General features: G+C 69.5%; 53 protein-coding genes (1 of these 53 cut by a window edge). 34 read left to right on the forward strand and 19 right to left on the reverse strand.

Annotated features, from left to right (window positions below; translation table 11 throughout):
* Positions 1-346 precede the first annotated feature (346 nt).
* From AC0699_RS20945 to AC0699_RS20955, 3 genes are read left to right on the forward strand one after another with little or no spacing between them, the layout of a single operon-like run.
* Positions 347-940 carry a DUF5998 family protein gene (locus AC0699_RS20945; protein ID WP_478662290.1) on the forward strand — a complete coding sequence of 198 codons (594 nt, stop codon included), beginning with the start codon at positions 347-349 and terminating at the stop codon, positions 938-940.
* The gene (locus AC0699_RS20950; RefSeq protein WP_478662293.1) at positions 940-2,130 is read left to right on the forward strand and encodes an alkaline phosphatase family protein; all 1,191 of its coding nucleotides are present in this window, start codon (positions 940-942) and stop codon (positions 2,128-2,130) included. The genes AC0699_RS20945 and AC0699_RS20950 overlap by 1 nt, the downstream gene beginning before the upstream one ends.
* Positions 2,131-2,173: 43 nt before the next feature.
* Positions 2,174-2,824 (forward strand): thymidine kinase, encoded by a 651-nt coding sequence (locus AC0699_RS20955; RefSeq protein ID WP_478662295.1) that lies wholly within the window; start codon positions 2,174-2,176, stop codon positions 2,822-2,824.
* Positions 2,825-2,872: 48 nt separating this feature from the next.
* Here the strand turns inward: AC0699_RS20955 and AC0699_RS20960 are convergent, their stop codons facing one another.
* A complete protein-coding gene (locus AC0699_RS20960) occupies positions 2,873-3,652 on the reverse strand; it encodes a VOC family protein (protein WP_469772098.1) in 780 nt (259 codons plus the stop codon).
* A gap of 228 nt (positions 3,653-3,880) precedes the next feature.
* Between AC0699_RS20960 and AC0699_RS20965 the strand changes: the two genes are divergently transcribed.
* The gene (locus AC0699_RS20965) at positions 3,881-4,735 is read left to right on the forward strand and encodes a sulfurtransferase (protein WP_478662299.1); all 855 of its coding nucleotides are present in this window, start codon (positions 3,881-3,883) and stop codon (positions 4,733-4,735) included.
* A gap of 286 nt (positions 4,736-5,021) precedes the next feature.
* On the opposite strand, the gene sepH is transcribed toward AC0699_RS20965, so the two are convergent.
* On the reverse strand, positions 5,022-6,065 hold the full coding sequence (gene sepH, locus AC0699_RS20970) for a septation protein SepH (protein ID WP_478662302.1): 1,044 nt from the start codon (positions 6,063-6,065) through the stop codon (positions 5,022-5,024).
* 467 nt (positions 6,066-6,532) lie between these two features.
* Here sepH and AC0699_RS20975 point away from each other — a divergent pair, with 467 nt between their 5' ends.
* Entirely contained in the window at positions 6,533-7,399 is an 867-nt protein-coding gene (locus AC0699_RS20975; protein WP_478662305.1) for a hypothetical protein, read from the forward strand.
* Between the two features lie 56 nt (positions 7,400-7,455).
* Here the strand turns inward: AC0699_RS20975 and AC0699_RS20980 are convergent, their stop codons facing one another.
* Both AC0699_RS20980 and AC0699_RS20985 read right to left on the reverse strand, forming a co-directional pair.
* Positions 7,456-8,778 carry a D-arabinono-1,4-lactone oxidase gene (locus tag AC0699_RS20980; protein WP_478662307.1) on the reverse strand — a complete coding sequence of 441 codons (1,323 nt, stop codon included), beginning with the start codon at positions 8,776-8,778 and terminating at the stop codon, positions 7,456-7,458.
* Positions 8,735-9,979 carry an MFS transporter gene (locus AC0699_RS20985; RefSeq protein ID WP_478662310.1) on the reverse strand — a complete coding sequence of 415 codons (1,245 nt, stop codon included), beginning with the start codon at positions 9,977-9,979 and terminating at the stop codon, positions 8,735-8,737. Before AC0699_RS20985 ends, AC0699_RS20980 begins: the two co-directional genes overlap by 44 nt.
* A 108-nt stretch (positions 9,980-10,087) precedes the next feature.
* Here AC0699_RS20985 and AC0699_RS20990 point away from each other — a divergent pair, with 108 nt between their 5' ends.
* Both AC0699_RS20990 and AC0699_RS20995 read left to right on the forward strand, forming a co-directional pair.
* Positions 10,088-11,215 carry a ferrochelatase gene (locus AC0699_RS20990; RefSeq protein WP_478662311.1) on the forward strand — a complete coding sequence of 376 codons (1,128 nt, stop codon included), beginning with the start codon at positions 10,088-10,090 and terminating at the stop codon, positions 11,213-11,215.
* Between the two features lie 66 nt (positions 11,216-11,281).
* Complete coding sequence (locus tag AC0699_RS20995; RefSeq protein ID WP_478662313.1) at positions 11,282-12,082, forward strand: inositol monophosphatase family protein; 801 nt, start codon at positions 11,282-11,284, stop codon at positions 12,080-12,082.
* A gap of 617 nt (positions 12,083-12,699) precedes the next feature.
* Here AC0699_RS20995 and AC0699_RS21000 read toward each other — a convergent pair.
* Positions 12,700-12,873: a hypothetical protein gene (locus tag AC0699_RS21000; protein WP_453668723.1), complete on the reverse strand. Its 174-nt coding sequence runs from the start codon at positions 12,871-12,873 to the stop codon at positions 12,700-12,702.
* 339 nt (positions 12,874-13,212) lie between these two features.
* Here AC0699_RS21000 and AC0699_RS21005 point away from each other — a divergent pair, with 339 nt between their 5' ends.
* From AC0699_RS21005 to AC0699_RS21020, 4 genes are all read left to right on the forward strand, one after another.
* The gene (locus AC0699_RS21005; protein WP_266388256.1) at positions 13,213-13,866 is read left to right on the forward strand and encodes a response regulator transcription factor; all 654 of its coding nucleotides are present in this window, start codon (positions 13,213-13,215) and stop codon (positions 13,864-13,866) included.
* Positions 13,867-13,870: 4 nt separating this feature from the next.
* A complete protein-coding gene (locus tag AC0699_RS21010) occupies positions 13,871-15,109 on the forward strand; it encodes a sensor histidine kinase (RefSeq protein WP_478662315.1) in 1,239 nt (412 codons plus the stop codon).
* A gap of 405 nt (positions 15,110-15,514) precedes the next feature.
* Complete coding sequence (locus AC0699_RS21015) at positions 15,515-15,811, forward strand: DUF4193 domain-containing protein (protein ID WP_017946571.1); 297 nt, start codon at positions 15,515-15,517, stop codon at positions 15,809-15,811.
* 13 nt (positions 15,812-15,824) lie between these two features.
* Complete coding sequence (locus tag AC0699_RS21020; RefSeq protein ID WP_478662318.1) at positions 15,825-16,814, forward strand: hypothetical protein; 990 nt, start codon at positions 15,825-15,827, stop codon at positions 16,812-16,814.
* A gap of 34 nt (positions 16,815-16,848) precedes the next feature.
* Here the strand turns inward: AC0699_RS21020 and AC0699_RS21025 are convergent, their stop codons facing one another.
* Positions 16,849-17,331, reverse strand: coding sequence for a DUF3093 domain-containing protein (locus AC0699_RS21025; protein WP_478662320.1), 483 nt, complete (start codon positions 17,329-17,331; stop codon positions 16,849-16,851).
* Between the two features lie 91 nt (positions 17,332-17,422).
* Here AC0699_RS21025 and AC0699_RS21030 point away from each other — a divergent pair, with 91 nt between their 5' ends.
* The 8 genes from AC0699_RS21030 (at position 17,423) to AC0699_RS21065 (ending at position 24,985) form a co-directional block, all read left to right on the forward strand.
* Positions 17,423-17,965: a PaaI family thioesterase gene (locus AC0699_RS21030; RefSeq protein WP_478662435.1), complete on the forward strand. Its 543-nt coding sequence runs from the start codon at positions 17,423-17,425 to the stop codon at positions 17,963-17,965.
* On the forward strand, positions 17,965-18,477 hold the full coding sequence (gene dut, locus AC0699_RS21035; protein WP_453668617.1) for a dUTP diphosphatase: 513 nt from the start codon (positions 17,965-17,967) through the stop codon (positions 18,475-18,477). The genes AC0699_RS21030 and dut overlap by 1 nt, the downstream gene beginning before the upstream one ends.
* A 1-nt stretch (position 18,478) precedes the next feature.
* Complete coding sequence (locus tag AC0699_RS21040; protein ID WP_478662323.1) at positions 18,479-19,255, forward strand: DUF3710 domain-containing protein; 777 nt, start codon at positions 18,479-18,481, stop codon at positions 19,253-19,255.
* A gap of 278 nt (positions 19,256-19,533) precedes the next feature.
* A complete protein-coding gene (locus AC0699_RS21045; RefSeq protein ID WP_478662325.1) occupies positions 19,534-20,283 on the forward strand; it encodes an ABC transporter ATP-binding protein in 750 nt (249 codons plus the stop codon).
* A gap of 202 nt (positions 20,284-20,485) precedes the next feature.
* A complete protein-coding gene (locus AC0699_RS21050) occupies positions 20,486-23,029 on the forward strand; it encodes a sensor histidine kinase (protein WP_478662328.1) in 2,544 nt (847 codons plus the stop codon).
* Between the two features lie 50 nt (positions 23,030-23,079).
* The gene (locus tag AC0699_RS21055) at positions 23,080-23,766 is read left to right on the forward strand and encodes a response regulator (protein WP_478662331.1); all 687 of its coding nucleotides are present in this window, start codon (positions 23,080-23,082) and stop codon (positions 23,764-23,766) included.
* 61 nt (positions 23,767-23,827) lie between these two features.
* Complete coding sequence (locus AC0699_RS21060; RefSeq protein ID WP_453663316.1) at positions 23,828-24,235, forward strand: OB-fold nucleic acid binding domain-containing protein; 408 nt, start codon at positions 23,828-23,830, stop codon at positions 24,233-24,235.
* Positions 24,236-24,238: 3 nt separating this feature from the next.
* Entirely contained in the window at positions 24,239-24,985 is a 747-nt protein-coding gene (locus tag AC0699_RS21065) for a DUF3159 domain-containing protein (protein WP_478662335.1), read from the forward strand.
* Between the two features lie 156 nt (positions 24,986-25,141).
* On the opposite strand, the gene AC0699_RS21070 is transcribed toward AC0699_RS21065, so the two are convergent.
* Positions 25,142-25,822 (reverse strand): potassium channel family protein, encoded by a 681-nt coding sequence (locus AC0699_RS21070; RefSeq protein ID WP_453663313.1) that lies wholly within the window; start codon positions 25,820-25,822, stop codon positions 25,142-25,144.
* Positions 25,822-26,490 carry a potassium channel family protein gene (locus AC0699_RS21075; protein WP_453663311.1) on the reverse strand — a complete coding sequence of 223 codons (669 nt, stop codon included), beginning with the start codon at positions 26,488-26,490 and terminating at the stop codon, positions 25,822-25,824. Before AC0699_RS21075 ends, AC0699_RS21070 begins: the two co-directional genes overlap by 1 nt.
* A gap of 313 nt (positions 26,491-26,803) precedes the next feature.
* Between AC0699_RS21075 and AC0699_RS21080 the strand changes: the two genes are divergently transcribed.
* The 4 genes from AC0699_RS21080 (at position 26,804) to AC0699_RS21095 (ending at position 33,241) form a co-directional block, all read left to right on the forward strand.
* Positions 26,804-28,852: an APC family permease gene (locus AC0699_RS21080; RefSeq protein ID WP_478662338.1), complete on the forward strand. Its 2,049-nt coding sequence runs from the start codon at positions 26,804-26,806 to the stop codon at positions 28,850-28,852.
* Between the two features lie 85 nt (positions 28,853-28,937).
* On the forward strand, positions 28,938-30,266 hold the full coding sequence (locus AC0699_RS21085) for a class I SAM-dependent RNA methyltransferase (RefSeq protein WP_478662340.1): 1,329 nt from the start codon (positions 28,938-28,940) through the stop codon (positions 30,264-30,266).
* Between the two features lie 478 nt (positions 30,267-30,744).
* Complete coding sequence (locus tag AC0699_RS21090) at positions 30,745-31,005, forward strand: hypothetical protein (protein ID WP_478662341.1); 261 nt, start codon at positions 30,745-30,747, stop codon at positions 31,003-31,005.
* Positions 31,006-32,107: 1,102 nt separating this feature from the next.
* Entirely contained in the window at positions 32,108-33,241 is a 1,134-nt protein-coding gene (locus AC0699_RS21095; RefSeq protein WP_478662343.1) for an Lrp/AsnC family transcriptional regulator, read from the forward strand.
* A 384-nt stretch (positions 33,242-33,625) separates the two neighbouring features.
* Here AC0699_RS21095 and AC0699_RS21100 read toward each other — a convergent pair whose 3' ends face one another.
* The 10 genes from AC0699_RS21100 to AC0699_RS21145 form a co-directional block, all read right to left on the reverse strand.
* Positions 33,626-35,140 (reverse strand): GMC family oxidoreductase, encoded by a 1,515-nt coding sequence (locus AC0699_RS21100; RefSeq protein WP_478662346.1) that lies wholly within the window; start codon positions 35,138-35,140, stop codon positions 33,626-33,628.
* Between the two features lie 140 nt (positions 35,141-35,280).
* A complete protein-coding gene (locus tag AC0699_RS21105; protein WP_478662349.1) occupies positions 35,281-36,645 on the reverse strand; it encodes an aldehyde dehydrogenase family protein in 1,365 nt (454 codons plus the stop codon).
* Entirely contained in the window at positions 36,645-37,745 is a 1,101-nt protein-coding gene (locus AC0699_RS21110; protein ID WP_478662353.1) for a phenylacetate--CoA ligase family protein, read from the reverse strand. Before AC0699_RS21110 ends, AC0699_RS21105 begins: the two co-directional genes overlap by 1 nt.
* 104 nt (positions 37,746-37,849) lie before the next feature.
* Complete coding sequence (gene phzG / locus AC0699_RS21115; protein WP_478662357.1) at positions 37,850-38,494, reverse strand: phenazine biosynthesis FMN-dependent oxidase PhzG; 645 nt, start codon at positions 38,492-38,494, stop codon at positions 37,850-37,852.
* Between the two features lie 13 nt (positions 38,495-38,507).
* The gene (locus AC0699_RS21120; protein WP_478662359.1) at positions 38,508-39,341 is read right to left on the reverse strand and encodes a PhzF family phenazine biosynthesis protein; all 834 of its coding nucleotides are present in this window, start codon (positions 39,339-39,341) and stop codon (positions 38,508-38,510) included.
* Positions 39,341-39,694: a hypothetical protein gene (locus AC0699_RS21125; protein ID WP_478662362.1), complete on the reverse strand. Its 354-nt coding sequence runs from the start codon at positions 39,692-39,694 to the stop codon at positions 39,341-39,343. The genes AC0699_RS21120 and AC0699_RS21125 overlap by 1 nt, the downstream gene beginning before the upstream one ends.
* Positions 39,691-41,556, reverse strand: coding sequence for an anthranilate synthase family protein (locus AC0699_RS21130; RefSeq protein WP_478662364.1), 1,866 nt, complete (start codon positions 41,554-41,556; stop codon positions 39,691-39,693). Before AC0699_RS21130 ends, AC0699_RS21125 begins: the two co-directional genes overlap by 4 nt.
* Entirely contained in the window at positions 41,553-42,176 is a 624-nt protein-coding gene (locus AC0699_RS21135) for an isochorismatase family protein (RefSeq protein WP_478662366.1), read from the reverse strand. Before AC0699_RS21135 ends, AC0699_RS21130 begins: the two co-directional genes overlap by 4 nt.
* A gap of 23 nt (positions 42,177-42,199) precedes the next feature.
* Entirely contained in the window at positions 42,200-43,366 is a 1,167-nt protein-coding gene (locus AC0699_RS21140) for a 3-deoxy-7-phosphoheptulonate synthase (protein ID WP_478662368.1), read from the reverse strand.
* 47 nt (positions 43,367-43,413) lie between these two features.
* On the reverse strand, positions 43,414-43,923 hold the full coding sequence (locus AC0699_RS21145) for a PhzA/PhzB family protein (protein WP_478662370.1): 510 nt from the start codon (positions 43,921-43,923) through the stop codon (positions 43,414-43,416).
* Positions 43,924-44,678: 755 nt separating this feature from the next.
* Here AC0699_RS21145 and AC0699_RS21150 point away from each other — a divergent pair.
* The 10 genes from AC0699_RS21150 to AC0699_RS21195 all read left to right on the forward strand — a co-directional run bounded on the left by AC0699_RS21150 (position 44,679) and on the right by AC0699_RS21195 (position 55,706).
* Positions 44,679-46,037: an FAD-dependent oxidoreductase gene (locus AC0699_RS21150; RefSeq protein WP_478662372.1), complete on the forward strand. Its 1,359-nt coding sequence runs from the start codon at positions 44,679-44,681 to the stop codon at positions 46,035-46,037.
* Between the two features lie 13 nt (positions 46,038-46,050).
* The gene (locus AC0699_RS21155; RefSeq protein ID WP_478662374.1) at positions 46,051-47,160 is read left to right on the forward strand and encodes a hypothetical protein; all 1,110 of its coding nucleotides are present in this window, start codon (positions 46,051-46,053) and stop codon (positions 47,158-47,160) included.
* Between the two features lie 145 nt (positions 47,161-47,305).
* Positions 47,306-48,169 (forward strand): oxidoreductase, encoded by an 864-nt coding sequence (locus AC0699_RS21160; RefSeq protein WP_478662376.1) that lies wholly within the window; start codon positions 47,306-47,308, stop codon positions 48,167-48,169.
* 279 nt (positions 48,170-48,448) lie between these two features.
* On the forward strand, positions 48,449-49,003 hold the full coding sequence (locus AC0699_RS21165) for an NAD(P)H-dependent oxidoreductase (protein ID WP_478662378.1): 555 nt from the start codon (positions 48,449-48,451) through the stop codon (positions 49,001-49,003).
* A gap of 545 nt (positions 49,004-49,548) precedes the next feature.
* Complete coding sequence (locus AC0699_RS21170) at positions 49,549-50,427, forward strand: aldo/keto reductase (protein WP_478662380.1); 879 nt, start codon at positions 49,549-49,551, stop codon at positions 50,425-50,427.
* A 136-nt stretch (positions 50,428-50,563) separates the two neighbouring features.
* Positions 50,564-51,058, forward strand: coding sequence for a histidine phosphatase family protein (locus tag AC0699_RS21175; protein ID WP_478662382.1), 495 nt, complete (start codon positions 50,564-50,566; stop codon positions 51,056-51,058).
* A 20-nt stretch (positions 51,059-51,078) separates the two neighbouring features.
* Entirely contained in the window at positions 51,079-51,279 is a 201-nt protein-coding gene (locus AC0699_RS21180) for an acyl-CoA carboxylase epsilon subunit (RefSeq protein WP_478662384.1), read from the forward strand.
* Positions 51,280-52,328: 1,049 nt separating this feature from the next.
* Positions 52,329-53,876: a tryptophan halogenase family protein gene (locus AC0699_RS21185; protein ID WP_478662387.1), complete on the forward strand. Its 1,548-nt coding sequence runs from the start codon at positions 52,329-52,331 to the stop codon at positions 53,874-53,876.
* 35 nt (positions 53,877-53,911) lie between these two features.
* A complete protein-coding gene (locus AC0699_RS21190) occupies positions 53,912-55,201 on the forward strand; it encodes a cation:proton antiporter (RefSeq protein ID WP_478662390.1) in 1,290 nt (429 codons plus the stop codon).
* A gap of 49 nt (positions 55,202-55,250) precedes the next feature.
* Positions 55,251-55,706, forward strand: a complete 456-nt coding sequence (locus AC0699_RS21195; protein WP_478662392.1) for a flavin reductase family protein — start codon at positions 55,251-55,253, stop codon at positions 55,704-55,706.
* 62 nt (positions 55,707-55,768) lie between these two features.
* Here the strand turns inward: AC0699_RS21195 and AC0699_RS21200 are convergent, their stop codons facing one another.
* On the reverse strand, positions 55,769-57,130 hold the full coding sequence (locus AC0699_RS21200) for a class II 3-deoxy-7-phosphoheptulonate synthase (RefSeq protein WP_478662394.1): 1,362 nt from the start codon (positions 57,128-57,130) through the stop codon (positions 55,769-55,771).
* A gap of 202 nt (positions 57,131-57,332) precedes the next feature.
* Between AC0699_RS21200 and AC0699_RS21205 the strand changes: the two genes are divergently transcribed.
* Positions 57,333-57,671 carry the 5' end (the start) of an anthranilate synthase component I family protein gene (locus AC0699_RS21205; protein WP_478662397.1) on the forward strand. Its footprint extends 1,200 nt past the window's final position, so 339 of the gene's 1,539 nt are visible here — the first part of the coding sequence; its start codon is at positions 57,333-57,335; its stop codon lies beyond the right edge, outside the window.

The raw sequence follows: 57,671 nt of genomic DNA on the forward strand, positions 1-57,671 counted from the left end.
TCCGCTTCGTCCCCCCCCCCCCCTCCTCGCCCCCCCCCCCCCCCCCCCCCCCCCCCCCCCCCCCCCCCCCCCCCGCCGGGGCCTGCGGGGCCTGAGAACCCGGGCGCGCGGCGTCGCGTCGCGATGGCTGTCCCCCCGGAGCTTCGCCCGGGGGTGCCCCCAGCTGCGTTGCGATCGTCGCGCGCAGCACCTCCCCCACAGCCCTTCGGACGTGGGGGTGCCCCCAGCGCTCTCCTCCCGCGCCTTGCCGTGCTCGGCCCTCGCACCTCCCCCTCGGCCGGAGGCCTGGGGGGACCCCCACCTGCACCCGCGCTCCCAGGTCCCGAGGCCCCGTAGGATGGAGCCCATGGCGAAGACCGGTACGACGACCCAGGGGCTGCGCGCGGCGATCGAGCGCAGCGGCTACTACCCGGCTCTCGTGGCCGAAGCGGTGGAGGCCGCTGTCGGCGGCGAGCAGATCGCGTCGTACCTGGTCCATCAGGAGACCACGTTCGACGCCAACGAGGTCCGCCGTCATGTCACCGTCCTCGTCCTGACCAGCACCCGCTTCATCGTCAGCCACACCGACGAGCAGGCCGCCGACGGCAGCTCCCCGACTCCGTACGCGACGACCTCCACCGAGTCGGTCAAGCTCGGCCGGATCTCGTCGGTCGTCGTCAGCCGTGTCGTCGCCAACCCCGAGTCGTACACCCCGGGCACCCTGCCCCGCGAGGTCGTCCTCACCATCGGCTGGGGCGCGGTCTCCCGTATCGATCTGGAGCCCGCCGCCTGCGGCGACCCCAACTGCGACGCCGACCACGGCTACACCGGAAACTCCACCGCCGACGACCTCAGCCTGCGTGTCAGCGAGGCCGGTGACGGCCCGGAGACGGTCCGGCAGACGCTCGTCTTCGCGCAGGCCCTCTCCGAGGCCACGGCCGCCACGGCGACCACCCGCTGATGACCCAGACCTACTGGCCCGAGGACCCCGCCCCGCTCGCCCTCGACTCGGCGCCCGTGCCCGCGTACGGCTCCGCCTCGCTCGCCGATCTGCTGCCGACGATCGTCGCCGGCCAGGGCGTCCCGGGCCTGCACTCCGCCATCCCGGAGGTCTCTCCCGCGGACCGCAACTGCGTCTTCCTGATCGACGGCCTGGGCTGGGAACAGCTCAGGGCCCACCCCGACGACGCGCCCTACCTCACCTCGCTCCTCGCCACCTCGTGCGGCGGCACCGGACGGCCCCTCACCGCCGGATTCCCCGCCACCACCGCGACCTCCCTCGCCTCCTTCGGCACCGGCCTGCCGCCCGGCGCGCACGGCTTGCCCGGCTACACCGCCCGCAACCCGGAGACCGGCGAGCTGATGAACCAGCTGCGCTGGAGGCCGTGGACCTCGCCGCGCGTCTGGCAGCCGTACCCGACGGTCTTCCAGCTGGCCGACGAGGCCGGCGTGCACACCGCGCAGGTGTCGTCACCGGCCTTCCAGGACACCCCCCTCACCAAGATCGCGCTGAGCGGCGGGACGTTCCACGGCAGGCTCACCGGCGAGGAACGGATGGACTTCGCGGCGGGGCAACTCGCCGCCGGCGACCGTTCCCTCGTCTACACGTACTACAGCGAACTCGACGGCAAGGGCCACCGCTTCGGTGTCGACTCCGACGCGTGGCGCGGCCAGCTGATGTACGTCGACCGCCTGGTGCAGCGCCTCGCCGAACAGCTTCCGCCGCGCACCGCCCTCTACGTCACCGCCGACCACGGCATGATCGACATCCCCTTCGACGAGGACTCGCGGATCGACTTCGACGAGGACTGGGAGCTGCGCGCCGGTGTCGCCCTGCTGGGCGGCGAGGGCCGGGCCCGCCATGTCTACGCCGTCCCGGGCGCCGAGGCCGATGTGCTCGCCGTCTGGCGCGAGGTGCTCGGCGACCGGTTCTGGGTGGCGAGCCGGGACGAGGCGATCGCGGCGGGCTGGTTCGGGCCCCAGGTCGACGACCGGGTCCACCAGCGCATCGGCGACGTCGTCGCCGCGGCGAGCGACGATGTCGTGATCACCGCCTCGGTGAACGAGCCGAACGAGTCCGCGATGGTCGGAATGCACGGCTCCATGACCCCCGTCGAGCAGCTCGTCCCGCTCCTCGAAGTACGCTCGTAAACCCCCGCCCCGTCGCGCACAACTGAAAGGCCGTCAGATCCCTATGTCCGAGCTGGTGTTCTTCTCCGGAACGATGGACTGCGGAAAGAGCACCTTGGCGCTGCAGATCGAGCACAACCGTTCGGCTCGTGGCCTGCAAGGTGTGATCTTCACCCGTGACGACCGGGCCGGCGAGGGGAAGCTCTCGTCGCGGCTGGGTCTGGTCACCGAGGCGGTCGAGATCGTCGAGGGCATGGATCTGTACGCGTATCTCGTCGACCACATGACCAAGGGCGGCAAGGCGGACTACCTGATCGTGGACGAGGCCCAGTTCCTGGCGCCCGTGCAGATCGACCAGCTCGCCCGGATCGTGGACGACCTCGAACTGGACGTGTTCGCCTTCGGGATCACCACCGACTTCCGGACCAAGCTGTTCCCGGGATCCCAGCGCCTCTTCGAGCTGGCCGACCGGATAGAGGCCCTGCAGGTCGAGGCACTGTGCTGGTGCGGTGCGCGCGCCACGCACAACGCGCGCACCGTCGGCGGGGAGATGGTTGTCGAGGGCGCCCAGGTCGTGGTGGGGGACGTCAACCAGCCCGCGGAGGAGATCGGCTACGAGGTGCTGTGCCGACGCCACCACCGCCGCCGTATGACCAGCGCGACGGCCCACGCGGGCGCGCTGTCCCCGGACGTCCTGCCGGTCACCTCCGGCTGACCGTACGGGCCCGGGTGGAGGGCGGCCCGGCCGGGCGGGCGATCGTGATCACTCGTCTCTCGCGGTCCGTACGATCGTGAAGGTCGCGCCTTCCGGGTCCGCGACCATCGCCTGCCGGCCGCTCGTGCCCTCGCGTGGTGCCTGCAGGACATGGCCACCGAGGTCCACCACCCGAGCCGCCGCCTCGTCGGTGTCCTCGACCTCGAAGTACGTCATCCAGTGCGAGCCCTTGTCGCGGGGCAGACTGTGCCCCACACCGTGGAGGGACGCCACCGGGCGGGCGTCCAGGTGCAGGGTCACGTAGTCGAAGTCGGCCGAGACGACCGCCTCGACGTCGTAGCCGAAGACCGACTGGTAGAACTTGCTGACCGATGACGTCTCCCGGGTCACCAGCTCGTTCCAGACCGGTGTGCCGTGGGTGCCGAACAGGGCGGTGCCGGTGTGCGCCGCGGCCTGCCAGACGCCGAAGATCGCGCCCTCCGGATCCGAGGCGATGGCGAGCCGGCCCGCGTCCGCCGCGTCCAGCGGCCCGACCCCGACCGTGCCGCCGCAGGCCCTGATCAGCTCGGCGGTCTCGTCGACGTCGTCCGAGGCCATGTAGGTCGTCCAGGCGATCGGCAGATGGCGGTCCGGCGGGAGCTGGCCGATGCCCGCCACCTCCTTGCCGCCGATCAGTGCGCGGACGTACGGGCCGAGCTGTTGTGGGCCCGGGACGAAGTCCCAGCCGAACAGAGCCCGGTAGAACTGCTGCGTCGCGGAAAGCCCGTGCACCATCAGGCTCACCCAGCAGGGTGTGCCGGGTCTGCGCCGAGTCGCCTCGGTCGTCATTGTCACTCTCTCCTCGGACCATCGTCGTGGCCGTGCGGGGGGACCGGATGGGGGCCGTCGATCGGGACGGCCGCACATCCCGTGCAGATGCTTGCACCACCGGGCGTGCGGCGCGCCCCGGCCGCGCCGCATTCTCCGGGATCCCACAGGGAGGATGCCCGTTTTGGCATGCCCCATCCGTTCCGCTGCTGTCACGGGTCCGCCGTGCCCTGCGCGAGGATGGCTCTTATGAACCCCATCATCACCGCTACCGAACTCGCGAGCGAGTCGGCCGGCCCGCGTCCTCCTGTGCTGCTCGACGTCCGCTGGCAGCTCAGCCTGGCCAAGGCGGCCGGCGCTCCTCCCTTCGACGGACGGGCCGCGTACGAGGCCGGGCACATCCCCGGCGCCGTGTACGTCGATCTCGACTCCGAGCTGGCGGGCCCGCCCGGGGCGGGCGGCCGGCATCCGCTGCCGGACGTGGCGGCGTTCGGCGCGGCGATGCGCCGCGCGGGCGTGTCGGACGGCGCGCCGGTCGTCGTGTACGACGGCGGGCAGGGCTGGGCCGCGGCGCGGGCGTGGTGGCTGCTCCGCTGGACCGGGCACGCCGATGTGCGGGTCCTGGACGGTGGCCTGGAGGCCTGGGACGGCCCGGTGACCACGGAGACCACCGTCCCGGCGCCCGGCGACTTCACGCCGGTGCCGGGTGCCCTGCCGCTGCTCGACGCGGACGGTGCGGCGGCCCTGGCCCGCTCGGGGGTGCTGCTGGACGCACGGGCCGCCGAGCGCTACCGGGGCGACGTCGAGCCGATCGACCGGGTCGGCGGCCACATCCCCGGCGCGGTCTCCGCGCCGACCACCGAGAACGTCACGGCCGGTGCGACGACCTTCCTGCCCGCGGAGGAGCTGGCGGCCCGCTTCAAGCGCCTCGGTGCCGCGGATGCCCCGGAGGTCGGCGTCTACTGCGGTTCGGGCGTCTCCGGCGCCCACGAGGTCCTGGCGCTGGCGGTCGCGGGCATCCCGGCGGCGCTGTACGCGGGCTCGTGGTCGGAGTGGTCCTCCGACCCCTCCCGCCCGGTGGCCACGGGCCCGGACCCGCGATAGCGCCCCGTAACCGGAGGCAAGCCCCGGACCCCGGGCCCGTCACGGCCTTCGGCCGTGTCCTCACGCGCCGGCGGGCTCGGTACGAGCCCCGCTCGGTGCCCCACGCCGCAGGGCGCAGGCGGAGACCGAGGCGTGGCGGTTCGGGAGTTCGGGGGTACGGGGCTCGGGGGCAGAGCCTCCCGGGCGGCGGAGCCGCACATCGACACAGCCGGAAGGGGCGGGGCGGCGCTGTGCGGAAGGGCTCGTACGGGAATCCGTACGAGCCCTTCCGCATGGCGCAGTGCGCCTACTCCTGCTTCTTCCTGCGCGTGCCGAACACGATCTCGTCCCAGCTCGGCACCGCAGCCCGGCGGCCCGGACGGACGCCGTCCGCCTCGGCCTGGCGGTCCGTGGTGCCGGTGAGGCGGTCGCGGTGGCCGGTGACGGAGCGGGGCATGAGCACGTCCGCGTACGCCGAGCCCGCGCCGGCGGAGGCCGCAGGGGCTGGGGGCTCCTCGGAGTCGGGCTCCTGTTCGGCGGGGTCGGTCGCGGGCGGGTCGACGGGGGCGGGGCGGTCCGGGACCACCATGTCGCCGCGGAAGCTCGGAACCGCCTCCAGCAGGCTGGTCAGGGAGTCGCGCTCGCTCTCGTCGGGCTCGGGCGCCGGGACCGGCGCGGGCCGCTCCAGGGCACGGTCGAGGGCGCGGTCCAGCGGCCGGTCCCGCGGCAGCCGGGCGATGCGTGGCACGAACGGGAAGCTCGGCTCCTGCGTGATCGTGTCGTCGGTCTCACCGATCAGCGCGCGCGCCTCGTCGTCGACGGCCTGAACGAGCCGCCGCGGCGGGTCGTACGTCCAGCTCGCCGAGTGCGGCTCACCCGCCACCCGGTAGACCAGCAGCACCTCCCAGGTGCCGTCGTCACGGCGCCAGGAGTCCCACTGCACGGTGTCCTTCTCGGCACCGCGCAGCAGCAGCCGCTCCTGCACCGCCTCGCCGAGCTGGGGGCCGGTGTTCTCCCCGGGGCGGCGTACGGGCGTCTTGCGGGCCCGCTCCGCCATGAACGCGCGCTCTGCGAGCACCGGGCCCTCGAAGCGCCGCACCCGGTCGACCGGGATGCCGGCGAGCTGGGCGACCTCCTCGGCGGAGGCACCGGCCCGTATACGTGCCTGGATGTCGCGCGGGCGGAGGTGGCTCTCCACCTCGATCTCGATCTGGCCGAGGCGAGCGCGGTCGTTGCGCACGGCGGCGCGCAGGCGCTCATCAATCGGAAGCGTGTACTCCGTGCTGTCCGCAGCCTTCAGCACCAGTCGTGTGCCGTCGTTGGAGACGGCCACGACACGCAGTTCGGGCATGGGGACCTCCCGGGTGGTGCCTGCCGACGTCACGTGCGTCGCTGCTTCCGCTAGTCGAGTGTGGCCTGCCCGGGTGCAGCCTGCCACAACCTTGCCGAGTTGCCCGGCGTGTCGGGCACGGGCCCTGGATCGCCGTTATGGCACGGTTACCTGTTTGCAACGCAGTGTGACGTACTCCGTCACGCAGCGCAGCGGGTGACCGTGCGATGCCGCGGCGCCGCCGGTTCGAGTGCCGCTTTCGGCCCCCTCCCGTAAGCCCGGACGCCCATGAGGGAGACCGGACCCAGGGCTCGCCACAGTACTCCATTCGGGCCATCGGGGTGGACCGGCGCGCCGCCGAACTTGTCGCGAGGGGCGGGAGTTGGGTCGCTGTACCCCGGATCCACGGGTGTCATGCTTCACAGAATCACCAGAAATGGAACCTTTCGATTCGCTCAAATGTCCCTTCTTGGTGCACGGTGGGACAGATGGGTAAGCGAAGGCTGGAGATGGATCACGACCGGGACGACCGCGACCGGAGCGCGGTGCAACAGAAGGACCGGCGGCTCGATTTGAGCGTTCCGCAGGTCGCGGGCAGTGCGCTCGCGGCCGTCGCGGCGGCGGTGCTCGCCTCCCGGCTCGGCGTGTACGGAACGGTCATCGGCGCGGGTGTGGTCAGTGTCGTGGCGACGTGCGGCGGCTCCGTCTTCCAGCACCTGTTCCGGCGAACCGGCGAACAGATCCGCGACGCCTCGACGCACCCTCGGTCCAAGGCCCGCCAGGCGCCCGCCGGTTCGGCGCATGAGGATCTTCCGCACGGGGAGTTCGGCGAGGCGACGACCCACGGCACCCGGATCCGCGGCTGGAAGCGGTCCGTGCTCGCCGCCGCCGTCGTCTTCGGCGTGGCGATGATCGGTATCACCGGATACGAACTCGCTTCCGGCCAGGACCTCGGCGGGGGCAGGGGCACTACCGTCGGCTCCGTCGTACGCGGCGGTGGCGACGGCAAGTCCGCGCCGGAGAAGTCCCCTTCGGGCACCACCCCGCAGCAGGACCGGGACGGCGAGCGGAGCGCGCCGGGTGGCAGTGGCTCCGGCGACGACCGGAGCCCGGGCGGGAACCCCGGGCTCCGCGACGGAACCAGCAACGACACCGGCGAGGGCAGCACCGGTCCGGGAACGGGCAGCGGTTCAGCGACGGGCGGCAGCGGCCAGGACGGCGGCCCGGGCGCGACCGGCCCGGCCCCCGGCCCGACGGCGTCCTCCGGCGGAGCGGACCCCGCAACCGCCCCGACACCCACGCCGCCCCCGTCCATGTCCCCGCCCGCCGGAGCGGACGGTCCGGACGACCCGTAGATCCGGACGGGCCCTACGACCTGTCGTTTGATCCGGCCTGATCCGAACGACAGGTCCTAGGCGCCCAGCACCCGCCGCAGGTAGTCGTTGCCGAACACCCGCTCCGGGTCCAGCCGGTCCCGCAGTGTCGTGAACTCGCCGAACCGCGGATAGGCACCCTCGAAGTACTCCGCGTCGCGCGTGTGGATCTTGCCCCAGTGCGGACGCCCGCCGTGCGCGGTCATGATCCGTTCGACCGCGGTGAAGTACGAGCGGTACGCCGTGCCCTTGTACATGTGCACGGCGATGTACGCGCTCTCGCGGCCCGAGGCCGTGGACAGCGTGATGTCGTCGGCCGGGGCGGTCCGTACCTCCACCGGGAAGCTGATCCGCAGCGGCGAGCGTTCGATCATCGCCTTCACCTCGCGCAGCGCCTCGACCGCGGCCTCCCGCGGAAGCGCGTATTCCATCTCGACGAAGCGCACTCGGCGGGGACTTGTGAAGACCTTGTAGGGAATGTCCGTGTACGTACGGGCAGACAGGGCGCGGCTGGAGAGCTTCGCGATCGCCGGAATGGTGGCCGGCACCGCCCGGCCCAGTGAATTCACCACCTGGAAGAGGCCGTTGGAGAGCAGCTCGTCCTCGATCCAGCCGCTGACCGCTCCGGGCGGGGCGACCGGACCGGCGCTGCGGTTGTTGCGCTTGGTGTTGCAGTTGCCCGTGTGAGGGAACCAGTAGAACTCGAAGTGCTCGTTCTCCGCGTGCAGCTCGTCGAACTCGGCCGTGACCCGGTCGAAGGCCATCGGCTCCTCGCGAGCCGTCAGCAGGAACAGCGGCTCCACGGCGAAAGTGATCGCGCTGACCACGCCCAGTGCTCCGAGGCCGATCCGGGCCGCCGCGAAGATCTCCGGATTCTCCTTCTCGCAGCAGTGCAGCACCGAGCCGTCCGCCGTGATCAGCTCAAGGCCCCTGATCTGCGCGGCGATCGAGGCCGAATCGCGGCCGGTGCCATGCGTCCCGGTACTGGTCGCACCCGCGACGGTCTGCTCCATGATGTCGCCCATGTTCGTGAGGGACAGATCCTCACGGGCGAGGGCGGCGTTCAGCCGCTTCAGGGGCGTACCCGCCTCCACGGTCACCGTCATCGCCGTACGGTCGATCTCCCGGATACCGGTGAGCAGATCCGGCCGGATCAGTACGCCGTCGGTCGCGGCGATCGCGGTGAACGAGTGGCCCGTACCGACCGTCTTCACCCGCAAGCCGTCCTCGGCCGCCCGGCGCACAGCGGCGGCCAACTCGTCGGCCGTGGCGGGCGTGACCTCCCGCACCGGGCGGGCGGTCACCGTACCTGCCCAGTTACGCCACGCGTTCGCCGTGCTGGTCCTGGATGTGCTCGTCATCCTGCCCCTCCCGCGTCGGTACCGGCCTGCGCAGCCGGCGGTACCCCAGGAACGCGACCGCGACCGCGAGCGCTCCCGCCACGGCGGGCACCGCGTACGCCGCACCGGCCCCGTACTCGTCCACCATCCATCCTGAGGCCGACAAGCCGAGCGCCACACCGACCGCGAGGCCGGTACCCGTCCAGGTCATGCCCTCGGTCAGCTTGGTGCGCGGTACGTGCGCTTCGACGAGGGCCATCGTGGTCACCATCGTCGGTGCGATGGCCAGGCCTGCGACAAAGAGCGCCACGGCCAGGATCGTCAGGTTCCCGGCCAGTTGGAGGGGGATCATACTCACGGCCATCGCGCAGACACCCAGCACCCATCTGCGGGACGGCTCGCCCTTGAGGTGGAGCAGTCCGAAGACCGCTCCGGCCACGCAGGAGCCCAGCGCGTACACCGCGAGAACCAGGCTCGCCGCGGCCTTGTTGCCCTGCTCCTCGGCGAAGGCCACCGTCACCACGTCCACCGAGCCGAAGATCGCGCCCGTCGCGACGAACGTGGCCACCAGCACCTGCAGACCGGGGGAGCGCAGCGCGGATCCGCCGGAATGCTCCCCGCGCGGGTGCGGTACCGGCTCGGTGGCGCGCTGCGCCGTCAGCCAGAGGACACCGATGACGAGGAAGGCGGTGGCGAGCAGCGGCCCTGCCTCGGGGAACCAGATCGTGGAGAGACCGATGGAGATGATCGGCCCGAAGATGAAGCACACCTCGTCCGTGATCGACTCGAACGCGTACGCCGTGTGCAGCTCGCGCGGCGAGCCGTGGTAGATCTCCGCCCAGCGGGCCCTGGTCATCGCGCCGACGGCAGGGATGCAGCCGGCGCAGGCGGTGAAGGCGAAGAGCATCCAACTGGGTGCGTCCTGCTGGGCGCAGACGAGAAGTCCCGCCACCGCCGCCACCGAGATCAGCATGGCGGGGCGCAGTACCCGGCGCTGACCGTGCCGGTCGACCAGCCGCGAGACCTGCGGGCCCAGCACGGCCGCCGACAGCGCGAGCGTCGCGGAGAGCGAGCCCGCGAGACCGTACCGCCCCGTCAGCTGGGAAACCATGGTCACGATGCCGACGCCCATCATGGACAGGGGCATCCGGCCGAAGAAACCGGCGGCGGAGAACGCCAGGGTGCCGGGGGCGGCGAATATCGCGCGGTAGGGAGAGGGCAAGGCGGCGCTCCGTAAGGAATGTGGACGGCCGGTACAGCTTACGGGTTAGGTAACCCTTACTCCAGCGCGGTTTCCCCGCTGTCAGAAGGGGGTGGCAGGATCGGGACCATGTCCGAACAGCTCGATCCCGCCCCCTACGACGCCCTGCTGCTGCTCTCCTTCGGCGGCCCCGAAGGCCCGGACGACGTGGTCCCGTTCCTGGAGAACGTGACGCGCGGCCGCGGCATCCCGAAGGAGCGCCTCAAGGAGGTGGGGCAGCACTACTTCCTGTTCGGCGGCGTCAGCCCGATCAACGACCAGAACCGGGCGCTGCTCGACGCCCTCCGCAAGGATTTCCGGGACGCGGGCCTCGACCTGCCGGTCTACTGGGGCAACCGCAACTGGGCGCCCTATCTGACCGACGCACTGCGGGAGATGGTGCTGGACGGGCGCAGGCGCATCGCGGTCCTCGCGACCAGTGCGTACGCCTCGTACTCGGGCTGCCGGCAGTACCGGGAGAACCTCGCGGACGCGCTCTCGGCCCTGGAGACCGAGAGGCTGCCGCTGCCGCGCGTCGACAAGCTGCGGCACTACTTCAACCACCCGGGGTTCATCGGTCCCATGGTCGAGGCGGTGCTCGCCTCGCTCGCCGATCTCCCCGAGGACGTACGCGCCGGGGCGCATCTCGCCTTCACGACGCACTCCATCCCGGAGGCCGCGGCGGACGCGTCGGGACCGCTCTGGGAACACGGCGGGGGCGGGGCGTACGTGAAGCAGCACCTCGACGTGGCGCGGGTGATCGTCGAGGCCGTGCGCGAGGAGACGGGGACCGAGTACCCCTGGCAGCTCGTCTACCAGTCGCGCAGCGGCGCCCCGCACATCCCGTGGCTCGAGCCGGACATCTGCGACCACCTCGAGGAGCTGCACGGAGCAGGGGCGCCGGCGGTCGTGATGGTGCCGATCGGGTTCGTCTCGGACCACATGGAGGTCCTCTACGACCTGGACACCGAGGCCAGCGCCAAGGCCGCCGAGCTGGGGCTGCCGGTGCGGCGCGCGGCGACGGTGGGCGCGGATCCGCGCTTCGCGGCCGCCGTCCGTGACCTGGTCGTGGAGCGTGCGGCGACCGAGCGGGGGACGGTGGTGGAGCGGTGCGCGCTGGGCGCGCTCGGACCGTCGCACGACCTGTGTCCGATCGGGTGCTGTCCCGCACGGTCGGAGCGGCCGGCGGCGGCCGGCGCCGACAGTCCGTACGCGTGAGTCCTACGAGTCCGTACGCGTGAGTCCTACGAGTCCGTACGCGTGAGTCCTACGAGGGAGCCCTACGTGACCGATCCCCTGCTCGGTGAACTGCTGTCGCTGGCCCTGGAGGCCGGGCGAAGGGCCGGAGCGCTGTTGCGCGACGGCAGGCCGGACGACCTGGCGGTCGCCGCGACCAAGTCAAGTCCGATCGACGTCGTCACCGAGATGGACATCGCCGCCGAGAAGCTGATCACCGGCTTCCTCGCCGAACGCCGGCCCGACGACGGCTTCCTCGGCGAGGAGGGCGCTTCGACGGAGGGCAGCAGCGGTGTCCGCTGGGTGATCGACCCGCTCGACGGCACGGTGAACTACCTGTACGGGCTGCCGACCTGGGCGGTGTCCATCGCGGCCGAGCGGGACGGCGAGACGGTCGTCGGGGTCGTCGAGGTGCCGATGCGGGGGGAGACGTACCACGCGGTGCTCGGGGGCGGTGCGTACTGCGGGGACCGGCGGTTGCGGTGCCGGCCCGCGCCGCCACTGGACCAGGCGCTGGTCTCGACCGGCTTCAACTACGTCCACGCCGTACGCAGCCACCAGGCGGACATCGCCCAGCAGCTGATCCCGCGCCTGCGTGACATCCGGCGCAGCGGCTCCGCGGCGGTCGACCTCTGTGACGTCGCCGCGGGCCGGCTCGACGGCTACTACGAGCGCGGCCTCCACCCCTGGGACCTCGCGGCCGGCGACCTCATCGCCCGCGAATCCGGCGCCCTCACCGGCTCCCGCCCCGGCGAGCCGCCCTCCGGCGCCCTGGCCATCGCGGCCTCACCGGGTGTCTTCGAGCCACTGCAGCGCCTGCTGGACGACCTGGGCGCCTGGCACGACTGACCCTCCCCCGGGTGGGGGGGCGTGGGGCTGGAGTCTCCCTGCACCCCCTCGGGTCCGTTCCCGGCGCCCCTTTCGCCGGGGGCGGGTGTTCCGTGGGGGGTGGAGCGTGCGGCGGAGTCTTCCTGCACTTCCTCGGGTCGTTCCCGGCGCCCCTTTCGCCGGGTGTCCGTGGGGGTGGAGCGTGCGGGCGGAGATTTCCTGCACCCCGGCGCCCGGGGCGGGAGCCTGGGGACAGGTCTCCTGCCGGGGCCGTGCGACCCGCCGGTCGGTGCTTCGCCCCGGAGCGGGTGCCTCAACGCCGGAGGGGGCTCATTCGGAGCCCGTCCGGCGATCGAGGACGGAGACACGGGCCCGCCCGGGGGTACCGGGCGGATCCCGGGGCTCGCCCCCCAGCCCTGCTCCTTGGACCGCCGGGAGAGGTCCACGGGGGTTGCCGTTGCCCCGGCCATCGGGCCCGGGCAACCCCCGATGGCCCGCAGGCTCCGCGGGCTCACGACGTACGCCACGCGCCGGGCGCACCTGGGGGCCCCGGGGGTACCCCGAACCCCCCGGAAAAGCGCCCGCGCATGGAAGAGGGCCCGGCGCCGTCCTGCGGCGTCGGGCCCTCTCCGGGGTGGTCAGGCGCTGGCGGCGCCGACCTCCACGCCGTGCTCCGCGGCGAGGCGATGCAGGTCGTCCAGCTCGGCCTGCTCGACATCCGCCAGGAAGTCGTCGCCCGTCTCGCGGGCCCGCGTGAGGTCGGTTTCCGTGGCCTTGATGCGCTGCAGTAGTCCTGCGGTGAATGCGTCCATGGTTGCGCCCCCTCGTCGTGGGTCGGTGGCGGGGTGATCACGCTCCCTCCCTGGGGGACAGAGAGCGGGGTGTGGCAAGCCACATACATGGCGTGATCGCGGGTGTGCAGTCGTCCTCCCCAGGGCCACCCTCAGAGAAACCTCAACTCATCCAGGAATCCCGCGAATTCCCGCTGCCCCTTCGGCCCCCTCTCCGCCTTACATCCGGTTTACGCGCGTAAGGGGCAGGATGGAGGCACACAGTCAGTGCTACAGATCCAGCCACTGACCCTCCGGTCTGCCCTGATCACAGGGGCACGTCGCAGGGGTCACGGCAACGCCAGAGGAAGGACCAGCCACGTGCGTGTACTCGTCGTCGAGGACGAGCAACTGCTCGCCGATGCGGTGGCCACCGGACTGCGCCGGGAGGCCATGGCCGTCGACGTCGTGTACGACGGCGCCGCCGCACTGGAACGCATCGGGGTGAACGACTACGACGTGGTCGTCCTCGACCGCGACCTCCCGTTCGTCCACGGCGACGACGTCTGCCGCAAGATCGTCGAACTGGGCATGCCCACCCGCGTCCTGATGCTCACCGCCTCCGGCGACGTCAGCGACCGCGTCGAGGGCCTGGAGCTCGGCGCGGACGACTACCTCCCCAAGCCCTTCGCGTTCACCGAGCTCACCGCCCGCGTCCGGGCTCTGGGCCGGCGTACGACCGTGCCGCTGCCGCCCGTCCTGGAGCGCGCCGGCATCAAGCTCGACCCGAACCGCCGCGAGGTCTTCCGCGACGGCAAGGAGATCCAGCTCGCTCCGAAGGAGTTCGCCGTGCTGGAAGTCCTCATGCGCAGCGAGGGCGCGGTCGTCTCGGCCGAACAGCTCCTCGAGAAGGCCTGGGACGAGAACACGGACCCGTTCACGAACGTCGTCCGGGTCACCGTCATGACCCTGCGCCGCAAGCTCGGGGAGCCCCCGGTGATCGTCACCGTCCCGGGCTCCGGATACCGGATCTGACCCGATGGCCACCGCACCCGCGCCCCCCGCGGCGCCCCCGAAACCCACCTGGGACCCCAGAGAGCCCGTCAGGCCCTGGCTGCGCCCCACCATCCGGATACGGCTCACGCTGCTGTACGGCGGGATGTTCCTGATCGCCGGCATTCTGCTGCTCTCGATCATCTATCTGCTGGCGGCGCAGACCCTCCACTCGGCGATGGGGATGCCCTTCAAGCTGCTGCCCGAGAGCAAGGTCCAGCTGACCAGCAACGCATGCCCGGCACTGCAGTCAGGGCTGACCGCCGACCAGGCCAACACGGCGCTCAAGGTGTGCTTCGCCTCCCAGCGCCAGGAGGCCCTGGACGAGCTCCTCACGCGCTCCCTCTTCGCGCTCCTCGGCCTCAGCGTCATCGCGTTCGCCTTCGGCTACGCCATGGCGGGCCGCGTCCTCTCCCCGCTCGGCAAGATCACCCGCACCGCGCGCCGCGTGGTCGGCTCCGACCTCTCCCGGCGGATCGAGCTGGACGGCCCGGACGACGAGCTGAAGGAGCTCGCCGACACCTTCGACGAGATGCTGGACCGCCTGGAGCGAGCCTTCTCGGCCCAGCAGCGGTTTGTCGCCAACGCCTCGCACGAGCTGCGTACACCCCTCGCGATCAACCGAACGCTGCTGGAGGTGCAGCTCGCCGACCCGGGCGCCCCACCCGAGCTCCAGCAGCTCGGGAAGACCCTGCTCGCCACCAACGAGCGCAGCGAGCAGCTGGTGGAAGGCCTCCTGCTGCTCGCCCGCAGCGACAACCAGATCGTGGAGCGCAAACCCGTCGACCTCGCCGAGGTCGCCGGCCGCGCCGTCGACCAGACCCGTGCCGAGGCCGAGGCCAAGGGCGTGGAAATCCGCGGCCGGCGCGCGCTCGCCGTCGTACAGGGCAACGGCGTCCTGCTGGAGCGGATCGCGCTGAACCTGGTGCAGAATGCCGTGCGGTACAACGTCCCTGAGGACGGCTGGGTGGAGGTCACCACCGAGACCCAGCCCGGCCAGGCAGTGCTGGTGGTGGCGAACACGGGCCCCGTGGTTCCGGCGTACGAGATCGACAATCTCTTCGAGCCGTTCCGGCGACTGCGTCAGGCGCGTACCGGCAGTGACAAGGGCGTGGGTCTCGGCCTGTCGATTGCGCGATCCGTCGCGCGCGCCCATGGTGGCCGTATCATCGCGGAGCCGCGCGAGGGAGGCGGCCTCGTGATGCGCGTGACCCTGCCGGTCTGAGGCGCGTTCTCGATGCTGTCCGCCGGAAATCGCTCCTGTTCGCTTTACGCGGAATTTTCGGGATCTGTGCTCGAGAGTTTCATGTGTGATCGATCACAGGCGCGAATTTCCAGCCATCTACTCTCCGTGATCGGAGATTCTGTCGTAAAGCCTGGAACGTCCGGGTTTTCAGGGGTCCAGATCACGGGAAGTACACGGGGTGGCGCCCGTGAAGTGCGACATTAGGACCGTGTACGGTCCTGATCGCCATCCAACCCGATCACTCTTGGGGGGTCCGGTTGGGTGTCGATTGAGTAACAGACCTTGATGTGAGGCAAAATCTCCGCCTCAGGTCGGGCACAAGTCCGGCCTCTCACGCGTTACGTGCGCTGGAGACACCGCAAACACCCAGAGGGGGAGAGCGACATGGCAACGGACTACGACACCCCACGCAAGACCGATGACGACATCGATTCCGACAGCCTCGAAGAGCTGAAGGCCAGGCGGAACGACAAGACGACCTCCACGGTCGACGTCGACGAGTTCGAGGCCGCCGAAGGCCTGGAGCTGCCCGGAGCGGACCTCTCGAACGAGGAGCTGGCCGTACGGGTGCTGCCCAAGCAGGCGGACGAGTTCACCTGCATGAGCTGCTTCCTCGTGCACCACCGCAGCCAGCTGGCCCGGGAGAAGAACGGCCAGCCGATCTGCCGCGACTGCGACTGAGGTCAGGTCGGTCGTGGCAGGCGGCGAACCGGCCAGGAAGCGACGCTTCCGGCGGAAGGACTCCCCGGAGGCGCTCCCGGGCGGTCCGGGCCCGTCGGACGGCGCTCAGGCGCCTGACGGGCACGGAGACGCCGCCTACCTGCCCTCTCCCGGTGCGAGTGACGGCGAGCGAGGCCGGTCGGCCTCGCTCGAGGCAGTGCCACAGGCGGGGCCCCCGACCAGGGCCCGGCGCCTGGACACGGTCAGGAAGGGCGTGCGGAGAAGCGGCGAGGTCGCCAGGGCGGGCGCACGGAGAAGCGGCGAGGTCGCCAGGGCCGGCGCACGCAGAAGCGGCGAGGCCGCCAAGGCCACGCTCGGTTTCATCGCCGACCGGCTCATCGAGGCCGCGCCGCGCATCCCGGTCCGCGACCTCGCGACCCTGCGGGCGCAGTTCCCGGGCCTCGGGCCCGAGCAGCTCGCCGACAAGCTGATCGCGGGCGCCGCCAACGGCACGTCGACCGTCGGCGCAGGCGTCGGCGCGGCGGCCATGATGCCCGTCCCGCCCGCGCTGCCCGCCGAGCTGGCCACGGAGATCATCGGCGTCGCCGCGATCGAGCTGAAGCTCATCGCCGAGCTCCACGAGGTCTACGGCATGCGGCCGCCGGGCAATCTCAAGGAGCGCTCCGCGGCGTATCTGACCAGCTGGTCGGAGGAGCGCGGCATCGACGTCACCAAGCCGTCGACGATCAACTTCGCACTCGGCGGCCAGATGAAGCGTGAACTGCGTCAGCAGATCATGAAGCGCATGGTCCGCAATCTGCCGAACCTGATGCCGTTCATGATCGGCGCCGCGGTCGGCGCCGTGATGAACCGGCGCGACACCAGGAAGGTCGCGGAGCGCATCCGAAAGGATCTGCGCGCACGCCAGGTTCCGTGGGACGCACTGCCCCAGATGCCCGGCTTCGAGCAGCCGCAACTGCCCGCCGAGCTTCCGCCCGAGCTGCGCAAGGCACTGGAGAACTGACCGCGCGGCGCCGACGCGTCGGCGGCCCAGCTGCTCAGCCCGCCCGTACGGCGTCGAGCGCGGCCACCAGACCCCGCGGATCCCGGGTCGAGACATACACGTACGGCGTCGGGTCCTCCGGGTCCGTGACCGTCACCCGCACCGCCGTCGGCACGTAGCTGCGCAGCAGCATGAACGCGCGCGGATCCGCCTTGTACGAGCGCCAGGCCCGCGCCTCCTCCGCGTCCAGCACCTCGGCCTCGCCGAGCGCCGACACGGGGATCCGCGCGTCGCCCGCGACCAGCGAGCCGGCGACCACCCGGATCCGTGCGGATCCGTACGAACTCACCGCGGCCGCCGCCAGCGCGCCCGCGCCGATCAGCCCGCCCAGCATCGGCAGCGGGCCCAGCGGAAGCAGTATCAGACCGCCCGACAGCGCCACCAGGACGGTGATCAGCCACCAGGAGCGGGGGGCGGTCAGACGCTCGTCGTAGCGCGGCGCGGAAGGCGAGCCGGAGGGCGTGGCGGAGGGCTGCATGAATCCAAGCTTGGCACGGCGCGACCTGCGGCTACCCGCGCGGGTAAGGTCTGCGCCTGTGAGTACTGCACTGACCCCTCCGGCCGACGCCATACCGCCGGTACGGCACCCCGACGCGCCCGCCCCCGGCGAGCTCCTCGGCGCGCACTACGAGTACTGCTTCGGCTGCGGCGGCGGTCAGCCCCACGGGCTGCACCTGGCGGCCCGGGCCGGTGAGGGCGTCAGCCTCACCGCCGAGTTCACCGTCACCCCCGCCCACCAGGGCGCGCCGGGCCTCGCCCACGGAGGCGTCCTGGCCACGGCGCTCGACGAGACGCTCGGCTCGCTCAACTGGCTGCTGCGGGTGATCGCGGTGACCGGTCGACTGGAGACCGACTTCGTCCGTCCCGTACCCGTGGACACGGTGCTGTTCCTGGAGGCCGAGGTCACCGCGGTGAGCGGCCGCAAGATCTACTCCAGGGCCAGCGGCCGGATCGGCGGCCCCGACGGGCCCGTCGCGGTCCGGGCCGAGGCCCTCTTCATCGAGGTCAAGGTCGACCACTTCATCGACAACGGCCGCCCGGCCGAGATCCAGGCGGCCATGGCAGATCCCGACCAGGTCAGGCGCGCCCGCGCCTTCGAGGTGAACCCCTGATGCGCAACCCCGTCGACGTACTCATCCGGCGCGTGGACCCGGAGGTACCGATTCCGTCATACGGACATCCGGGCGATGCCGGTGTCGATCTGGTGACCACGGAGGCCGCCGAACTCGCACCCGGAGAGCGCACGGTTCTGCCGACAGGAGTGTCGATCGCACTCCCGGACGGGTATGCGGCCTTCGTGCACCCTCGGTCGGGGCTGGCGGCCCGCTGCGGCCTGGCCCTCGTGAATGCCCCAGGGACCGTGGATGCCGGGTACCGTGGGGAGATCAAGGTGATCGTGGTCAATCTGGACCCGCGTGAGAGCGTGCGGTTCGAACGGTTCGACCGGATTGCTCAACTGGTTGTCCAGCAGGTCGAGAAGGTGCGCTTCCACGAGGTGGCGGAGCTTCCCGGCTCGGCGCGGGCCGAGGGGGGCTTCGGGTCCACCGGTGGTCATGCCGCCGTGGACGGCTCACAGGGTGGGAATCGATACGCTTCGGTCGTATCCGACCGGGAAGGACAGTGACGTGTTCGGACGTCGCAAGAAGAGCAGCCCCGCTGGGGACGCAGCGGATGTGGCGGGCGAGGCCGAGCAGGTCGTCGACGAGCTCGACACGGACGACTCGGCGGAGCGGAACGAGCCGCGCCGGGTGAACCTTCCGCCGGCGCCCCGGCCCGACGGTCCGTGGGACCTCTCCGAGGTCTCCAGGCCCGAGGAGGGCCGCGTGGACCTGGGCGGTCTCTTCGTGCCCGGAGTCGAGGGCATGGAGCTGCGTGTGGAGGTCGCGGGCGACGCGATCGTCGCGGCGACGGTCGTGCTGCGTGACAGCGCGATCCAGCTGCAGGCGTTCGCCGCGCCCAAGAAGGAAGGCATCTGGGGCGAGGTCCGCGAGGAGATCGCCTCCGGCATCACTCAGCAGGGCGGCATCATCGACGAGGTCGAGGGCCCCCTCGGCTGGGAGCTGCGGGCCCAGGTCCCGGTCCAGCTGCCCGACGGCACCGGCGGCGTGCAGCTGGTGCGCTTCGTCGGCATCGACGGACCTCGCTGGTTCCTGCGCGGAGTGATCTCCGGACAGGGCGCGGTGCAGCCGCAGGCGGCGGGTCTGCTGGAGCAGATCTTCCGGGACACGGTCGTGGTCCGCGGCGAGGGCCCGATGGCGCCCCGCGACCCGATCGTCCTGAAGCTGCCGAACGACGCGCAGATGGTGCCCGAGGGTGTCCAGCAGGAGGAGCAGGAGACGTCCCGGTTCTCGGGCGGCATGGGCCAGCTCCAGCGGGGCCCGGAGATCACCGAGGTCCGCTGACGCCCGCGTTTCGTGAGTGGCGCTCCGGGCTTCCGGGCCGGGGGACCGCGGGGGCGGGGGCCCCGGGTGGTTGCGGTACCGAGGTCCGCTGACGCCCGCCTCACGGAGGGCGGACGGGCGCTGGACGCCGGGACTGTGAGCAGTGTGTGCGGTGGGCCGCACTCCGGTTACGGGGTGCGGCCCACCGGCGTTCAACTCCCTTGCCACTCCTGGTCGTCCGACCGGATACTGGTCCGCCACCCCGGGGGTGAGGATGAGCGGTCCGACGGAGGAAGCGCATGACGGAGAGCGGCACAGGACACTCGAGCACGGCCGTCGCGCCGGACCGGGCGCCCGCCGCCATGGTGCGGGTCGAGAATCTGCACCGTTCGTACGGCACCGGCGCCGCCGCCGTCCACGCGCTGCGTGGCGTGTCCTTCGAGGTCCCGCGCGGTGAGCTGGTCGCCCTCAAGGGGCGGTCGGGGTCCGGGAAGACCACGCTGCTCAATCTGGTCGGCGGCCTCGACGCCCCGGACGAGGGCCGGATCACCGTCGACGGCACCGACCTCTCCGAGCTCGGCGAGGACGGGCTGCTGGAGCTGCGCCGCGACCGTATCGGCTTCATCTTCCAGTCCTTCGGGCTGATCCCGATCCTCACCGCCGCCGAGAACGTCGGCGTGCCCATGCGGCTGCGCAAGGCCGACCCGCGCGAGCGCGAGGAGCGTGTCGAGCTGCTGCTCTCCCTGGTCGGTCTGGCCGAGCACGCCGCCCAGCGCCCCGGCGAACTGTCCGGCGGCCAGCAGCAGCGCGTCGCCGTCGCCCGTGCGCTGGCCAACCGGCCCGCGCTGCTGATCGCCGACGAACCGACCGGTCAACTGGACGCCGAAACCGGTCTCGCGGTCATGGAGCTGCTGCGCGCGGTGGTCCGCAGCGAGGGCGTCACCGCCCTGGTCGCCACGCACGACGCCCAGCTCCTGGGCCTCGCCGACCGGGTGCTCGAACTGAGCGACGGCGAGATCGGCGAGATCGACGAGATCACCGAGCGGTAGGGCACGGCCACACGCAGTCGAGTGCACGCCGGCAGCCATGCCAAGCGCATCAGAATCGCGTCAATACGTCCCCCAGGACCACACGCTGTCCGTTTCGCCGGATTCCATGGCGGTAGCTTCGACGAGGCGTCCGCGGCGGACGCAGCAGCCACCGCACGGCTGCGGTCGAAGGACACGGCTGCGGTCGAAGGACAATGAGGCCATGGGACGCGGCAGACTACGGATCTACCTCGGAGCGGCACCGGGCGTCGGCAAGACGTACGCGATGCTCTCCGAGGCGCACCGCCGCGTCGAACGGGGAACCGACTGCGTCGTCGGGTTCGTGGAGCACCACGACCGGCCGCGGACCGAAGTCATGCTGCACGGGCTCGAGCAGATTCCGCGCCGCCGGATGGACTACCGGGACACCGTCTTCCCCGAGATGGACGTGGACGCGGTCCTGGCACGCAAACCGGCCGTCGCTCTCGTGGACGAGCTGGCGCACACGAACGTCCCCGGATCCCGCAACGCGAAGCGCTGGCAGGACGTCGAGGAGCTGCTCGCCGCCGGGATCGATGTCGTCTCGACCGTCAACATCCAGCACCTGGAGTCACTCGGCGACGTCGTCGAGTCGATAACGGGCGTACGCCAGCGGGAGACCGTCCCGGACGAGGTCGTCCGGCGCGCCGACCAGATCGAGCTGGTCGACATGTCGCCGCAGGCCCTGCGCCGCCGGATGGCGCACGGCAACATCTACAAGCCGGACAAGATCGACGCGTCGCTCTCCAACTACTTCCGGCCCGGCAATCTCACCGCCCTGCGCGAGCTGGCCCTGCTCTGGGTCGCCGACCGGGTCGACGAATACCTCCAGCAGTACCGCGGAGAGCACAACATCCGCTCCACCTGGCAGGCCCGCGAGCGCATCGTCGTCGGCCTCACCGGCGGCCCCGAGGGACGCACCCTCATCCGCCGCGCCGCGCGTATGGCGGCCAAGGGCTCCGGCAGCGAGATCCTCGCCGTCTACATCGCCCGCAGCGACGGTCTGACGTCCGCCTCCCCCAAGGAGCTGGCGGTCCAGCGGACGCTGGTCGAGGACCTGGGGGGCACGTTCCACCATGTCATCGGCGACGACATCCCTGCCGCGCTGCTCGACTTCGCGCGGGGTGTCAACGCCACCCAGATCGTGCTCGGTTCCTCCCGCCGCAAGACCTGGCAGTACGTGTTCGGGCCGGGCGTGGGCGCGACCGTCGCCCGTGATTCGGGGCCCGACCTGGACGTCCACATCGTCACCCACGACGAGGTCGCCAAGGGCCGGGGCCTCCCCGTCGCCCGCGGCGCCCGGCTCGGCCGCTCCCGGATCATCTGGGGCTGGCTCGTCGGTGTGGCCGGGCCCGCCCTGCTGGCGCTGCTGCTGACGCACATCGACGCCGAACTCGGCCTCGCCAACGACATGCTGCTGTTCCTGACGCTGACCGTGGCCGCGGCGCTGCTCGGCGGACTGCTCCCGGCGCTGGCCTCCGCCGCCGTCGGCTCACTGCTGCTGAACTACTACTTCACCCCGCCGCTGCACAGGCTCACCATCGCCGACCCCAAGAACATCGTCGCCATCGTGATCTTCGTGGCGGTCGCCATATCGGTCGCCTCGGTCGTCGACCTCGCGGCCCGCCGTACCGAGCAGGCCGCCCGGCTGCGTGCCGAGTCCGAGATCCTCTCGTTCCTGGCCGGCAGTGTGCTGCGCGGCGAGACCGCTCTCGACGCCCTGCTGGAGCGGGTCCGTGAGACCTTCGGAATGGAGTCGGTGGCCCTGCTGGAGCGCGCGAGCGACGTCGACCCGTGGACCTGTGCGGGCAGTGTGGGCCCCGCCCCCGCCGACCGGCCCGAGGACGCCGACGTCGACATGCCCGTCGGCGACCACCTGGCGCTGGCTCTCTCCGGACGGGTCCTGCCCGCCGAGGACCGCCGTGTACTCGGCGCCTTCGCCGCCCAGGCCGCCGTCGTACTCGAGCGGCAGCGCCTCGTCGGAGAGGCCGAGGAGGCCCGTAAGCTCGCCGAGGGCAACCGCATCCGCACCGCGCTCCTCGCCGCCGTCAGCCACGATCTGCGCACCCCGCTCGCGGGCATCAAGGCCGCCGTCTCCTCGCTCCGCTCCGACGACGTCGAATGGTCCGAGGAGGACCGCGCCGAGCTCCTCGAAGGCATCGAGAACGGCGCCGACCGGCTCGACCACCTCGTCGGCAACCTGCTCGACATGTCCCGCCTGCAGACCGGCACCGTCACCCCCCTCATCCGCGACATCGACCTCGACGAGGTGGTGCCCATGGCGCTCGTCGGCGTCCCCGACACCGCGGTCGAGCTGGACATCCCCGAGGCGCTGCCGATGGTGCGCGTCGACAAGGGACTGCTGGAGCGGGCCGTCGCCAACATCGTCGAGAACGCCGTCAAATACAGTCCCGACGCGACAGCCGTCATGGTGTCCGCGAGCGCGCTCGGCGACCGCGTCGACGTACGGGTCGTGGACCGCGGCCGCGGCGTCCCGGACGAGGCGAAGGATCGTATCTTCGAGCCCTTCCAGCGCTACGGCGACGCCCCGCGCGGCGCCGGCGTGGGCCTCGGCCTCGCCGTCGCCCGCGGCTTCGTCGAGGCGATGGGCGGCACACTGTCCGCCGAGGACACCCCCGGCGGCGGGCTGACCATGGTCCTCACCCTCCGGGCGGCACGGGGAGCCGTTCCGGTCAGCCCCGAACTTCCCGCCCGGATCACCGGCTGACCCGGCAGAGCCACCCCGACGCACGCACAAGAGACGGAAGGAAGGCACTCATGACCCGAGTGCTCGTGGTCGACGACGAGCCGCAGATCGTACGCGCCCTCGTGATCAACCTGAAGGCGCGCAAGTACGAGGTCGACGCGGCCCCCGACGGCGCGACCGCACTGCAGCTCGCGGCGGCCCGCCACCCCGACGTCGTCGTCCTCGACCTCGGCCTGCCCGACATGGACGGTGTCGAGGTGATCAAGGGCCTGCGGGGCTGGACCCGCGTCCCGATCCTCGTGCTCTCCGCCCGCCACACCTCCGACGAGAAGGTCGAGGCGCTCGACGCCGGAGCCGACGACTACGTCACCAAGCCGTTCGGCATGGACGAGCTGCTGGCCCGGCTGCGCGCCGCGGTCCGTCGTGCCGAGCCGGCCGGCGGAGGCGACGACGAGCTCGTGATCGTCGAGACCGAGGACTTCACCGTCGATCTCGCGGCGAAGAAGGTCAACCGGGACGGCCGGGACGTCCGGCTCACCCCCACCGAGTGGCATCTGCTGGAGGTCCTGGTCCGCAACACCGGCCGGCTGGTCAGCCAGAAGCAACTGCTCCAGGAGGTTTGGGGCCCGTCGTACGGCACGGAGACCAACTATCTCCGGGTGTACATGGCGCAGCTGCGCCGCAAGCTGGAGGCCGACCCCTCGCACCCCCGGCACTTCGTCACCGAGCCGGGCATGGGCTACCGCTTCGAGCCCTGATCCGTGTCCCGTCCACCGGGCGTTGATCTGGATCCGCAACGCCCCCGGTACGCTTTCTGTTATGAGTGCCGTACCTCGATCCGAGAACGCCGAGAAGCCGGTCGGCCGTTTCCGCCGGATGCTCGACCGCCTCTCCAGCTCCCAGCAGGACCTTGAGTCCGAGGAGCTTCAGGAGGACGCCCAGGCATCGGGTTGCACGCCCATCTCCTCCTGCGGCGACCGACAGATCGTCAAGGTGACTGGTACCTTGCGCACGGTCACCCTGCGCCCGCGGGCCGGAGTCCCGGCCCTGGAGGCGGAGCTGTTCGACGGCTCCGCCGCCCTGGACGTGGTGTGGCTGGGCCGGCGCTCGATCGTGGGCATAGAGCCGGGCCGCAAGATGATCGCCTCGGGCCGGATCGCCATGAGTCACGGCCGGCGGGTGCTGTTCAATCCCAAATACGAGCTGCGACCGCTCGGACAGGAGTAGCCGGTGACGTCTCTCGACAAGCCGACCACGCAGAAGCAGGAAGGCGGCGGCACGTCCGACGCGGATGCCAAGGCCGTGACGGAGGCGGCCCTGTTCGAGGCCTTCGGCGGGGTGCGCGGCATGGTGGAGACGGTCCTGCCCGGGCTGCTCTTCGTCACGATCTTCACGATCAACAAGGACCTGCACCTCTCGGCGATCGCGGCCCTCGCGGTCTCGCTGGTGCTCGTCGTCGTGCGGCTCGTCCGCAGGGACACGATGAAGCACGCGTTCAGCGGGGTCTTCGGAGTGGCCTTCGGTGTCGTCTTCGCGATGATGACCGGGAACGCGAAGGACTTCTATCTGCCGGGCATGCTGTACACGCTGGGCCTGGCCCTCGCGTACATCATCACGACCCTGGCGGGGGTCCCGCTGATCGGCCTCATCCTCGGCCCGGTCTTCAAGGAGAACCTCTCCTGGCGCAAGCGCAACCCCGGCCGCAAGAAGGCCTACGCCAAGGCCAGCTGGGCCTGGGGACTGATCCTGCTCGCCAAGTGCGCGATCCTCTTCCCGCTCTACTGGTGGGCCGACACCACGCAGCTGGGCTGGGTCCTCGTCATCCTCAAGATTCCGCCCTTCCTGCTCGCGGTGTACCTGACGTGGCTCTTCCTGGCAAAGGCCCCGCCGCCGATCGACGTCTTCGCGGAGATGGAGGCGAAGGAGCGCGAGGAGGAGGCCCGCGAGGCCGCTGCCTCTCGCGAACAGGGGGCGTAGGCCACCACGCGCCCCTTCAGGGAAAGCTCCGGGCCCGGGACCACACGGTTCCGGGCCCTGCGCGTGCCGCGCCACGGGAGCAGCCACGCCGCGCGAACAGCGGAGCCCGGGAGCGCCCGCGTACGGGTCTCCCGGGCCCCAGCCGGTGTACGGGTGTCAGCTCGACGTCGTGTCCTCGCGGCGGACCGAGAGGAGGTCCTCCAGCTGCTCCTCACGAGCCTGGGCCGCGACGAAGAGAAGCTCGTCGCCGGGCTCGAGGGTCTCCTCGTTGTGCGGGGTGAGCACGCGGGGGCCACGGATGATCGTCACCAGCGAGGTGTCCTCCGGCCAGGCCACATCCCCGACCTGCGTGCCCGCCAGCGCCGACTCCGGCGGCAGGGTCAGCTCGACCAGGTTCGCGTCGCCGTGGCTGAAGCGCAGCAGCCGCACCAGGTCGCCGACGCTCACGGCCTCCTCGACCAGAGCAGACATCAGACGCGGGGTCGAGACCGCGACGTCGACGCCCCACGCCTCGTTGAAGAGCCACTCGTTCTTGGGGTTGTTCACCCGGGCGACCACGCGCGGCACGCCGTACTCGGTCTTCGCGAGCAGCGACACGACCAGATTGACCTTGTCGTCACCGGTCGCCGCGATCACGACGTTGCAGCGCTGCAGCGCCGCCTCGTCCAGCGACGTGATCTCGCAGGCGTCGGCCAGCAGCCACTCGGCCTGCGGCACCCGCTCCACCGAGATGGCCGTGGGCGCCTTGTCGATCAGGAGCACCTCGTGCCCGTTCTCCAGCAGCTCACCCGCGATGGAACGACCCACCGCGCCGGCGCCGGCAATCGCGACCCGCATCAGTGACCGCCCTCCTCGGGACCCTGGGCGAACGCCGCCTCGACCTTCTCGATCTCGTCCGTCCGCATCATCACGTGGACCAGATCCCCTTCCTGCAGCACCGTCTGCGAGGTCGGCAACAGAGCCTCGCCCAGCCGGGTCAGGAACGCGACCCGCACGCCCGTCTCCTCCTGCAGCTTGCTCACCTTGTGACCGATCCAGGCCGGTGACGTGTGCACCTCGGCGAGCTGTACGGCCCCACTGGGGTCCCGCCACAGCGGCTCGGCGCCGGACGGCAGCAACCGGCGCAGCATCTGGTCCGCGGTCCAGCGGACCGTAGCCACGGTCGGGATGCCCAGGCGCTGGTAGACCTCGGCGCGCCGCGGGTCGTAGATCCGCGCCGCGACGTTCTCGATCCCGAACATCTCGCGGGCGACCCGCGCGGCGATGATGTTCGAGTTGTCGCCGCTGCTCACCGCGGCGAACGCGCCGGCCTCCTCGATGCCCGCCTCGCGGAGGGTGTCCTGGTCGAATCCGACACCGGTGACGCGGCGACCGCCGAAGCCGGAGCCCAGGCGACGGAAGGCCGTGGGGTCCTGGTCGACGACGGCGACCGTGTGCCCCTGCTGCTCCAGGGTCTGCGCGAGGGCCGCTCCCACTCGCCCGCAGCCCATGATGACGATGTGCACCTATCTACCCCGCAGTCCTGGTCAACCCGCTGACCTGCGAAAACACCCTGCTCACTCTTCTCTCTCGGCTCTGCCGGGCAACGACGGGGCAGCAGCGTGCGGTGTTGCCCGTGACGAGCTTATGACGCGGGGCCTGCGTTGCCCTCATCCGCGGTGGCAATGCGGGGGATGCCGGGCGCTGTCGCGTCGTACGTAGCGCTACGTGCTCGTTCGATTGCCGCGGGGTGGCGTCAGCATGACAGGACCGTGCGATTCCGCGCCGGAAGGGGCCGCGGGTGGGCTTCGTCAAGAGGGAACCCTTACGATCCCTTGCGTGTCCAAACTGACCGACATTCCCAAACGGATCCTGATCGGCAGGGCGCTGCGCAGCGACAGGCTGGGAGAAACGCTCCTGCCGAAGCGCATCGCACTTCCCGTCTTCGCCTCCGACCCGTTGTCCTCGGTGGCGTACGCCCCGGGAGAAGTCCTGCTGGTCCTCTCCATCGCGGGTGTGTCGGCGTATCACTTCAGCCCCTGGATCGCGGTCGCCGTCGTGGTGCTGATGTTCACCGTCGTCGCCTCGTACCGGCAGAACGTCCACGCGTACCCCAGCGGCGGCGGCGACTACGAGGTGGCGAACACCAACCTCGGCCCCCGGGCCGGCCTCACCGTCGCCAGCGCGCTGCTCGTCGACTACGTCCTCACCGTCGCCGTGTCGATCTCCTCCGGCGTCGAGAACCTGGGCTCCGCGATCCCCTTCGTCGTCGAGAACAAGGTGCTCTGCGCCATCGGCATCATCGTGCTCCTGACACTGATGAATCTGCGCGGTGTGAAGGAGTCGGGCAAGCTCTTCGCCATCCCGACGTACGTCTTCGTCGCCGGCGTCTTCATCATGATCGCGTGGGGCGCCTTCCAGGGCCTCGTCCTCGACGAGAGCATGAAGGCCCCGACCGCCGGGTTCGAGATCAAGGCCGAGCAGCAGGGCCTGGCCGGCTTCGCACTCGTCTTCCTGCTGCTGCGCGCCTTCTCCTCCGGCTGTGCCGCGCTCACCGGCGTCGAGGCCATCAGCAACGGCGTCCCCGCCTTCCGCAAGCCCAAGAGCAAGAACGCCGCCACGACGCTGCTGCTCATGGGCGCCCTCGCCGTCACGATGTTCTGCGGCATCATCGGCCTCGCCATGGCAACCGACGTCAAGATGGCCGAGAACCCCGCCCACGACCTGCTCGACAACGGCACACCGGTCGGCGCAGCCTATGTCCAGGACCCGGTGATCTCGCAGGTCGCGGCCGCCGTCTTCGGCGACGGCACGTTCTTCTTCGTGCTCCTCGCCGCCGCCACCGCGCTCGTCCTCTTCCTGGCCGCGAACACCGCGTACAACGGCTTCCCGCTGCTCGGCTCGATCCTCGCCCAGGACCGCTATCTGCCGCGCCAGCTGCACACACGCGGCGACCGGCTCGCGTTCTCGAACGGCATCGTGCTGCTGGCCGGCGCGGCGGTCCTGCTGGTCTGGGTGTACGGCGCCGACTCCACCAAGCTGATCCAGCTCTACATCGTCGGCGTCTTCGTCTCCTTCACGCTCAGTCAGACCGGCATGGTCCGGCACTGGAACCGCCATCTGAGGACCGAGCGCGACCCGACCAAGCGCCGCCACATGATCCGCTCCCGCGCGATCAACGCCTTCGGTGCCTTCTTCACCGGCCTGGTGCTGGTCGTCGTCCTGGTCACCAAGTTCACGCACGGCGCCTGGGTCGCCCTGCTCGGCATGGTGATCTTCTACGCCACGATGTCGGCCATCCGCAGGCACTACGACCGTGTCGCCGAGGAGATCGCCGCCCCCGACGAGCCGACCGACGACACCGTGCGCCCCTCCCGCGTCCACTCCATCGTGCTCGTCTCCAAGGTGCACCGTCCGACCCTGCGCGCCGTCGCCTACGCCAAGCTGATGCGCTCCGACAAGCTCGAAGCGCTCAGCATCAACGTCGACCCGGCCGAGACGAAGGCACTCAAGGACGAGTGGGACCGGCGCGGCATCAACGTGCCGCTCAAGATCCTGGACTCGCCCTATCGCGAGATCACCCGGCCGATCATCGAGTACGTGAAGAGCCTGCGGCGCGAGAGCCCGCGGGACGCGGTCAGCGTGATCATTCCCGAGTACGTCGTCGGCCACTGGTGGGAGCACGTGCTGCACAACCAGAGCGCCCTGCGTCTCAAGGGCCGTCTGCTGTTCACCTCGGGCGTCATGGTGACCTCCGTCCCGTACCAGCTGGAGTCCTCCGAGGTCGCGAAGAAGCGGGCCAAGAAGCGCCAGGAATGGAACGCGCCGGGAGCGGTGCGCCGTGGCCCGGTGACCGAGCGCCCCAAGGAGCCCAGCACCAAGAGCTGAGGAGTCCTCGCACCCACGTAGACTGGGGGGCTGTCGTCCGCACAGGGCGACGCCCCCCTCTCGTATCCCTGGAGCCGTCCCCGTCATGCAGAACGCACCTGAGTCTTCGCTGGTCGGGGAGGAGTACGAGGTCGAGGTCGGCCCCGTCGCACACGGCGGCCACTGCATCGCCCGCACGGACGAGGGCCGCGTCCTGTTCGTCCGGCACGCGCTGCCCGGCGAGAAGGTCGTCGCCCGCGTCACGGAGGGCGAGGAGGGCTCCCGCTATCTGCGCGCCGACGCCGTACGCGTCCTGGAGGCATCGAAGGACCGCGTCGAGGCGCCGTGCCCGTACGCCGGCCCCGGCAAGTGCGGCGGCTGCGACTGGCAGCACGCCAAGCCGGGCGCCCAGCGCCGCTTCAAGGGCGAGGTCGTCGCCGAGCAGCTGAAGCGGCTCGCGGGCCTCACCCCGGAGGAGGCCGGCTGGGACGGTACGGTCATGCCGGCGGAGGGCGACAAGCTGCCCGCGGGCGAGGTGCCCGCCTGGCGTACGCGCGTGCAGTACGCGGTCGACGCCTCCGGGAAGGCAGGCCTGCGGCGCCACCGCTCCCACGAGGTCGAGCCGGTCGAGCACTGCATGATCGCAGCCCCCGGCGTCACCGAACTCGGCATCGAGAAGCGCACCTGGGAGGGCATGGCGTCCATCGAAGCCATCGCCGCCACCGGCTCCAGTGACCGCCAGGTGATCCTCACCCCGCGCCCCGGCGCCCGCCTCCCGATCGTCGAACTCGACAAGCCCGTATCGGTGTTGCGCATCCACGAGAAGGACGGCAGCGTCCACCGTGTCCACGGCCGTCCCTTCGTCCGCGAGCGCGCCGACGACCGCACCTACCGCGTCGGCATGGGCGGCTTCTGGCAGGTCCACCCGAAGGCCGCCGAGGTGCTCGTGCAGGCCGTCATGCAGGGCCTGATGCCCCGTAAGGGCGACACGGCCCTCGATCTCTACTGCGGCGTCGGCCTCTTCGCCGGCGCGATCGGCCAGCGCGTCGGCGAGAAGGGCGCGGTCCTCGGCATCGAATCCGGCAAGCGCGCCGTCGAGGACGCCCGCCACAACCTCCAGGACCTCCCGCGCGTCCGCATCGAACAGGGCAAGGTCGAATCCGTCCTCCCGCGCACCGGCATCACCGAGGCCGACCTCGTCGTCCTCGACCCGCCCCGCGCGGGCGCGGGCCGCTCCACCGTCGAGTACGTCTCGGGCCTCGGCGCCCGCCGCATCGCGTACGTGGCGTGCGACCCGGCAGCGCTGGCGCGGGACTTGGCGTACTTCCGGGAGAACGGGTACAGGCCGCGGACGCTGCGGGCGTTCGACCTGTTTCCGATGACGCACCACGTTGAGTGCGTGGCGATCCTCGAACCGGCCGCAAAGGGCTCCTGACCTGTGGTTTTGAGTGTGCGCATGATGTGCGGTGCGGGCGTTACGGGTGATATCTTGACGCTGAAATGACGCTCGTGACGCTCATTTGACGCTCGTTCTGATGGGTTGTCAGGGCCCCTTGCGTCGCTCCACAAGCGCTCTGGTGGCCACGCCGTTGGGGGCAGGTCTGGCCGTATGGCTCTGATCGAGATTGCGCTGCAGGGGCGGTGTGCGGAAACGTCCAGACCACACTCTGCCGCCACGAGCCGTACGATGCAGGCGGCGCAGGTGCCCATCGGCTCCTGGGTAGACCTCCCTCACAGAAAGCTGGCATCGGAAGGGTGACAGGCGTATGGCGGCGAACGCCGAGCACCTGAAAGCTCTCGTGCGAGCGCACGCCGAAGCCAACGACGACCTCTTCTAAAGCGTTGCCCTGCAGGTAGCGGCGAAGTCCGCTCGCCAGGGGCAAGGAAAGTTCGCTGTAGAACTGCGTGAGCTGGTGGAGACCGCGCAGCAGGGGCAGAGCAGAGCTGGCAGCCGGAGTGCCGCAACGCCCGTTGTGCAGCCGCGTGGCGAGCTCACCAGTCTTCTGACAGCGGGCTACCCGGACACCCAACTCGACGACATGACCTTGGATGCAGGGCTACGAGCATCTCTGGATCGCGTGCTGCACGAGCAGCGTCAGCGCGCCCGGCTGGAGCGTTTCGGCTTCACACCAGTGCACCGCATCCTGCTGTCTGGCCTGCGTCGGTTCGATTGATGCGGCTCGGTCGGGTGATCTTCAGCGGGTAGGCGCATGAAGGCAGGGCCTCCTGTTCAGCTCGGGATTGTCGAAGCCCGATGCCCAGGAGGCCCCTTGTGTCGAAGTCTTGCGCTGTCATGCCGGTGATCTCCTGGCACGTCATCACCCCGTCCCCGCCCGTGCGACGCTCCGCCAGCGCGGAGAGGATGCGCTGGTACTCCCGGGGCGAACACCTCCGCTGTCAGCGCGGGGCGCCATACCGGGACGATCGAACCGGCCGGCGCAGCCCCGGGGGCAGACACCACGGCGGGCGCGTCCACCGACGGCTCGGGCTCCCGCTCGGGCACGGAGGGCTCCTCCACCGGGACCGGACCGGTCTCGCCGGCTTCGCGGACTTGCGGCACGGACAGGACCTCACCCACGCGCTCCCGCGCGGCCAGCTCCCGCTCTTCCAGCAGCCCCACGACCGACGCCATCCCGGCACGTCCACCGACGAGACAACCCGACGGTCCCAGCCTGTCTCGCCAACCCCGGCATCATGCCTGAGCTGCAAGAACACACCGCTCAAGTTCGGTACGACAACGGCTTCTTAGTGCCGACCGGCGGTCATGACCGCCTCACCGCAGCCAATCGTGTAATCGCTGACATGGATCTTTGGCTCACTCCCCGGGGCCCTGTTACGGGGGCCCTGTGGCGAACCGCCGTACCCACGAAGGGTAAGAACATGTACACTCGCCCGAAGATGGAACCAGGAGCTGGTCGGGGGGCTGGTGTAGTGGTGCTGCAGGCGATATTGCCGAATTGGTCGGTCTTGACCGCGTGGAATCCCAGATCGTGCAGGGTGGAGAGGCTCCCAGGCAGGCGTGAAGTGCGGGCCTGGCGGCGCTCCTCCTCGAAGGTGTCATCCAGGACGTAGTGCCGGTACTCGGCGGACCAGTGCAGCGGTTGACGGACCGCCAGGTCACTGGGTCCCGCGTCCGAGGCCGACAGGCACCGAACACGTATTCCTTAAACCACGATTGTGCCACTCCATGCCCGCGCGCCAAGTCTGGCAAAGCATGACCGATCACGAGAACTGACTGACCATCACCATGGAACGGAACTCGCCGGGGCCCTGGTGATGAAAAACGCCGTCGCCGACACCCAAGTCATTGACGAGGTCCTGTCCGATGCTACCCGAGGAAAACTGGTGCCGCAAACCTTGCTGAGCACCCCTGGCCCCAAACGGCCAGTGGGCGATTCTTCTGAGCCAACGGTCCCCGCAGTCGATGAATTGGACCACTGCATTATTCATGCCCTGCGTATCGACGGTCGGGCGCCGTTCAGCCGGATCGCCGAGGTTCTGGGCGTCTCCACGCAAACAGTCGCCCGTCGCTACGGGCGGCTGAGCAGCGAGCTGTCGCTTCGCGTTGTCGGGGTGGTGAACCCGCGGCAAGCGTCAGGCGGGAAGTGGATTCTGAGGCTCACGGCCAGCCCGAACACCGCTCAGAATGTCGCGCAGAGCCTGGCTCGGCGGGACGACACCGTCTGGGTGCGGCTCATGTCCGGGGGAACCGAAATATGCTTCGTCATGAACTCCGCGGCGCACCATACGCTGCTGTTCCGCGAGATCCCTCGTGTGGCCAGCATCGCCGAGGTGTCGGCGCACCGCCTGCTGCATACCTATCTGGGCGGTCCCACCGCATGGCAGGGGCACACTACCGCTCTCACCAACGGGCAGCAGGAACAACTGCGCCGAGCAGTCGACTCGTCGGATGGCGCTGACGAGCCCAAGCTCCGCTCGTCCCTGACCCAGGCGGACTGGCACCTGCTGGCCGCGTTGCAGCGTAACGGCCGCATCAGCTACACAGACCTCGCCGCCGAGACCGGCCAGTCTTCCTCGACCATTACGCGCCGACTCGCTGCTTTACAGGCCAGCGGCATGCTCACGTTCGACGTCGAGATCAGTGCGGAGGTGTACGGCGTCACCACGCAAGCCCTGCTGTGGATGTCGGTCGCCCCCGCGCACCTGAACCAGGTAGCGAGCACCCTGATCCAACACAGGGAAATAGCCTTCCTGGCCTCTACCACCGGCCCAACCAACCTGGTGGCCCTCGTCTTGTGCAGGAGCCCCAGTGAACTGCATGACTACCTGGCCCATAGTCTCAGCGCGCTGGACTCCATCCGCATGCTCGAAACGAGTCCTGTCCAGAGGACCCTGAAAGCCTGCAGTCCGTTCCTGCAGAGCAGCCCCATACGTAGCAGTTCAGCCTGACGCGGGTTCGGAGCCTCCATCAGTCGATCAGTCCAGGGTTTCAGCATCATGCGAAATGTCGGGTGGCCCGGGGGAATCTCACCCCCGGCTCCCGCAGATCCGTAGCGTGAGCCTCGTTTCCTCAACCAGAGGTCTGATTACGTGGCCTGGCCCGCGTGAAGTGCGCCGAACCACCGCACCCATCGGATGCGGCGCTCGCCGCGCCCCAAGCCGAGCTCCCCTGGCTGAACTCCCGTCGGGTTCAGCTAGGGAAGCGGCGGTGACGTGCAGGAACGCGGGGCCCGGGGCTCGGACCCAGAATAAGCATCCTGATTATTCGTGAAGAACTCGAGGAGTTCACGAACGATCAAGGTGAGTGGCCGGCCTCTCGGCAGCCTATGGTCGTCAGTGGTTGTAGACGAGGTCGGCCATGCGTTCGGCGATCATGATCGTGGTGAGGTTGGTGACGCTGGAGGGCACGTAAGGGATGATCGAGGCGTCCACGACACGCAGGGCGGCCAGTCCGTGCACGGCTCCGCGGGAGTCGACGACGGCCTGAGGCGAGTCGGCGGCACCCATGGGGGCGGTGGAGGTGGGATGACCGTAGATGGAGAGGCTGGATTCGATCACCCGCGTCAGTTCCTCGGCGTCGTCAGGCAGTTCGCGCGGCATCAGAAGCCCGGCGAGCGACGGCGCGAGTGCCGGGTCACGGGCCAGATCACGGGCGATTCGTACGCCTTCGAGCATGCGTCGCCGGTCGCGCTCGGTGCCGAGGTAGTTGTGGTCGATCAAGGGCTGGGAAAGCGGATCGCGGCTGGCGAGGCGCACCGTGCCGCGCGCGTCGGGGAGCACGAGAGCTGTGGACAGGGCGATGACGCCGCCGGCGGGCATGAACGGAGCCCCGTTGGGATGCACGGCGACGACGTTCAGGTCGAGTTCACCGTCCGCGGCCTCGCTGGAGGCGGTCCACAGCAGCGCGCCGAGGGCCGGAGTCATCCCCGCTCGCCCCGGGGCGAGCGCATAGACCGCGGGGCAGAAAGGGTGGTCTTGCAGGTGTTGTCCGACGGGTAGGTCGGCGAGGGGCTCGATGCCGAGCGACGCCAGTTCGCCGGCGGGGCCGATGCCGGAGCGCAGCAGGATCGCCGCGCTTGCGTAGGTCCCGGCAGAGAGGATCACCTCGTCGGCGTTGTGCACGGTCCCGTCGGCGGTGACCACTCCAGTCGCACTGGTACCGCGGAACAGGACCCGGTCGACGGTGACGCCACCGTGCACGGTGAGGTTCGGGCGAGCGCGCACCTCGGCGGTGAGGTAGACCAGTGCGGTGTTCTGTCGGATCCCGTCGAGGACGTTGACCGCGAAGGGTCCGACGCCGTCCTGCTCGGTACCGTTGAAGTCGGCGATCCGCTTGTGACCAAGGGCGACCGCGGCGTCGATGAAGCCACGGTGCGCGGGTGTCAGCTCGGAGTCGGTCAGTTGGCGCACGGGCATCGGCCCGCTTCGCCCGTGGAACTCGTCCTCGCCGGTGGGGGTGTTCTCCAGGGCGCGGAAGTACGGCAGGACGTCGGTGAAGCTCCAGTCGTCGAGCCCGTTCTCGGCCCAGCGGGCGAAGTCGCGGGCGCGGGCGCGGAGGGCGGCGCCGGCGTTGACGGCGGAACTCCCGCCCATCACTTTGCCGCGCAGAGCGGTGATCTCGGGGGTCAGTCGCCCGCCCCGTGAGGTGTATCCCCAGTCGTGATCGAGATCGGCGATGCGGTTGGCGTCGAGCAGCGCGTCGGGGAACTGGGTGGGGCCGTAGTCCGGCCCGGCCTCGAGCAGCACCACGCGCCGGGCGGGGTTCTCGCTCAGGCGCGCGGCGAGCACTGCGCCGGCCGACCCGCCGCCGACGATCAGGACGTCGGCCGGTTCGACGGAGTGGGACAAGGTAAAACCCTTTCGATCTCGTTGGGGTTGCAGGGAGCGTCCCGGTGGCGAGCCGCCGCGGGCGATATCGGAACCGCGCTCACGGTGCGAACGCGACCGTCGCCGGACCACTTTCAGTGGCGGCTGACACGGATGGGGAGTCAGTTCCGGATGACGCCCTTGTTCCGCATGAGGAAGTCGGCCAGGTAGCCGTCGTGCGGCACCGAGGAATCCATCCAGTAGGTGTGCTGGCTTCCCAGGTACAGGTTGCTGATGGTCGGCTCGCCGAGTAGGCGGTCGATGAGCTGGGTGTCGTTGGTCATCGCGTTGAGCACGAGCGTGTTCTTCAGCGGCTCCGTACCGGCCTCGGGCGTCCACGGCGCGATCCACACGCAGGGGAACGGCAGTTCCACACCTGCCTGCGGAGCGGCTGGATCGTAGAGTTGGAAGACGGCGGGCAGCAGCGCGGCGCTCCCGTCCCCGAGTTCGCCCACGATGCCGTCGCCGCCGAGCCAGGGCCGGGCGCCGGCCGCTTTCTTCAGCAGGTGCGCTTCTATCGCCTTGGCGATCGCGACCGGCTGTACGGGGAGTACGGCCTTGTCATCCTCGGGCGGCAAGGGCTTCGCGGCGGACAACCGCGCCGCGACGGCCTCGGCGAGCGGAGTCGGGTCGCCCTCCACGAAGATGGCCGTCGTGTTCACGCATCCGGTCCCGCCGTGGCCGCTCACGGATGCGACGATCACGTCCAGGTGATCGCGCCAGTCCACGTCGGCCGTAATGAGGATCTTCGACCGCCCCGGCCCCTGCGGCAGCACCGTCGCGGCCTCGCCGTACTTGCGGGTCACCTCCTCGCCGCCGTACACCATCCCCAGGTCGGCGCCGCGCAGGATGGCGTCGGCACCGGCGTGGTCGGTGGGCAGGAGCACCACCTGGTCGTCGGCGAATCCCGCGCTCCGCAGTGCCGTCACAAGCCGGTGCGGGGTGAAGGGATCGCGGCTCGACGGGCGGACCGCGACGCGGTAGCCCAGCGCCAGTGCCTCCGGCCAGATGCTGTGGGTGCCGGGGTGGTTGCCCGCGGCGTGCACGGCGAACACGTCTCCGCGCCGGGTCCACACCGAACGCCCGGTCCGCGTCAGCGGATCGCGCCAGTCGTCGACCGCCCCCCGTGGGCGCGCGTACTGGACGCTCAGATGAGCCTTCGCCACCCGCTCGGCGACCGTCCTGGTCGCCGTGACGACGGAGGAGATCGGGACGCCACCGACCCTGCTGACCGCGTGTTGGTACTCCTCGACGGTCAGGCCGTCGATCGTCGCGGTCGCGAAGAGCTCGGCCGCGCGGATCATCGCGTCGGCCCGCTCGTCGGCCGGCATGACGCCGCCCCGGCGCAGCGCCGCCATGGTGCGGTTGACGTACAACGGCGGCACGAGGCTCAGCTCCGCGACGGCGGCGCCTGCCACATCGGTGACCGTCTGCCTGTTCCTGGAGCGGAAGGCGCCCGTTGCACCGAGCGCGGGCAGGTCGATCATCAGTAGACCCCCTCGATGACGGCCTCGTCCTCGAACACGTCGACCGTGCCGATGTCAGCGACCGAGTCCCCGACCAGGCCGTTCACCTGGGGAATCCGGGTGGCGAGGTCACGTTCCAGGTTGCTGGGCAGCAGGAAGGACTTGCTGACGTGGTTGACCAGCACCCGGCCCCGCTCCCCGTAGGGCACCGGCTCGAGGCTCTTCGGGTCGATGACCGTGAAGGTGACGTACGGGGAGAACGAGTCGAAGACGCACGGGTCGTCGGCGGAGAGCCCGGCACGCTCGCCCGCGACCCCGATGATCATCGTGCTTCCGTACTCGCCGCACAGCGCGACCTCGGGGAACACCTCGGTCTTGAAGAGGTGCCGGCTGTCGGCGTCCATCTGGGTGCCTCCCCACCTGATGCACTTCACCCGCTCGTTCACCAGGGCGACCAGCTTCTCGTCCCTGGCCAGCCGTTCCAGCAGCGGCGGCGTGATGGTGAGCAGGCCGATGTCCTGCGTCCGCAGGACGTCGGCGGCCTGGTCGATGAGGTGCTGGGCGTAGGCGTCGACCTGCCCGAACTGACCGCCGGCGATGAGCCGCTTCACCCAGCGCGGATCGAGGTCGATCGTGAAGCCGTGGCGGCCGTGCGTCACGGCGTGCTGCCGGAACAGGGTGCCCACGACGTGCGGCCCGGTCGGGATGACTCCCAGCCAGTTCCCTCCGCGCGGCACACCGTGGCGGTCGAGGTTCGCGTTGCTCCAGCCCACCATGCGGTCGAGCCAGTCCCGCATCAGGACGACCCGCTTCGGGGCGCCGGTGGTGCCGCCGCTCTCGAAGAACCCGACCACGTCGGGCTGGTCCCCGTATCCCCGGGGAATCAGGTCCTCGCCACGGACGTCACGAAGCTCCGCGGCCACGTTCGGGAAGAGCCGGAGGTCCTCGAACGTCTTGACATCGGATCGCGGATCGAAGCCGAGAGTAGCGGCCCGGTCCAGCCAGAACTTGCTGCCTGTCTCGGGGTTGAAGTGCCACTCCATGGCGGCGCGGATGAACTCGTCCGGATCGGGCTGGACGTCGAACGGAAGATCCAGGATCTGTTCTGCGGTGAAAGTCATTGTCTCTCCCTCATGGGAAGGGTCGGGTGTATCCGGGCACGACGTCGATGCCGCCGGAGCGGTGAAAGGCGGTGAGCGCCGGGAGGGTTCGTCGAGGAGCGGGGCTACGGCTGCAGCCGGCTGGTGCGCCACTCGTGCGCGTCGCGGTCGTAGCGCAGCCTGCGGTGCAGCCGGTCCGAGCTCGCGGACCAGAATTCGACGACGTCGGGCTGCAGCCGGTAGCCGACGAAGAACTCCGGCCGGGGCTGGGGCTCCCCGGTCAGTTGCAGGCTGCGTGCCCTGGCGCGCAGAGCCTCGACGTCCTCCAGCTCCAACGGCTCACTCTGCTCGGTGACCGTCGACATGGCGTGCAGCGGAATCGGCCGGGCGGACCACAGGGCGTCTGACTCGGCGTCGGGCAGCAGCGCGACTGGACCGGAGAGGATGATCTGCTGACCGGTCTCCCTCCAGTACAGCAGGCCCGACGCCCACCCCGTAGCGGCGATCTCACGTCCCTTCTGGCTGCAGCTGTGGCTGCTGAACACCAGGCCCTGGTCAGTGACTTCGGTGATGGCGACGATCCGGTTGGAGGCGCGGCCGCGGGAGTCCGCAGTGGCCAGCGCCAGCGCGCTGGGCTCGCGGACTCCGCTTTCCCGCGCCTGGGAAAGCCAGCTGCTCACCAGCTTGAGGGGCTCCGCCGGCGGCTGGTCGTACTCGGGAAAAGGGAGGTCGACCTTCCCGCTGAGGGACTCGAATCCACTTGGGTCCACGGAAGGCTCCTCGCTAGACATTGATTGTTCCCTCGGCGACCAGGACGGCGTGCCCGCCGACGTGGACCGAGTGGACTGACTCGCCGACCCCCTCGGCGGTCGCCCTCATGACCGACGGGCGTCCCATTTCCACGCCCTGGGTGATCTTGATCTCCTGCCCGTACTCGGCGAACCCGTGCCTGGCCAGGTGGATCGCGAGAGGCCCGGCGGCGGAACCGGTCGCCGCGTCCTCGACCACGCCGTAGGCGGGGGAGAACATCCGCGTCCGCCAGCCCCCGTCCGCCTTGGCGAAGCAGTTGGCGGCCATGTCGGGGAAGCGCGAGAGGGCGCGGTGGTCCGGGTGGAGGGCGGAAAGCGCCTCGACGTCCCTCAACCCCACGAACACGTGACGCGGCCCGTTGTGGTAGATCTCGACCGGGGCCGTCGACGACTCGACCCCGAGTGCGGCCAGGAGCTCCGTGTCGAGATCGTAGGGCTTCGAGGTGGGGACCGGCTGCTCCATCCGGACCCATGCGGCGCCGTCGCGGGTGCTCAGCTCGAACGGGATGACACCCATCGCGGTCTCCAGCTGCATGCTGTCGCGCCCCCAGGCCTGACCGAGCGCGAAGGCCGTGCCGAGCATCGGGTGCCCGGCGAACGGCAGCTCGTTCACCGGGGTGAAGATCCTGATCCGCGCGTCGCCGCCTTGCTCGGCCGGCAGCACGAAGGTGACCTCGGAGAGGTTCATCTCCTTCGCGATGCGCTGCATCGTCTCACCGGTCAGGTCCTCGCTGTCGAAGAAGACGGCGACCGGATTGCCCAGCAGCGGCTCGCTGGCAAAGGCGTCTACGACCATGTATCGGTGCATTATCGGAGCTCCCCGGCTTGTGCCGGTACCGAGGTGCCGGCGGAGAAGGCGAGGCCGAGCGGGTCGAACCCCTCGGCCACCGCTGCGACGTCGAAGCTGGCGCGGTGGTCGGGTGCGTACCCGATCAGCTCGGCCGCCCGGTTGGGGGGCAGCGGCTGATCTGCCGGAACATCCGGATCCCACCACATGACCGCGCCCCAACGGCCGCGTTCACGGTCGGCGATCCACAGCTTCAGGCGCAGTCCCTTGACCTCGTGCCACGGCTCGACGGAGCCGTCACGAAGATCCTGCTCCAGGGATTCGATGGTCTGGTGGGACCTGGCCAGGTCCCACCAGACGACATCCACTCTCATCGGCCGAGCACCCCCTGTATCGCCTCGCGGATGATGCGCGGGCCGTCGACGGTGAGCACCGACTCGGCGTGGAACTGAACCGAGGCGAAGCCCGGCCCGCGTAGCGCGTTCACCTCGCCGGTCCTCTCGTCACGGCTCACCTCGACCACGCCGATCCCCTCGACGGTTCGCTTGCTCGCCTCGCTGTGCGCGGCGAACGTGTTGTAGAAGCCCACTCGTTCGCGCACGCCGAACAGGTCGATCTCACGCTGCACACCCTGGTTGGGTACCTCGCGGCGCTGCAGGTCGAAGCCGAGCTTCGTGCTGAGTACCTGATGGCTCAGGCACACGGCCAGCAGCGGCCGGCGGCTCGCCAGCGCGGTGTCGATCGACTGCCTCAGCTTGGCGATCTTGGGGTGGGAGGTCATCCGCGGATCTCCCGGACCGGGACCGAAGACCGTCAGGTCGTAGGCCGCCACGTCGTACGGCTCGTCGAAGCGGCGGACCTCCACGGACAGCCCCAGTGACCGCAGCTGCTGGTCGAGCATCGCGGTGAAGGTGTCCTCCGCGTCCACGACCAGTGCCGTCATGCCGTCCAGCGAGGCCTCGGCCGGCCGGCCGTCGTACTTGCCCTGGAGCCAGAAGTCCGCGATCCCCTCGTTGCGGCGCTCCAGGGCGGCGCGGACCTCCGGGTTGGCCGCGTAGCCGGATGAAGGGTCGGACTTGAGCGCGTTGAGCAGGGTCGCCAGCTTGATGCGGGTCTCGGCGACCTCGGCCATCGGGTCGGAGTGGCGCACCAGTGTGGCCCCCACGGAAATGTTCATCCGGCCGCCGGGATCGATGTCGGCCGTCCGGATCAAGATCGCCGAGTCAAGTGCCTGCCGTCCGGCCGCGTCCCGTCCGATCAGCGCGGCGACGCCGCTGTAGTAGCCGCGTCCCTTCGGCTCGTAGCGCGAGATGACCTTGGCGGCGCTCTCCAGCGGGCTCCCGGTGACGGTCGGGGCGAACATCGTCTCGTGCAGGACCTCGCGCACATCGCGGTTGGTCCTGCCTTCGATCAGGTACTCGGTGTGCGCCAGCCGCGCCATTTCCTTCAGGTACGGCCCGTGGACGCGCCCTCCGTCATCGCACAGCCGGGCCATCATCTTCAGTTCCTCGTCGAGGACCATGTAGAGCTCGTCGGTCTCCTTGGTGTCGGCGAGGAACTCCATGACCCCCTGCAGGGTGGGGCCGCCGGACGGATACCGGTACGTGCCGCTGATCGGGTTCATGACGGCTGTGCCGCCGGCGAGCGAGATGTGGCGCTCCGGTGTCGCACCGACGAGGGTGTTGCGGCCGGTGTGGATGATGAAGGTCCAGTAGGCCTTCTCCTCGCGCTCCAACAGCCGCCGGAAGAACGACAGGGCGCTGGCCGGGGAGTAGTCGCCGATGTCCGCGATGAACGAGCGCTTCATCACGAAGTTGGCGCCCTCGCCGGTGCCGATCTCCTGGCTGACGATCTCGCGCACCATCTGCGCGTAGTCGTCGTCGTCCACGTCGAAGTGTCCGCCGGTCAGCTCCGTCGGGACCTGCGGGAAGCGGGCGAGCGCTTCGGCAACCGGCACCGTGTCGCGAGCGGTGAGGCTCATCGCGAGCAGGGGCGTGGCGTCGTCCCGCGCGGCGAAGCCGCGGTCGGCCAGTTGCCGGTAGGGGACGAGCACCAGCGTGTCGAGCGCGGGGCCCGGCCCGGAGTCGTCGGCCAGCGGGATGTCGTCCAGCGACTTGTACTCGGTCACCTGGCCGGTCAGGACGTCCAGAGTGCCGGGGGAGCCGCTTTCGGGACGGTGGATGATCGCGAAGGCAGGCAGTTCCAGCGCGAGAACTTGCTCAAGCAGGGCGCTCATGCGAGCACGTCATCGGCTCGGACCACCATGGCGCAGCACCGTGCCGCGTATTCGAGGGTCATCTTGTGGTGGGCTTCGGAGAAGTCGCCGAGCGCGTCGGCGACCAGGAAGGGCTGGATGTCGTTGGAGAACGCCTCCAGAGCGGTCGTCAGCACACCGACGTGCGCGTAGACGCCGCAAATGATCAACTGGTCACGCTGCACCGCGCGCATGCGCTGCAGCAGCTCCGACCCGAAGAACGCGCTGTAGCGCCACTTCGTGCTCATCCAGTCGTCCGCGTCGGGCGTGAGCTCGGGCACGACCGCGCGCTCGGCCTCGTCAGTGCGCATGCCGGGGCCCCAGAAGTCCTTCAGGAGCCCGCGCTGCTCGTCCGTCATGCTGCCGGGCTGGGCGGTGTAGGCCACCGGCATCCCGAAGTCCGCGCAGCGCTTCTTGAGGTCGGCGATGGTGCGCACCAGTTCGCTGCGCATGCCGTCCTCAAAGGGGTTGAGGAAGTACCTCTGCATGTCGTGGATGAGGAGCACCGCCCGATCCGGGTCGACGGTCCAGCGCACGGCGTTCTCCGGCAGCGCATACCTCGGCGGCAGACTGTAAGGCGCGATCGGTGGTATTCCCGTCATCGAAGGCTCCCTCTCTAGGAATCTCAGTACTCGGACCACGCCGAGACCACCTCGATGGCCTGGCGGGTGTTGAGTCGCGGATCGCACAGGCTGGTGACGGAGCCCGACCCCAGCTCGGCCGTGTCCATCACGCACTCGGTCACGTCGTGGGGGGTCGCCTCGAGGTGAAGCCCCCCGGCCGGCACCCCCGCCAGGTCCAGGACCCGCCGGAAGCCGCGGACTTCCCGGGCGACGGTTCCCACGAGCCGGTACTTGGTGCCGTCAGCCGCGCAATCGGTGTTCCCGTGCATCGGGTCGCTGAGCCAGACCACCGGGTGCCCGGCCGACCGCACAGCCTCGACGAGCCGGGGCAGCCTGTCGGCGACGAGGTCGGCGCCCATGCGCACGATGAGCGAAAGCCGGCCCGGCTCCCGCTCCGGGTCCAACCGGTCGCACAGCTCGACGATCTCGCTGACGGTCATCGACGGGCCGACCTTGCAGGCAACCGGGTTGGCCACCTGGGCGAGCAGTGCGACGTGCGGGCCGTCGATCTGCCGGGTCCGCTCGCCGATCCACGGCCAGTGGGTGGAGCTGAGCCAGCGCCGACCGCCGTCGAGCTCTCGGAGCATCGGCATCTCATAGTCCAGAAGCAGCGCTTCATGGCTGGTCCAGACAGCAGATTCGTCAAGCCGAGGTGCTGACCCAACCCACCCGAGCTGCGTCATGATCTCCCGCGCGGCCATGTAGCCCGTGAGCATGCGCAGTGGATCGGGACGCCTACTCTCGTGGGTGGGCTCCGGCCCGTTGATCATGTGCCCGAAGAAGGACGGCAGTTCGTCATCGCCGAATTTTTCGACCTGGCTGGAGCGGGGCTTGGAGAACTGCCCTGCGATCCGCCCGACCCGCAGCGTCTGCTTGCCGGTGGCGGTCTCCAGGTTCTGGGCGAGCAGGTCGATGAGTCTGGTCTTGCCTTGAATGTGCCCAGCGGTGCACTCGGCTGGGTCCTCCGCACAATCCCCGGCCTGCAGCACCTGCGTCTCGCCGGTGGCGACGCGGGCCAGGTGGCAGCGGAGGTTCTCTACCTGCGCCGCGGTCACCAGCGGTGTGACAGATGACAGCATCGCTCGTACGAGCTCGACCTGTGGCGGATTGTCCCAGTCGGGCTGGTGGCGCGCCTTGGCTCTATCGATGTCGGCAAGGATGTTTCCCATAACGACCTTCTCCATTGATTGATAAGAAGCCGCCCGGCGAACGGCGTTCAGGTCGGTATGTCGGCCCGCTTGACCTGAGGGACGGCGATGCCCAGAGCCCTGAACTGCTGGCAGGGGTTCATGAACTCGCGCTGGCGCTTGATCTTCCCGTTCTCGAACAGGAAGGAGTGCAGGAAGTGATTGCGGTAGTAGCCGTCGGGATAGTCGGGGAAGCGGATCGTTCCCTCACCGTCGCATTCGACCCAAAACTGGTTGGGGTCCTGCGTGTCGAAGATCTCGATGTTCGTCCAGGCCCAGTCGGGGAAGCACTTGAGCGACCATTGGCCGTGGTCACCCAGTCGATCCCTGCCCGTGATGACGATCGGCTCCCCAGTCTCGGTCGTCCAGAGACCACCGGTGCCGTCTTCGGTGAACAGAAGGTGCCGACGCAGGCGGTCCTGCCCGCGGGTATTCATGTACTGCTCCACGATCGCGCGATTGCTCGCTCGCAGTTCCGCGTCGCTGCGGGACCTCGACAACGTATCGGTGGTTTCAGTGGTGCCGGTGATGTCGACCATTGGATCTCCCTGTAGTGCCGAAGTAGAGCGGGATCACCGCGCGCACAAGGGCAGACTCAACCAGTCACGACGACGCCGAAAGAGCACAATCATGCATTGGTTCATGAGATTTCTGTTGAACCCGCCTCCCGTGCACGACGGGTATGCGAGGAGTTTTCTCAACCCTGGCCGGTTCGGGAAGCCGATTACCGCTGTCTGGCCGAAAAATTCCAGCGGGTATCACCGTCTGAAGGATCTACTCCATGGCCTGAAGGATCTGCTCCATGGCCTGAAGGATCTGCTCCATGGCAGGCGCGACTCCAACTGAGCCCCGATCCACCGATCGGGGCTCATCAGGGCGACGGCCGGTCGGCCGTCCGGGAGCGCAGGCCCGCCTACCGGCCGGCCTGCACTCCTGTCCCCTTGTCCCCTCTGTGCGAGGGACGCCCACGACTACTACCGGCAGCCCGGAGCTCCGGCCCGGTACCGGTGCCCGGACACGTGCCGCCGGCCTGGTCACCGGCGCGCGCCGGAGCCTCGCATCCGACGTGAATTTCGGCCACGCGGGCCGCACTCGATGGAACGAACAAGCCAATACTGCGCCACGTGCGGTGGCCAAACCTATGCGGCACATATATTCGCGATGCGCACCGAACACCTCGATGATGTCCGTATCGAAGGATTCGGGAAACTATCGCCCGAGCATCGGCCGCGATCGCCCACGTATTGGATGACATACCCCACACAAGACACTTGCCCAACCAGAAGGAATTCCAGTGAAGCGTATCGGTGAACATGCGGTGGTGCTGGGCGCGAGCATCTCGGGTCTGCTTGCCGCCCGAGTGCTCTCCGAGGCATTCGACCGGGTAACAGTGATAGAGCGTGACCAGCTGCCGGACGGGCAGAGGACTCAGCGGCGAGGCGTGCCGCAGGGCCGCCACGCTCACGGCCTGCTCTCCAAGGGTGCGAAGATCTTCGAGGAGCTGTTCCCCGGCATACTCGACGAATTCGTTGCCGGTGGCGCGCCCGTCATCAACGGACCTGCCGAACTGCGGATGAGCTTGGGCGGGCACTTGTTGTGCATGGACGGCGAGTACGCCGATCTGTCCCGCACCTACCAGCCGAGCCGACCGCATCTGGAGAGTCGGCTCCGCGCCCGGATCGGGGCTCTTCCGAAGATCAAGCTGGTCGACCAGTGCCAGGTCACCGGCCTCGAGACCACCTCGGACAACAGCGCTGTCACCGGTGTGCACGTCAGGTACGAGGGCAGCGGCTCCGAGGACGTGATCCCCGCCGACCTGGTGGTGGACGCGACCGGCCGGTCTGGACGGACCACCAAGTGGCTGGTCGAGATGGGATACGAGCCGCCGCTCGAGGAGCGTATCGACGTCGACATCATGTACACCAGCCGGTACCTGCGGCCGGCCCCCGGTTCGATGGGCCGCGAGAAGGTCGTGATCATCGGGCACGCGCCGGGGAGCCCCATGGGCGCGGAATTCCTGGAGGAAGAGGACGGCCGCTGGGTCCTGACGCTGATCGGCTACCGCGATCACCACCCGTCGACCGACCCGGCCAAGTGGGTGGAGTTCGCCAGGCCGTTGGTTCCCGACCACGTCTTCGCGGCGATCCGCGACGCTGAGCCGCTCAGCGAGATTTCCGCGCACCGGTTCCCGGCGAGCGTGCGCCGTCGCTATGAGAAGCTGACCCGGTTCCCGCGCAGGCTGCTGGTGGTGGGCGATGCGATATCCAGCTTCAACCCCATCTACGCCCAGGGGATGACGGTGGCCTCGCTCCAGGCGATGGCGCTGCGTGACTCGCTGAGCGGTGACCTGGATCAGGTCGCGCAGCGATTCTTCCGCAAGGCCGCCAAGCCCATCGGTGTCGCCTGGAAGATGGCGACCGGCAGTGACCTGGCCCTGCCTCAGATCGAAGGCCCGCGGCCACTTCCCGTACGGCTCATCAACTCCTACATGGACAAGGTGCTCGCCGCAGCCGAGACGGACAGGGTCGTGACCGAGAAGTTCCTGAAAGTCCAGTACTTGCTTGAACCGCCGACGACATTGTGCACCCCGGGCATCATGTGGCGCGTTTTGGCGGGAAATCGCCGGCGGCGCTCCCCGGCACACACCAGTTAATGGAGGTAACCACATGCCCCTCTCCATCGCCGACAAAGTCCTTCGGCTCTCCCTGACCACGTTCCCGTTCATAGATGCGTCACAGTTCTTTCCGGCGCTCTCCACGTACAAGGTTGACAGGGCCTTCGAGCTCGCCGAGTTCGAGGAGGCCATGACGCACTTCTTCCGGGGGAATCCGCTCTTCTCCAAGTGCCACCTGGTGGAGCTGACCTTCGACACTCCCGAGGATTTCCCCCTCTCGTCCTTCCAGGCACTCCTTGCGGAAAAGTACGAAAGCTACTACGACAGCTTCCTGCTCGCTTCCGTCACCTACCGCTCCGACCCGCACCGGCAGGGCATCTTTACGTGCGTGCCGTTTCCGCTGCAAGACGGATACAAGACTTTCCGATTCCACCAGGCTCTGATGAGGACCCTGAAGACTCGGAAGGACGGCTTCCAGATCGCCGAAGGCCTCGCAGAGCTGGGGGTCCGGGCTGATGAGCTGGCAGACTTCTTGCCGCCCGCTGAGACTTCGCCCTCCAGTGCGAGCAAAGACCTCCCCGTCACGTTCACCGAAAGCTGTGACTCGTCGGTCAAGATCGGCCCCTTCTTGGAGAAAATGAGGGCGGATTTCGTTGACCGCGACAGCGCAAACATGTTCGTCCTCAAGAACAGTCTTTACTCGCCGAAGCTGCCCCTTGGCAACTCGCTTCAGTTTCTGACGGTGCCGCGAAGCGTAATCGAGCAGAGCACGGGAATCCAGATCCGTGACTACTACCGCGCCGAGGAGCAACGGCAGATAGACGCACTGTCTCGCGTCGAGCGGCGAGAAGACTTCATCGAAGCCGGCCAGGCCAGAATCGGGAAGATGATTGCCACGCCCGACGTCTTTGCCGTCAACAACTACGGCAATGTATCGGCGCACGACGGCTCGGACAGCGATGCGGGCCGAGGCACGCTCGTGAGGTACGAGTGGCACATGCCGCTCATCGTGTTGGGACTTACCGTGGGCGCGAGGTCTGGACTCTCGTGGACAATCACCATTCGCGACAAGGCGTTCAACTTTGCGACGGTCCGCAATTTCCCGCAGGATGACGCCGTCAAGGCGGCTGTCGGAGACAATCCGGCGGCATCCGTCGCATGAACCGCACTATCAGTCGGGTGGCCAGGGGCTCGCGCCCCTGGCCACCCGACCGCGTCCCTGCCTCCGCCGCGCACATGGAAACTTGCCCGATGGACGCGCCGAGCGATCCGCAACGATGCCGCGAACAGACCCGAGAGGCCTTCCGATGAGTACCCCCGCCCTGCAGACGCTGACCCTCGCCGACGACCTGACCGTCACTCGGATGGGATACGGCGCGATGCAGCTGACCGGGCCCGGTGTCTTCGGACCGCCCAGGGATCGCACTCAGGCAATCGCCGTGCTGCGCGCAGCGGTCGAGCTCGGCATCACCCACATCGACACCAGCGACTTCTACGGGCCGGCTGTCGTCAATGAACTGATCAAGGAAGCCCTGCACCCCTACCCGGCCGGTCTGCACATCGTCACCAAGGTCGGCGTCCGCCGCAGCTCCACCGGCGGCTGGATCACCTCCCTGGACCCCGCCGACCTCAAGGCCCAGGTCCACGAGAATCTCCGGCACCTCGGCCTGGAGACCCTGGACGTGGTCAACCTGCGCGCGGCCTCATTCGGCGGTGACGGGTCCTCCGTCGCCGAGCCGTTCGGCACCTTGGCCGACCTGCGTGAGCAGGGCCTGATCCGTCACCTCGGCCTCAGCGGGATCACCGACGTCCAGCTCACCGAGGCCCAGGCCATCGCCCCCGTGGTCACCGTGCAGAACCAGTACAACCTGGTCGACCGCGCCGACGACGACCTCGTCGATCGCTGCGCCGAGGAGGGCATCGCCTACGCCGCGTTCTTCCCCCTTGGCGGCGGATTCCACCCGCTGCGGTCACGGACCCTGCGCGACGTCGCCCGCCGCCTTGGCGCCTCCGAGCAGCAGGTGGCGCTCGCCTGGCTGCTGCAGCGCTCGCCGTCGACGGTGCTGATCCCCGGAACCTCCCGCGTCGCTCACCTGCGGGAGAACATCGCCGCGGCTGACCTGCAACTGCCCGACGAGGCGATCTCCGAACTCGACGCCATCGGGCAGTGACCTGGGGGCCCTTACTCCGGCGCAGGGCCTTGGGGGTGAGCGTGAACATCCACCACCGGGACGGTCACCGATGGAACGAGTCCGTCAATCTTGCGTGACAAACCCCGCTCGGATCACCGACCGCCTTTACTAAGAGACGCAGCCGCTCGTTCCGGAAGCGATCGCCCTTTCAAAGCGCTCGATAAGAACGCATGACCGCGGCCACGGCCGACCTGCTCGCCAAGATGGACAGCAAGGACGGACACGGGTTCGCGTCCTACACGAGAGATGGAAAAGTCAGTGACCACCAACCGCACCCTCGTCATCGTCGCCCACCCGAACCTCACGGAATCCCGGGCCAACGCCACCCGGCTCGCCGAGATCAAGGACTTGGACAACGTCACCGTCCACAACCTCTATGAGGCCTACCCCGACTTCAACATCGATGTCGCACGCGAGCAGCAGCTGCTGCGCGAGCACGACACCATCGTTCTCCAGTTCCCGGTCTACTGGTACAACGTGACCTCGATGCTCAAGGCCTGGATCGACGCGGTGCTGGTTTACGGTTTCGCCTTCACCTTCGACGGTTCCGCCTCCGCGCTGCGCGGCAAGAAGGCTTGGCTGGCCGTCACGGTCGGCAGCACCCTGGAGACCTACGCCGCGGAAGGCCTCGCCCGACGGCCCCTCGACGAGTACCTCGCCCCGGTCACTCAGACGCTGGAGTTCTGCCAGCTTGACTACCAGGGTTTTCACGCCGTCTACGGCATGATGATCGAGCCGTCGGACGAGACCCTCGCCCTGGACGCCAAGGAATACCGCAGGCTCATCGCGGCCAGTGAGACGCCGGTCGGCTGACCTCGATTATTCGTGAACCTCGATTATTCGTGAATTCTTCGAGCTTTCACGATTAATCACGATCTTTACTCTGGGGCCCAGACCCAGGCCGCGCGTTCCTGCATGTCACCGCCGCTTCCTTCGCTGAACTCGACGGGAGTTCAGCGAAGGAAGCTCGACTCAGGCACGGTGAAGCAGACGGGGAGATCCTTCTCTTTCGCCACCAGGTCGCGCTGCTCGAGCGTCGCGCGCCCGAAGCTCCGGCGACGGCCACCGGCGGTGGCCTCGAACCCACGGCTCCGGACGGCGGCTCCCTCGTCGTCCGGCTCTCGGGTCCGCCCCCGGCGGACCTGCGCGGACCAGGACTGCGTTCCCCCGGCGCGGTCCTGGTCCGCCCCGACGGCGTGATCAGCGCGGCGGGCCCGTTCACCGACCCCGACCTGCGTCGGCGGGTGGAGGCCGCGCTGCCCCTCCCGGCCACCGACTCGGACCGCACCTCCCAGCACCTCCCAGCACCTCCCGTCCCAGCACCGCACACCCGAGTTGCCGCGAGAAAGGCGAGCGTGATGACCACCATCGGTGATCACCGGCCTGAAGAAACGGTTCTGGGCCGTGCCAAGCTGGGTTCTCTGGAGGTGTCCCGGATCGGCCTCGGCTGCATGGGCATGGCCGAGTTCTACGGGGACCGGTACGAGGCCGAGTCGATCCGCACCATCCACGAGGCCGTCGACCTCGGCATGGACTTCCTCGACACCGCCGACATGTACGGCGCGGGCCTGAGCGAGGAGATCGTCGGCCGCGGTCTGGTCGGCGGGCTGCGCGACCGCGTCGTGCCGGCCACCAAGTGCGGCCTGATCCGCACCCCGGACGGGGTGCGTGTGGACGGCAGCCCGAAGCACATCGCGGAGGCGGTCGACGCCTCGCTGCGGCGGCTCGGCACCGACCGGATCGACCTGTACTACCTGCACCGCGGCGACCCGACGGTGCCCGTGGAGGACTCCGTCGGGGCCATGGCCGAGCTGGTCCAGGCCGGCAAGGTGCGCCACCTCGGACTCTCGGAGGCCGGCAGCGAGACGATCCGCCGCGCCCACGCCGTCCACCCGCTCACAGCCGTGCAGACCGAGTACTCGCTGGCCAGCCGCAACCCGGAGCGCGGCGTGCTCCCCACCGTGCGCGAGTTGGGCATCGGCTTCGTGGCCTACAGCCCCTTCAGCCGCGGCCTGATCTCCGGCGAGATCGCGGGCGAGGCGGACCCCGGCCCGGACGACATGCGCCGCAAGCTCCCGCGCTTCGCGCCCGAGAAACTCGCCCACAACACCGCGCTGGTGGCCGGGCTGCGCCCGTTCGCGGAGGCGCACGCGTGCACCCTGGCCCAGTTGGCGCTGGCTTGGCTGGTCGCGCAGGGCGTCGTGCCGATCCCGGCGCGAACCGCCGCGCCCACATGACCGACAACGCCGGGGCCGGCCGGGTGGTGCTGACGGCGGCCGAGCTCGCCGAGATCGACCGGCTGGTCCCGCCGGGGCGTTCGCCGGCGAACGCTTCCCCGAGCAGCTGCTCGCGATGGTGCAGGATGACTGAGTCATGACGCTCGAGATCGTCTACGAGACGCATGCCCCGACCCCCGACAACGCCCGTGGCGTGATCAGCGGTTGGCACGACACGCCGCTGGCCGAGGACGGCCTGCGCGCGGCGCGCGAGCTCGGCGAGCGCCGCCGGACGGACGGTACGGCCGCCGTCTGCAGCTCCGACCTGACCCGGGCGATACAGACCGCGCAGACCGCCTTCGCCGGCACCGACGTCCCGCTCTTCCAGGACGTGCGGCTGCGGGAGTGCAACTACGGGGACCTGAACGGCTGTACGGTCGCCGAGCTGGACGTGGCGCGCCCGGCGCACATCGACACCCCGTTCCCCGGAGGCGGTCAGAGCTTCCGTCAGGTCCTGGTCGCGACGGACGAGTTGCTCAAGGAGCTGATCGACCCGGCCGCCACCCGCGAGGTGCTCATCCGCTCCCTGCAGAGGCTCCGCACCAAGCACGCGGACCTGCCCGCCCGCAAGCACGGCAACCCACCCCAGTGAGCGCACCGAAGGAGCAGCAGATGGACCAGGGGGACCTCCGCATCATCCACGGCGATCCCACTCCCGAGGAACTCGCCGCGCTGATCGCGGTTCTGGCGGCCCGCACCGCCGCGCAGCGTGCCGCCACTCCGTGGTTCGCCCATGGCAACCGCCGCCCGCAGGCCCGCTGGCGCCGCCTCGAGCGCGTGGCCGGCTACCGCAGCCCCGTCTCCTGGCGCTGATGCCGCCCGCCTCGGTTCAACGTGGTTCAACCGAACGGCGTCAGATCGGGGGAGGTGCTGCCGTACCGCGGGTAGCCATGACACGCCGGATTGCCCCTGCCGAACCGACGTACGGCCGTGACGCTCATTTGACGCTCCGGGCGCCCGCTGGCCCTCATTCGGGACCAGAAAGACTCTCTGACCTGCTGCTTTACCGCCTGCGTCCAGGGCAACATGTTTCCGATGACGCATCATGTGGAGTGCGTCGCGATCCTTGAGCCCGCCGTAAAGGGCTCTTGACCTGCCGTTTTTCGACTTCTTCGGTCGGCTCGACCTGTTTCGTGGCGGGGGAACAGGTGGAGCCGGGCGACGTCGCGTGGCCTGCGTATCCGGCTGAAGAGGCCGACCATCCAGGCCACCTGGTAGGCGTGGGTGACCAGGACGCGTTGCTGGCTGGTTGCGGGGTGCGGCCCACCGGGGTCATGGACGCGGGCGAGCCCGCGACCGGTGTCACCGAAGGGTTGCGGCCGTACTGCGCACGAGATGCCCGGCTTCAGGGCGTTCCCCGTCCGGACACCCCCGTCACCGACCTCAACTCCGTCATCAAAACTGCTGTCCACGCAGCCGACCCGGGCCGAGCAGGAGTGCGGCCTGTCAACATGGTCAGGGTCATCGGCGCCTACGAGGTGACCGGCATGGGCGACCAGATCACGCTGCGGATCTCGGTCTCAATGGTTGCCGGGGCCAGGGCCGGAGCAGCCCGCAACGGCGTTCTGGGTGACCGCCTCCGGTCGGGTGGAACTACCAGGGCTTCCTCCGGCGGCCGTCGAGTGCATCGCCGGCCGTCCGCCCGGACAGGAGCCGACCCGACCGCGCGACTGTCCGTGCCTGCTGCACGGAAATTCAGCGAGTTCGGGAACAGTGCTCGTCCGGCGAAAAGCTGCTCTGGAGTGTGAGTTTCCGTCAAGGCTTAAAAACCTGTCTTTGATCTAGGCCACTCCTGAAGTATTTGCCTAAGCTCAGGCGACTTCAGCTCATGGAGTTGATCAGCCGACAGGGGAGGGACTCGGGTGCTGGGAAACGTCGTCATCGTCGGTGGCGGAACATCCGGATGGATGACCGCCGCTTACCTGCGAGCCGCTTTCGGGGATCGTATTTCCGTAACGGTGGTGGAATCCAAGAGGATCAAGACGATCGGGGTCGGCGAGGCGACCTTCAGCACGGTCCGGCACTTCTTCGACTACCTGGGTCTTCCGGAACACGTCTGGATGCCCAGGTGCAATGCCACGTACAAGCTGGGTATTCGCTTCGAGAACTGGCGCCGAAAAGGGCACTACTTCTATCACCCGTTCGAGCGGCTGCGGGTGGTGGACGGCTTCCCGATCACCGACTGGTGGCTGGACAAGCGTCCCAGCGACCGGTTCGACCAGGATGTCTTCCTCATGGCGGCGATCTGTGACGCGGAAAGATCGCCCCGCTACCTGGACGGCACGCTCTTCGAGCAGGAATTCATGGAGCGAAAGGGAGCGCCGCTCGAACGCAGCACGCTGTCCGAGCAGGACACGCAGTTCCCCTATGCATACCAGTTCGACGCGAGTCTCCTCGCCGAATTCCTCGCCGAGTACGCCGCCGAGCGTGGCGCCCGGCATATCGAGGATGACGTCGTCGACGTGGTCCAGGACGAACGCGGCTGGATCAGCTCCGTACGGACACGGGAACACGGAGAAATAGCCGGCGACCTCTTCATCGACTGCACCGGATTTCGAGGTCTGCTGCTCAACCAGACACTCGAAGAACCGTTCATCTCCTTCCAGGACACTCTTCCCAACGACAGTGCTGTCGCGCTGCGCGTTCCGGTGGACATGGAGAAGCGCGGGCTGCGGCCCTGCACCACGGCCACCGCGCAGGACGCCGGATGGATCTGGACCATTCCGCTCTTCGGACGGGTCGGCACCGGGTACGTGTACGCGAGCGACTACACCACACCGGAAGAGGCCGAGCGCACGCTCCGCGAGTTCGCCGGCCCCGACGCGGCCGGCCTGGAGGCCAACCACATCAGGATGCGCGTCGGACGCAGCCGCTCCTCGTGGGTGAACAATTGCGTGGCCATCGGGCTGTCCAGCGGCTTCGTCGAGCCCCTCGAATCCACGGGCATCTTCTTCATCCAGCAGGGCATCGAGGAGCTCGTCAAGCATTTCCCGGACGCGAACTGGGACCCGGCCCTGCGTACGTCGTACAACCGTACGATCGCCAACGCCATCGACGGCGTACGGGAGTTCCTGGTCCTGCACTACCGGGCTGCGGCCCGAGCGGACAACGACTACTGGCGCGACGCCAAGAAGCGCACCATGCCGGACGGGCTCGCCGAGCGCCTCGAACTCTGGCGGGCCAAGGCGCCGACCACGGATGACATCTACCCGCACTACCACGGCTTCGAGTCGTACTCCTACCTCGCCATGCTGCTCGGCCTCGGCGGGGTGGAGCTCCAGCCGCCCGCCGCTCTGCGCCTGATGGACGGCGCGCGCGCCGAGAAGGAGTTCCAGCTGCTGCGCGACCAGTCGATGGACCTCGTGGCGAGGCTGCCCAGCCAGTACGAGTACCTCGCGCAGATGCACTGACCGGGCCGTCTCCTCCGAGGGAAGCAGGACCATTCGTGGAGAGTGTCCCGTACGACTCCGCCGCGCTGATGCTCGTGCTCCTCGTGCCCGCCACGCTGCTGGGGCGCGGCGCCGCCCGGTTGCTGCGGCAGCCCCGGATCGTCGGCGAGATCATGATGTGTCTCCTGGCCGGAGCGCTGGTGGCCGACCGCCTCGACCTGCGGCCGGGAACCATGGGCGGGTGGGCGGTACTCGAAACGGCCGGGCACCTGGGGCTCGCGCTCTTCCTGGTGGGCACGGTGCACGAGATCCGGTGCGGGGGCGCCAAGCGCCCCCGCGGCCGGGCGCTCCTGTGGACCGCCGCGGGGTCCGCGGTGGTGCCCATGGCCTGTGGTGTGCTGCTGGCGTTGTGGGTGCTGGCCCGCGGCGATGCCCGCCTGCGCGGTGACGCGCCCGCCGGCGTCCTGGTACTGATGCTGGCGATCGCCCTCGCCGTGACAGCGGTACCGGTACTCGCCGGAATCCTTGAGGACCGCGATCTGCTGCACACAGCGACCGGGCGGCTCGCCATGGCCGTCGCGGTCTCCATCGACGCCGTCACCTGGGCGTTGCTGGCGGTCGCCGTCGGGATCGCGTCCGGCGGCGGACGGACCACCCCCTACGCGGTCTTCGGCCTGGGGCTGCTCGCCTCCTGGGCCGTACGCCGCGCGGCCGGTACAGGCGCGGCCCGAGCCTGGTCGCAGCGGGTCGGGCCGGTGCTGCCCGTGGGTCTCACCGCTCTCGCCGCGGTCGTGACGGCTCTGGCCACCGCACGGGTGGGGCTCACCGACGTCCTCGGTGCGGTCCTCGTCGCCCTCGCGCTGCCGGCCGACGGCGAGGACGGAGCATGGACCAAGGCGGCCCGCACAGTGGGCGGCTGGGGCCGGGCGACACTTCCGCTGTTGTTCATGGTGACGGGAGTGGGGCTGGGCGCGGCGCCGCTCGGGGTGTTCTCCGGCCAGGCCGTGACGCTGGCCATCGTGCTGGCCGTCGCGGGCAAGCTCGCCGGAAGCTACCTCGGTGCCCGGATGGCGGGGCGCCCTCCCGCGACCAGCATGCGGCTCGCCGCCCTGTTGAACGCCCGGGGCCTGACCGAGATCGCCGTACTCCAGGCCGGCTACCAGGCGGGCATCCTCACGCCGGCGCTCTACCTTGCCCTCGTCGTCATGGCTCTCGTCACGACGGCGCTCAGCGGCCCGCTGCTGTGGGCCATCGACCGGCGTGCCCCGGCCGTCACCCGGGCTCCGGAGCCGCCCCAGACCCGGACGAGCGGTGAATCACGTGGACGCCACCTCAACCCCCGGTGAGGTCGTCTCAAGCCCCCTTGAGGCCACCCCGCCGCGCTTTCGATCCTTCATGGCCGGATTCCCGAGCGGGGTGGCCGTCGTCACGGCCGTCGGCCCGCACAAGCGCCCCTGGGGCATGACCTGTTCGGCTCTGTGCAGCGTGACGGTGGACCCGCCCACCCTGCTCGTCGGCATGCGGGTGGGAAGCCCGACGCTCGACGCGGTCCTGAGCAGCGGAGGGTTCGCCGTGAACCTGCTCCACTCCGCCGGCCGGCCCACCGCGGAGCTGTTCGCCTCCGGCGCGCCCGACCGCTTCCTCACCACCGCCTGGGACAGCCCTGACGGCGCGGCAGGGCCCCACCTCGTCAAAGACGCGCACTCCGTGGCCGACTGCAGGGTCAGTCAGACGGTGCGGATCGGCGGACAGCGCGTGGTCTTCGGCGAGGTGGTCCGCGTCACCGAGTTCAGTGACGCGCCTCCGCTGCTCTACGGGCGCCGGCGGTTCGCGTCCTGGCGTACCGACTGACCGGTGCCTGGGAGTGTCTTCCGGATCAGGCAGCCCGGCAAGATCCGGAAGACACCCCCTGGCTAGGGGAGGGCTCGGCGGCCGTCCTGGAGCATCTCGGCCACGAGGAACGCCAGGTCCAGGGACTGGCTGTGGTTGAGGCGCGGGTCGCAGGCGGATTCGTAGCCGTGCGCGAGGTCACCGACACCTATGTCCTGTCCCCCGCCCAGGCACTCGGTGACGTCCTCCCCGGTCAGTTCGACGTGGATGCCGCCGGGCTGTGCGCCCAGCGTCCGGTGTACCTCGAAGAAGCCCCTGACCTCGTCGAGGACGTCGTCGAAGCGACGGGTCTTGTGACCACCGGCCACGGTGAACGTGTTCCCGTGCATGGGATCCGTGATCCAGCAGGCCCGGATGCCGTTGGCGGCCGCCTTCTCCATCAGGACGGGGAGCACGTCCCGGATGCGGTCTCGGCCCATGCGGACCACGAACGACAGGCGTCCCGGCGAACGGTGGGGATCGAGCCGGTCGGCGTAGGCCAGCAGCTCGTCAGGGGTGGCGGAGGGGCCGAGCTTGACCGCGACCGGGTTCGCGATGCGGGAGAAGTACTCCACATGCGCACCGGACGGGTCGCGGGTGCGCTCACCGATCCAGAGGAGATGAGCACTTGTGGCGTACGGCCGGCCGGTCTCGCCGTCCACGCGCGTCAGCGCGGTCTCGTAGTCGAGCAGCAGCCCCTCGTGGCTGGTGAAGAACTCGGTGGTGTGCAGCTGTCGCGGGTCCACCCCGCAGGCGTGCATGAAGGCCATCGTCCGGTCGATCTCGGTGGCCAGTCGCTCATAGCGGCCCGCGGCGGGCGAGTCCGTCAGGAAGCCCTGATTCCAGGTGTGTACGCGGTGCAGGTCCGCGAAGCCGCCGCCGGCGAAGGCGCGAACGAGATTGAGGGTGGCGGCCGACGCCTCGTACACGGCGCGCAGCCGCGAGGGGTCGGGACGGCGCGCCCCGGCCGAGAAGGCCCGGTCGTTGACGGCGTCGCCGAAGTAGGACGGCAGGGTCACCCCGTCGCGCGTCTCGGTCGGGCTGGAGCGGGGCTTGGCGTACTGCCCGGCCATCCTCCCGAGTTTGACCACCGGCACCGAGGCACCGTGGGTGAGGATCACCGCCATCTGCAGCAGCGTCTTCAGCTTGCCCTGCACGGAGTCGGCGGTGGACCGGCCGAAGGTCTCCGCGCAGTCACCGCCCTGCAGGACGAACGCCTCTCCATGTGCGGCGGCGGCCAGGTGTGACCGCAGCCGGTCGCATTCGGCGGCCAGTACCAGTGGGGGAGCGGCCGCCAATTCTCCGGTGATGCGGCGCAGCGTATCCCGGTCGGGCCAGTCCGGCTGTTGAGCGGCCGGCAGGCCGCGCCAGGTCTCCACGGCGGTCGCCTTCGTTTTCGGATTCATTCGGTTCCCATTCCGGTGAGTGGGGGGTCAAGTCATCCAAACCGCGGTTTCACAAAAGGGTCAAGCGCGGTGTGGAATGGACCGCAATCGCGCTCGGGAATTGGTCTGGTCCGAATGCTGCGACGGTGCTTCGCTGACCACACCAATCCAGCGGATCAATTCAGATGAGGCCCGCATGCACGTCAGGACAGGAACGCAAACAATGACCCTGGGCGCATCCGGGGAACGCATCGGCGTGCGCGTCAGCACCACCGAACTGCCTCCGCACGCCCCCTTCGACCTCTACGCACTCCTGCGCCGGGAGCTCGGTGAGCAGGACGTCTTCCTCACCGAAAGCCCCGTCGGACCGGAACAGGACCGCAGGCCCGCCGTGGTCGGCTGCGGGCGCCTGGCCGAGGTGCGGGTGTACGCCGGCCATGTCGAGATGGACGGGCTGCCGGAGCTGCGCTCCGCGCTCGTACGGGCCGCGGAACGAGCCGGCACGACGGCTTACGAGGAGAGCGAGGAGGGCGAGGCAACGGCGGACGAGCCGGCGGGCCGG

It is taken from the genome of Streptomyces sp. NPDC043870, from assembly GCF_056435785.1.

Coding starts and splice junctions, on each gene's coding strand:
- AC0699_RS20945 (WP_478662290.1), top strand. CDS start 347: ATGGCGAAGACCGGTACGACGACCCAGGGGCTGCGCGCGGCGATCGAG.
- AC0699_RS20950 (WP_478662293.1), top strand. CDS start 940: ATGACCCAGACCTACTGGCCCGAGGACCCCGCCCCGCTCGCCCTCGAC.
- AC0699_RS20955 (WP_478662295.1), top strand. CDS start 2,174: ATGTCCGAGCTGGTGTTCTTCTCCGGAACGATGGACTGCGGAAAGAGC.
- AC0699_RS20960 (WP_469772098.1), bottom strand. CDS start 3,652: ATGACGACCGAGGCGACTCGGCGCAGACCCGGCACACCCTGCTGGGTG.
- AC0699_RS20965 (WP_478662299.1), top strand. CDS start 3,881: ATGAACCCCATCATCACCGCTACCGAACTCGCGAGCGAGTCGGCCGGC.
- sepH (WP_478662302.1), bottom strand. CDS start 6,065: ATGCCCGAACTGCGTGTCGTGGCCGTCTCCAACGACGGCACACGACTG.
- AC0699_RS20975 (WP_478662305.1), top strand. CDS start 6,533: ATGGGTAAGCGAAGGCTGGAGATGGATCACGACCGGGACGACCGCGAC.
- AC0699_RS20980 (WP_478662307.1), bottom strand. CDS start 8,778: ATGACGAGCACATCCAGGACCAGCACGGCGAACGCGTGGCGTAACTGG.
- AC0699_RS20990 (WP_478662311.1), top strand. CDS start 10,088: ATGTCCGAACAGCTCGATCCCGCCCCCTACGACGCCCTGCTGCTGCTC.
- AC0699_RS21000 (WP_453668723.1), bottom strand. CDS start 12,873: ATGGACGCATTCACCGCAGGACTACTGCAGCGCATCAAGGCCACGGAA.
- AC0699_RS21010 (WP_478662315.1), top strand. CDS start 13,871: ATGGCCACCGCACCCGCGCCCCCCGCGGCGCCCCCGAAACCCACCTGG.
- AC0699_RS21015 (WP_017946571.1), top strand. CDS start 15,515: ATGGCAACGGACTACGACACCCCACGCAAGACCGATGACGACATCGAT.
- AC0699_RS21025 (WP_478662320.1), bottom strand. CDS start 17,331: ATGCAGCCCTCCGCCACGCCCTCCGGCTCGCCTTCCGCGCCGCGCTAC.
- dut (WP_453668617.1), top strand. CDS start 17,965: ATGCGCAACCCCGTCGACGTACTCATCCGGCGCGTGGACCCGGAGGTA.
- AC0699_RS21045 (WP_478662325.1), top strand. CDS start 19,534: ATGACGGAGAGCGGCACAGGACACTCGAGCACGGCCGTCGCGCCGGAC.
- AC0699_RS21050 (WP_478662328.1), top strand. CDS start 20,486: ATGGGACGCGGCAGACTACGGATCTACCTCGGAGCGGCACCGGGCGTC.
- AC0699_RS21055 (WP_478662331.1), top strand. CDS start 23,080: ATGACCCGAGTGCTCGTGGTCGACGACGAGCCGCAGATCGTACGCGCC.
- AC0699_RS21060 (WP_453663316.1), top strand. CDS start 23,828: ATGAGTGCCGTACCTCGATCCGAGAACGCCGAGAAGCCGGTCGGCCGT.
- AC0699_RS21070 (WP_453663313.1), bottom strand. CDS start 25,822: ATGCGGGTCGCGATTGCCGGCGCCGGCGCGGTGGGTCGTTCCATCGCG.
- AC0699_RS21085 (WP_478662340.1), top strand. CDS start 28,938: ATGCAGAACGCACCTGAGTCTTCGCTGGTCGGGGAGGAGTACGAGGTC.
- AC0699_RS21095 (WP_478662343.1), top strand. CDS start 32,108: ATGAAAAACGCCGTCGCCGACACCCAAGTCATTGACGAGGTCCTGTCC.
- AC0699_RS21105 (WP_478662349.1), bottom strand. CDS start 36,645: ATGATCGACCTGCCCGCGCTCGGTGCAACGGGCGCCTTCCGCTCCAGG.
- AC0699_RS21110 (WP_478662353.1), bottom strand. CDS start 37,745: ATGACTTTCACCGCAGAACAGATCCTGGATCTTCCGTTCGACGTCCAG.
- AC0699_RS21120 (WP_478662359.1), bottom strand. CDS start 39,341: ATGCACCGATACATGGTCGTAGACGCCTTTGCCAGCGAGCCGCTGCTG.
- AC0699_RS21125 (WP_478662362.1), bottom strand. CDS start 39,694: ATGAGAGTGGATGTCGTCTGGTGGGACCTGGCCAGGTCCCACCAGACC.
- AC0699_RS21130 (WP_478662364.1), bottom strand. CDS start 41,556: ATGAGCGCCCTGCTTGAGCAAGTTCTCGCGCTGGAACTGCCTGCCTTC.
- AC0699_RS21135 (WP_478662366.1), bottom strand. CDS start 42,176: ATGACGGGAATACCACCGATCGCGCCTTACAGTCTGCCGCCGAGGTAT.
- AC0699_RS21140 (WP_478662368.1), bottom strand. CDS start 43,366: ATGGGAAACATCCTTGCCGACATCGATAGAGCCAAGGCGCGCCACCAG.
- AC0699_RS21145 (WP_478662370.1), bottom strand. CDS start 43,923: ATGGTCGACATCACCGGCACCACTGAAACCACCGATACGTTGTCGAGG.
- AC0699_RS21155 (WP_478662374.1), top strand. CDS start 46,051: ATGCCCCTCTCCATCGCCGACAAAGTCCTTCGGCTCTCCCTGACCACG.
- AC0699_RS21160 (WP_478662376.1), top strand. CDS start 47,306: ATGAGTACCCCCGCCCTGCAGACGCTGACCCTCGCCGACGACCTGACC.
- AC0699_RS21170 (WP_478662380.1), top strand. CDS start 49,549: ATGACCACCATCGGTGATCACCGGCCTGAAGAAACGGTTCTGGGCCGT.
- AC0699_RS21175 (WP_478662382.1), top strand. CDS start 50,564: ATGACGCTCGAGATCGTCTACGAGACGCATGCCCCGACCCCCGACAAC.
- AC0699_RS21180 (WP_478662384.1), top strand. CDS start 51,079: ATGGACCAGGGGGACCTCCGCATCATCCACGGCGATCCCACTCCCGAG.
- AC0699_RS21195 (WP_478662392.1), top strand. CDS start 55,251: ATGGCCGGATTCCCGAGCGGGGTGGCCGTCGTCACGGCCGTCGGCCCG.
- AC0699_RS21200 (WP_478662394.1), bottom strand. CDS start 57,130: ATGAATCCGAAAACGAAGGCGACCGCCGTGGAGACCTGGCGCGGCCTG.